The sequence below is a fragment of the Bacillus sp. 179-C3.3 HS genome (assembly GCF_047229225.1).
Lineage (GTDB): Bacteria > Bacillota > Bacilli > Bacillales > Bacillaceae > Bacillus.
This window is the reverse complement of record NZ_JBFEFT010000001.1, coordinates 1-57,671: the sequence shown is the minus strand read 5'-3', so window position 1 is coordinate 57,671 and position 57,671 is coordinate 1. Positions and strand designations below refer to the sequence as shown.

Below are 57,671 nucleotides of genomic sequence, written 5' to 3'. Positions count from 1 at the left end.
ATCATACAACTGATTAAGCGTTGTGCGAAGACCTTTCGGATCAATTTGCCAACCCCAATCACTGGCTTCTAAATACGGGTTTTTCACACCTGCAAATAGGTTCCCACCTTCAGCTTGATCAAGAATGGCTGGATCTGTACTTGCGACAAAACTCATGTAATAGCTAAAGCCGATATAGTCGACGGTATGGTTTCTTAAAATCTCTTCGTCACCGTCTTGAAACTCAATATCAATGCCGTTTTCACGGAAATACCGTTTCATGTACCCTGGGTAGTAACCTCTTGCTTGTACATCTGAGAAGAACAACGTTTTCCGGTCTTGCTCTAATGCAGCAAACATATCTTCTGGTCTTGAGCTGTACGGATATGTGGTCATCGCTGCGATCATACAGCCTATCTTCGCATCTGGAATGATTTCGTGTCCCGCTTTAACAGCTAGAGCACTAGCCACAAATTGGTGGTGCGCCGCTTGATATTGGATGCTTTTTTCATCTTCTCCTTCTTCGAAGACGAGACCTCCACCTGTAAAAGGTGCGTGTAACACGACATTGATTTCATTGAATGTCATCCAGTACTTCACTTTGTCTTTATATCGAGTAAATAGTGTTTTAGCATACGTCTCGTAAAGGTTCACGAGCTGACGGTTTCTCCATCCGCCATAATTCTTGACAAGCGCAAGCGGCATTTCATAATGAGATATGGTGACAACTGGCTCGATGCCATGTCGATGAAGTTCATCAAACACTTTGTCATAAAAAGCAAGACCCGCTTCATTCGGTTCAGCATCGTCCCCATTCGGGAAGATACGCGGCCAAGAAATGGATAATCGGAAACACTTAAAGCCCATTTCTGCAAAGAGCGCAATATCCTCTTTGTAACGATGATAAAAGTCGATCGCATCATGATACAAGTTGAGGTCTTTCATTGATTCATCGAACGGATGCATAATGCCGTTTGGAGATACATCAGCTGTAGATAAACCTTTTCCATCTTTGTTAAAAGCACCTTCAATTTGGTTAGCGGCTACAGCACCGCCCCATAAGAATCCTTTAGGAAATGTTTTTTCTAATTGTGTCATTGTAAATGCCCTCCTCATTTTCCTCTACACGAACTGTAAGCAGTGTTTCTTTTTCCGTAATGACTCCGTCTGTCATGGCATCAACCTGTGCATAGTCATTTGTATTCGTAATGATGACAGGTGTCGTCACATCAAAGCCCTCTTCTTGAATACCCTTGAGATCAAATTCCACCAATACGTCTCCTGCTTTTACAAGATCGCCGGTTTGCACATGGCTTGTAAAATACTTTCCGCCCAGTTTTACCGTATCAATCCCAACATGAATAAGTAGTTCGATCCCTTGATCACTCTTTAATCCGATGGCATGTTTCGTTTGGAAAATTGTTTCCACTTTGCCATTGAATGGGGCAACAACACGTCCAACTGCTGGCACGATGGCTACACCTTTGCCCATAATTTCATTGGAGAATGTCGCATCATTTACTTGGTTAAGTGGCTTTAATTGACCTTCTAACGGACTTTGCACCAATTCGTTTTGTACCACTGTTGAGTCTTTCTTTTCTTCTGGCTTCTCTGCTTTTGTTCCTTCTTTTACTGGGACATCTTTAAAACCAAGAATAAGAGTCATGATGGTTGCAACGACAAAGCCGATCACTAAACCAATGATAGAGTACACAAACGTTGGACCAATAAACGCTGGAATCCCCGGGATCCCTGCAGATCCAGACATAACATAAGCTTTTACTTTAAAAATGGACATGAACACGCCGCCTGTTGCTGCACCAATCAGAGCAGCGATGAACGGTTTTTTCAATCTCATGTTCACACCATACATAGCTGGTTCAGTGATTCCCATTAAGGCTGTGATACTTGTCGACATAGCCAGCGATTTAAATGTTTTGTTTCTTGATCTTAAGAAAACGCCAAATGCTGCACCTGCTTGCGCCATATTCGCTACAAACATCATTGGCATAATATAGTCAAATCCATTCAATGTAATGTTGTTGATCATAATCGGAATAAGTGCATAATGCATTCCTGTAATGATCAATGGAGACATGAAGCCACCAATCAACAGGCCAGCCAATATTCCTGCATGTTTAAACAATAAATCAATTCCGCCTGAAAGACCGTTCCCTAGAATTGCACCAATTGGACCTACACCCACTAACATAATTGGCACAACGGCTAAAAGTGTGACAGTTGGAACAAGAATGATCTTTAATGATTTCGGGCTATATTTTTCTGCAAATCTTTCAACATATGATCCAAGCCAGATTGTCAGTAGAATCGGAATAACCGATGAAGAGTACACCACTGCGATGACTGGCAAGCCTAGAAATTCTGTATTACCTGCACCCAATAAAGCAGTCAGCTGCGGATGAAGGACCGCTGCGGCAATAGCTGCTGCGATATACTGGTTCGTGCCAATCTTCTTGGCAACGCTTACAGCTAGTAGAATAGGTAAGAAATAAAAAGCACCGTCTCCAATTGCTGTTAAAATCGTATACGTACTGCTTTTGTCAGAGATCCACTGAAAAGTCAGCATAAGGGCCAATAACCCTTTGATCATACCGGCTCCAGCGATAGCTGGTAGAATCGGTGTGAAGACACCAGAGATAAAATCGAAAAGCTTTGAGATGACGTTTTGTTTTGTTGCTTCTTCCGCGTCACTTGTCTTCACATCTGCTGATAATCCTGAATCAGCAATCAGTGCTCGATAGACATTCGATACATCGTTTCCAATAATCACATGATATTGACCACCACTTTGATTCACACCCATGACGCCATCAGTTGATTGCAATTGCTCCTTATTGGCCTTGCTTTCATCGTATAAATTGAAACGAAGTCTTGTCATACAATGCGTGACTTGCTTCACGTTTTTTTCACCGCCGACAAGCTCTAGAACTTCTTTTGCTGTTTGTTTGTGGTTCATTGTATACCCTCCAATCGATGATTAAATCTTGATATAGAAAAAACCTAAACATCCATTAATGCCGAATACCTCCATTCAGACATTAATCGATATTTAGGTTTTGCCTGCCTCACCAGTAACAATCCTTCATAGCGATTGATCGTTATTCATTTATATAAGTCTTTAGATACAAAAAACCTAAATCACGCCTTATCATAGATAGGGACAATGATTTAGGTTTTGCCTGCTTTACCAGTAACAATCCTAAAAGATTGTGGTTATTTATAGTTATAAATTATCATGTCATTTTTGTTATGTCAACGCTTTCTTTTCAAATTATTTTCTTTTGATCACTCTATCAATGTGAAGTGTTAAGTACAACATCTCATCTTCTATGAGACTTCGGTTGTATTCTTTTAGAACATATTCATTGATTTTTTCTGTACACTTGAATGCTTCAGTGTTCTTCTCTTTCACGACTTCATAAAGAAATTCATTTTGATTTTCCATTTGTGTTTCGTTAAACAAACGCTGTCCAAAAAACTTTAAATGCGTGACAAAGCGGAAGTAATTTAATGATTCTTCATCTAAATCAATTTGAAAATGATACTTCACAATGTTCAAAATATCTTGTATGAGCTTCGTAATTTGAATCACATTTGGCATTTCGTCGTTGAGTTCTGCATTGACAATATGCATCGCAATAAAGCCTGCTTCATCCTCCGGAAGCTGGATATTCAGCTTCTGCTGAATGATGTGAATCGCTTCCACGCCGCACAAGAACTCGTCTTTATATAACCGTTTGATTTCCCAAAGCAATGCATTTTTGATGTCCATTCCTTTTTGATGTCGTTCAATGGCAAAGGTGATATGATCGGTCAATGCAACATAGATGCTATCATTTAAATTTTTATCCAGTGTCTTTCTTGCATGATCAATAATCGCCTCACACACTTGCATATACTCGATTGGAATTTCATACAGCAGGGTTTTGAATTTTTCTGAAATGTCTTTATTTTGAATGGAGAACACTTTTTCAATACGTTCTTCATCAATGGAGTCTCCACTCTTCTTTTGAAACGCGATGCCTCTGCCCATAATGACCAGCTCATGCTGCTCGTCATCAAACGCACTCACCACGTTATTATTAATTACTTTTGAAATGATCAATTGATCCCCTCCCCAGTACATTCCGCTTTTCCGAGCTTGTCCATCATAGTTAGTTGATATGCCATTTTTCAAAAAGAGGACTCTATGATGATTTTACCTCTTTTTTTGATACGGTCAACTAGTAAAAATGACTTATTGACTCTTGATAATGGGATATTGAGTCAATAAGTCTGAGGAAAAACGTGATTTCATAGATAGAACATACTAGAAAGAAGATAAAATACCGATTAGGAGCAATCCCAGTTATATACGACATTCTCGAAATTCTTCTGTTTAAGATCTTCCAGTGTGATAAAGAAATTGGCGATCCCGCAATCTCCCCACATGAGATCAACTTCATCATCTGAATCGATCTGTAATAAGAGAAGGGTATGCTTCTGATTCTCATAGGCTCGTGGATCTTCTTGTGTAAAGCCTGGATATCCCCCCACTTTATGACCAAAACCACTTTCTGTTTCATAAAATTCGTCCATTAGCGCTTCTACTTCTTCGTCATCATCACTCATCTCTTCAAAGAGGTCCCAGCTATGTTTCCCAACGACTTTCTCAAAACGAAAATCATCGGCGCTAATGGTCTCATTTATTAATTCACCTGTGATGGCGCCTTCTTTCCTAACTGGAAAATAAAAGTCCTCAGGTATTGTCACAAAGGAAAAGTCAGTGACCAACTCTTCTTCAGCTAAAAAAGGCGCTGCGATGAATTTGATACGAAAATCTTTTTGCTTCGTTTTTTGATCAATATTCATCCCATAAAGATCATCATGTACTGAAATGAAAATTTGTAGAAGGCCCGTTTCTGGATAATCTTTCAGCTTCGGAAGCTGACCGAAATTAATTTGAGCTAGTAGTTTCATAGGATGACCTTCACCATCCAACGGGTATTCGTCGTTTTTTGGAAAATATGGATCTCCAGCTATTTTGCTGTCATAAGGTCCTGTTTTCCCTTGTTTCATATGTAATTGGATCGCTTGTTTTTTTGTTTCTTCTAATAAAGGACGGTAAGGTGCTAGTTTTTCTTGTAGCTTTGCCGATTGTGACAAGTTATGTTCCTCCTTCAATTGATCATTTTTTTCTATCATACAGAAGTGTATTTGACCTGTCAGTAGTGAATCGGTCGATTTCATGTCAACATTCTTACAGAAAAACGCAAAAAAACCTCCATTAAACAAGAGGTCTTTTCCATCGCTTTCTTATTTCACTTGATATTTCACCAAGTCATCCGCCAATGTTTTCATTGTTTCATTTGTTTCATGAAGTCCTTCAATGATTTTAGTAAAGGTTCCTACAAGCTCTGCTTGATGTTCGGATGAAGCTACAATTTGTGCGATTTCTTCTTCCATTCCTTTAATCGATGTCTGCACATCTTTCAAGGCTGTTTCGATATCCGTCGTGGCTTGTTTTGCATGTGTTGAAAGTTTTCTTACCTCTGTTGCAACGACGCCAAAGCCCGCTCCAGCCTCACCAACGCGCGCTGCTTCTATCGATGCATTGAGTCCGAGTAAGTTCGTTTGATCAGAAATTCCTTTGATCAAATTGGACACTTGGTTGATTTTAGAAGAGTTTTCGACAGTGACTTTTGTATTTTGTAAAATTTGTTCACTTGTCGCTTGTAGCTCCTCTGAATGTGCTGCCACTTGCTGAACCATGGCAACTAGTTTTTCGGAAGTTCGATTGCTTTCTGACATGATGTGTTCTAAACGTTGTTGATTTGATTGATCATATGCAACACAGAAAGAAGCAACAACCTCTCCATTTTCATCCTTCACAGGGACAGCTACGATATCCATCGGAATGCCATATACTTCTTCCGGAACTTGAATAAACGCTGGATCTCTCCCATTTTTCAACATGGCAAAGTTTTGGAATCCTGCATCTACTTTATCCCCAACTTTAAATCCTAAGTTAATGTTTCCGTGTTGCTGATAATAAAGAACCGTCTCTTTCCCGATAACAGAAAAAGTCAATTGCTCTCTCATCGCTAGTCCAATCATCGGTAAAGCATCTATTAAATTTTCAATTTTCTGCGACATTTTCCATCTTCATCCTCTCTTTTTTGTATTACATGTTCTTTATCGGTTCTTCATACGATCTATTACAGCCTGAAATGTTCCCCAATAGTCATTACATGATCTAAGACATAGATAAAGCCCACATTCTATTAATGAATGTGGGCTTATCCTCACAAATACAGCATACATAATAGGACACTACTACCTATAAAAAATAGATACATATAGTCGATCCATGATGTACTGATGATATGGTAGTATGTGCGATCTCTCGTTCCCGTGAAGCCTCTGGCTTCCATCGCAACGGCTAGGCGCTCTGACTTTCTTACACCTTGAGTGAATAGAGGCAATGCATAGCGCACAAAGGCTTTCCAGCTATTCTTTTGCTTGTATCCTCTAATTTTATGTGCTGCTTTCATTTGCTTCAATTCACTTTGGAACAAAGGGATAAAACGAAAGCCTGCGAGCATACCATACGCCCATTTTGGAGACATGCGACATTGATGGATCAAACTCATCATAAATGCCGTCACATCTGTTGTGGATGTAAAAAGAAGGCCAAATGTGACAAAACCAAGCATCCTAAAAGAGATAGTAAATGCATTTCTCACACTCTCTTCTGTGATGTGAAACCATGCCCATTTCCAGATCGTATGATCGCCTTTTCCAAATGCCGCCATCATCCAAAATACGAGAACAAAAAAGAGCAGATAAGGAACGAGTCTTGTGATGAGATACTTGATATTCCAGCCACCAAGGACAAGTCCGATAACGAGTGCAAACAACCAAATCATGACCGTTGTCTTCGGGTCAGATATTGCCATCAAACAACACATCGCCAGAAGATGTGCAAACAACTTCAAAACTGGATTGACAGTCGATAGAAAGGAGTGATTACTTTGCAATCGTCAGCACTTCCTTTCTTTCAACGGCATATCGATAATGCAAAGGCACGCTAAGCTGATAGGTATGGACAAGTTCACGATTTGAAAATAAATCATAAGGGGTTCCATCATACACATGCTGCCCTTGATGAAAGAGTAGCACGTGATCCGCGCACTCATCAACGAGATCCATGTCATGGGTGACCATGATAATGGTCGTGCCTTGACGTTGACGCTCTTTCAAACATCTGATTAGTTCCTTCGCCGTTTTTTCGTCCTGTCCAAAAGTCGGTTCATCTAACAATAAAACATCTTGATCGAAGAGCAACATCGTTGCCACACTTAACCTTCTCTTTTGCCCTAGACTCAAGGTGAAAGGGTGTGACTGTGCGTGCCTCAATAAACCGAACTCTTCCAATAACTGATGCGTTTTTTCCTGCACAAGTGATTCTGGCCAATTTCGCTGTCTGCCTCCAAATGCGATTTCATCAAACACTGTATCTTGTATAAATTGAAGCTCAGGATTTTGAAAGACAAAGCCTGCTTTCTCATATAACAATCGGTCAGACCACTTTTTTAGGAGTTTCTCTTTTAAGAAAATTTGACCCTTTTTAATCGGCTCTAATCGAATCAAATGTTTTAGAAATGTACTTTTTCCGCTTCCATTCTCTCCAATGATCGACACCCAATCCCCTGCTTTGATTTCAAGCTGTAGGTCATTCATGACCAATTTACTTCCATAGCTTAATTGAAGCTGATCTGTTCGAATGAGTGTCTTTTGTTCTGTTAATGGCACTTTGTTTTGCTTGGCCTTTCTTGCTTCAAAGGTTTGCATCAAGGTTTGACTAATTGGATGAATTGGATCTTCGATGACATCTGACCATTTCTCGGGAAATAATTTCGGACGCCAAATGCCTGCCTCGATCATGTCTCTCTCATTTGCTGTGATGACATCTTTGGGAAGTCCATCAGCTAAAATGCGTCCTTCATGGTCTAATAAAATGACCCGATCCATCCATTCGATCACACCGTCTAGCACATGCTCCACAAAAATCATGGTTTGATTTTGATCAGTGGCCAGTTGCGAAAGTAGTCGAAATACCTCCATTCGCCCTGCTGGATCAAGTTGTGCAGTTGGTTCATCAAAAAACAGCACTTCTGGCTCAAGAGCTAGTAAACAGGCGAGAGCTAGACGCTGTTTCATGCCGCCTGACAATGTTTGAATTTCTGTATGCGGATCGACATTTAGTTGAACCTTTTGCATGAGATGATGGATGATGTCATCCATTTCTTCACGGGGTACGGAACGGTTCTCTAAACTAAATGCAATTTCTTCATTGACTCGATGCATACAAAATTGGGAGTCGGGGTCTTGGAACATGACACCTGTATGTTTTCTTAACATGACTTCTCCCTGCACCTCTGCTTCAATATGTTCTGGAATGATTCCGGATAAAACCGAGATGAGCGTAGATTTGCCGCTTCCGCTTGGTCCTAATATGAGCACCTTTTCCCCTTTTTGAATTGAAAGAGACACTTGATGCAAAACAGGCTTGGACTCTTCATAAAAACGGACAGTGAGGTTATTGCACGCGAGAAATGAAGTCATGCTTTTCACCCTTGTTTCGTCTACCTTTCATTAACGCATATTGATTCAATACACCTGTTTTTGATAAGGCATTCACTACTACTTTAGCCAAGCATCCCCCAAGGATCATCCCGCTAATGATTTGAGTAACGAGTGTCATCACGAGGACTTGAGGCGTGTAATACCCAAATCCATTGGCAATGAGGCTGTAACCCATCGCCCCGACCGCTGCAAAAGCACCTGACAGCATCAGCGTCCACAGATGATAACGTTTATACCTAAATAGAGCGAAGGCCACTTCTGCCCCAAGTCCTTGGCATACACCAATGAGCAGAGCTGACAGACCGAAGTGACTGCCTGTGAGTAATTCCACAGAAGCGGCTGCTGTCTCCGCGATTAGTGCAGCCCCTGGCTTCTGGATGATGTATGCGACAATGGGGCTGGCAATGACCCAAATCCCAAACATGATGCTACCTCCTGCCGGACCAACAAGTGCCGTTATTGGAAGGTAAAGAGTCGACCATCCTAAGTAGATAACACCACATGCAACAGATAAAATCACAGCAAGGACTACTTCTTTCATCTTCCATGTCATCGTATTTGCGCCTCCAATTTTATCGGCCAATCTTCCAAAGTGGATGCCATTTCCCAGAAACGATACTCCAGCTGACAGCTTAACAAAAAGTGTTGCCTCATTTTTTCCTTTTCTCTGTTACTGGCTTCTTCTGCCCACCGATCAAGGCGATTGCAAAGCTCCACTGTGATCGAGTCGGTTAATCCCCCATAAAACGTGATCCACTCGTAAAACGGGTGAGATGGTTCTGGTTGTACTTCCGCAATCAGTCGTTGGCCAATTTCCCAATATGTCCAAGGGCATGGAAGCAGAACTGCAATGATTTCTCCTAGACTGCCTTCTTTAGCGACTTGTAGCATGTGGTGAATATAATGGTGTGCACTCGGTGCTAAAGGTGCACCCTGCAAGTCATCGAAATTCACTCCTGCCACTCGGCAAAGATTTTGATGAGGATGCGTTTCACTATTTAGGACAAATGCCATCTGTTGATGAAAAAACGCAATGTCGCGTCGATCTGTACACCTGCTGACCGCTGCCGCATAAATTTTCACAAATGCATGCAAATATTCAACATCTTGTTTGACGTAATGAATCAGTTGTTCCTTTTTCAAGTCTCCTGATGCCAACCCTCTAACAAATGGATGCTGATAAATAGCTTCAAACACTGGCTCTGCTTCTCTTCTTAACTCAGTCGAAAATGTCATAAAAAAAGCCTCCTCTTTTTTAATGGATTAAATGAAAAAAGCCACCCCAAATGGAGCGGCCTTCTTATCGATTCAATCATGAATAAGACGAGGTCCAGCTCCACTTCCCTCCGCTAGTACGAACTAGATCAGGTTCAAAGGGTCCAAGATTTTCTCTTGTCTCAGTCATACATGACTCCCCTAGTGGACTTTTGTCATTTAATTATCTCTACTCTACACATGCGGCGATTTGATGTCAACCGCCTTTCTTAATTCAATGTTTTGATCGTTGGCAGTTTCTCGATACCCGCAGCATAGTAGAAATTAAGCACGCTGAAGAAATCAATGGGCTTACCTGTTTTTAGATCGACGGCTAAAATATGATCACCATAGTTCGTTAAATCATCAAGATCTAAGTATCTTGGTGTCGTCTTACCAAGTGTGTCGACAAAAGTATCGACATAATATTGCCCGCTTGCATACGAAGATTGATGGTACATAAACAATGTGTCCACATCTAAATAGACAAGAATGGCCTCTGATGAACTCCCATAAGAAGCTGAGTATGACACGGGTGCAGATATCTTTTTCACTTTCACATGTGAGATAGAATGTGTTCTTTGCTCAAATTTCCCGTCATATGGGAAATAAAAGACACGCTCCCATTCATAATCGGCAGTCTTGGATTGCTTGTTATATATTTTTATTCCATTGGCCATGACATCCCCATTCGCGTAATCGGCTACAAAATATTGTAGGGTTGAAGACAGGGAGACTGAACCTGTGAAGTTTGGTGGATTTTTCGCATTGACTTGTAAGGTGTATGAGTCACCGAATTCTTTACCACTTGTGACTCCAAATGCGTAATCACCCGCAGGTAAATTTGTAAGACCAAGCAAACGACCTGCCGGCTCTATAAGATCTGTCGGAAAAGCTTGTCCTGTTTCAAAATCAACAACAAATAGTTGGACGACATAATCAGCATTCGGAGAGGTGATACGACTGATGAGCGCCTGTGGTGATGACGTACTAAAAAACCAGAGATCAACCGGATCTTCCTCTGTTAAAACAACCGATTGATTGATTGCCAGTCCATCAATTGAACGAACGGCAGACGTACGAATCTTTCCATCTGGAGCCGATTTTCGCTTTATACTGATTGGATGTTTCTTATCTACTTTAAATGATTTGCTTACTTCCTTTTGTTGCATCTTCAAGCCTTCATCCTGCTTCAAAAGCGACTTTTGCTCTTCCTGAATTGCCTTTTCAGTCAGTGTCGATAACTTTCCATCTGACTTTGGTAATTCTTCTGCTTTTACTGCTGTTGAAAATAAGCCTGTAGTCACCAGTAAAACAGACAACATGGCTGCGGTGATTTTGACGTAAAATGCTTTCACAGGAACATCCCCTTTTTCCCTATTTTGGTTTTCTCTCCTGTGATCAGTTTACCATTTTTCCATTAATTGTTTTGTATTTTTTAGGAAGATTTTACGACAAAAAAACCAGCCGCCTGATTGACGACTGGTTTTGGTCATTTTATGAAAGGGCTTTGACAAATAGACGTGCTGTTTCAGCACTCGATCCTGGGTTTTGTCCTGTAATGATTTGTCCATCCGCAATGGCAAACGGCTCAAATAATTGACCTTTTTCAAACACTGCTCCTTGCTCACGAAGCTTCGTTTCCAATAAGAATGGAACCTTTGATGTCAGTTGAACAGCATCCTCTTCCTCGTTTGTGAAACCTGTGATTCTCTTACCTTCGATAAATGATTTCCCATCTTGATCCTTTACATCAACAAACGCAGAAACGCCATGACAAACGGCACCGACTGCCCCGTTATTTTCTGTAATGGCTAAGATCGCCTCCGCTACTAAAGGGTTAGAAGCAAAATCGATCATCGGACCATGTCCACCCGCAAAGAAGATCCCATCATAATCAGCTAGGTTTACATCAGTTAGTGCCTTTGTGTCTTGAAGTAAATCATGCACATCTTGATATTGAGCTGGAACACCTTCAGGAATAGAGTTTTTGTCAATCGGTACAGTTCCACCTTGAATCGAAACGATTTGTACGTCTAGTTCATTATCTTTGAAAATATGAAATGGCTCCGCCAATTCTTCCAACCATAAGCCTGTCGGATGTCCATTCATTTCATTTGTACTTGTTGATACTAATAATACTTTCTTACTCAACTTCATCATCCTTTCACATCATATGTCGCTATCTTATATTTTGCACAATTAAATTTCAAGCAATTAAACTTATGAGAACTCTCTATGTTATGTTATACCCGGTTTTCTAAAAAGTATGGCATTCTCTCAAAAACATCATCATTGTGGCGCATTTTATTGCTCGGGAAATTCATGTAAAATTGCCTTTATGCAGTGATATAATAAAAAATAGATAGATTGAGAGACCTCTTGTGTGAGAGGGGATGCTGAAGGAGTGAAACAAGATATGAAAACCTATTCGATTGTGATGATCATCATCACGCTCTGCATCATATTAGCTGTGTTTTTAATGAATTTATCAGGTGTCATGTATGGAAAAGTCATTTTGGCTGTTGCCGTTGCTCTTTGTCTGACATCTATTATTCGTTTGATGAGACTTCGAAAATAGTAAAAGCCGCCCTCTCTGGGGCGGCTTTTTTTAAAATCAAATAACCAGCATAAGCGCAACTAATGCGAGCAAGGCTGGTAATCCTTGTTTGATGATAATGGATTTATTGGATGTCACACCGCCAAATATCGCCGCAATGATGACACAAATTATGAAGAATAGTTGAATCATATATCCAACCGTATTTTGTCCAAGGATAAGCCCCCATATGAGTCCTGCAGCTAGAAATCCATTATACAGGCCTTGATTGGCAAACATCACTTTCACATTTGGGTCTCCTTGTAAATGCTCTGGTAAACGGAAAGACCTCTTTGCCATTTTTGATTCCATAAAAAACATTTCTAGTAACATGATAATGATGTGTTCTAAAGCGACAATACCTACTAAAATCATTGCCAAAATATTCAATTTAGTTAATTCCTTTCGTGTAGACGATTACGAATGTCTATTTTGTCCATGTACAAATCAAAGTCTTGTATTAATTCTAAAGCCTCATAAAAACGACTTTGTGGAATATCTTTCATTTTCCTTACACCAAATTCTCTTTTAATAAAAGCCATCATGGAATTGATATGTAACTTACCGTATCCATCATACTCCAAATGACTGCAAAAAGTCTGCATCGTTCCTCGAATCACCTTTAATTGCTTGGCAGTGAGAACACTCATTGGTAACGCTCATCCTTTCTGTTTTTTCACAATGAATAAGAAACATACTGGAAATAAAAACCTTACATTCCCTATTATATATTGATCTTATTAAGATATCAAAACAAAAAAGAACATACATTCGCCAAAATGAACCAATGAGCTTAAAAACACTTACTTACCACTTTAAAAAAGCCGAATTCAATAATAGAATTCGGCATTCTCATCACTCACTTTTGGAAATTAACACCTTTCCAACAGAGCGATCCTTACTTTCTCCAATGACTTTAAACGATAGACCGTATGTTGGCACGGCACGTCCTGCATCTGGATTGATAGGATTGACGTAATTCTTTTTATCACTAAATGTACGAGACGAGCGAATGTATCGATCTTCTAAAGTTAAGCCTGTTGTCGCTGTATAATCAATATTCAGCTTCGTACTTGGGTGAAGAGAAAAGGCTGCATCATGTACTTGGAAACCTGTGGCTGCAATGGAGCCGTCACTCCATTTCAGTACTTGCTGATCTGCGTCGACTACTCCAAGGAAGCCGTTCCCTGGATGTTCTCCTACCCAGTTATCACTATAAGATTGGTCCACATACCATACGACTAATCCTTTATTATAACTCATCAGACTAGCTCCTCGCTTGATATGCTTTAATCCTTTATCGACGTCAGCATAGTTGCGCCATTCTAGTAAATAGTATTGTGATGCATATTGTTTTCCATTAGATTGAGAGAAACCATTAAAAGTAAACGTAGACGTTCCTTCTGCATCATCTGACCACACGTTGGTTCCATCTGCTGTGATATGTAGGTCATCTACGAATAAACCTGGCAACGAATAGCCCGCATCCGTTGTGTAGCGGAATTGTAGATCAATCTTTTTCCCTGCATAATCAGATAGATCAAAGACTGCGTCTACCCACCCGTCTGATTTGCCATCGATGCCATTTCCTTCATTAGCACCTGCTTCATTTTTATCATTTGTAATATTCCCAGCAAGGGTTTTCCATTGATCAGTACCAGTTTCACGTACTTCTACATATGCATAATCATATTCTTCTTCAATGTCGTACCATGCTTTAAATGTTAGCTCTGCACTGCTTCCTTTCGATAGGTCAATGCCTGTTGTCGTCATCGTTGCATTTAAATTGTCACCCGTTCCGCTGAAGTAGGCGTAATCACCTTGGACAGGGTTTGTCACATCAATCTCTTTATCTGGTAAATCGACTCGAACAACATCATGGTTGGTTCCTTTTGTTGCTGCTTCATCAATCAATACCGTCTTACTCTTCTTTAAAGTTGTACTGTCAATCGTACGACCAGAAAGCCAGTTGCCACCATGTAGATTTTGGAGCATTTCTTTTGCATATGGGCTAAAACCTGTTGGCTCCGTACCTGGCACTTTACCAGCCCAACTCCCACTTGACATAATCGACCAATAAGACACAGGTTCGCCTCTGCCAGTGTATTGTGTATCATACTCGTCTGGGAGACCAAGATCATGCCCGAATTCATGTGTGAAGACGCCTGCGGCTCCGTCTTCAGGCTCAATGGTATAATCTAAGGCGCCTAATTTCCCGCCTTGACCAATTTCAGAAGCTGTATTCGGTATTTCAAAGACATCGCCAAGTGACCAGCGATGCGACCAAATCGCGTCAGAGCCAAGCTGTCCACCACCTGCTTCCTCACCTACGCCAGCGTGAACGACCATAAGATGATCGATGATGCCATCTGGCTCGTTATACACACCATCTCCATCCACATCATAACGGTCCCATTGATCATATTCACCGAGGTCAATATTCGGATCTTTTGCCGCTAATTCAAGTGCTTCCTTCACCAATTCACGCGGCCTACCATCACTGCCGTCTTCGTCCGGCTCGTTACCACCATAATAAGCTGCTTCATGCTTCGCTGTATACCAGCCAGCCACATTCCCACTTATCGTATAACTACCACCAGATTGCTTTTCATAATATTGCTTCATGGACACTTTACGCTTACCATCTGGTCCAATATAGCCATTATCTCCAAAAAGCATCTCTTGATAGTGCTTTTGATCAAACTTGTCATAGAACATATCTGTCTCTTCTTTTTTAATACTATTATGCTTATAATCTTTAAAATCTACTAATAAGACCAAGACTTTATCATTGCGAACTTCACCTTTATACGTTTCCTTCTTTACCGGCTTTATTTCATTGCCTTCTGTTCCTTTATGCTTCTTTAATTTTTTCTGATTGGTTAGTTTGTTATGCACTTCTTGTTTGTACTCTTTGAGGAATTCAGGCTCTTCTGTTATCGTGCTTGCACTTTGTTTCATAGCAGCTTCTTCTTTTTTCTTTAAATAGTTCTTTAATGCTTTTTGGGTTTCTGTCTCATTGGCATTCTTTTTGATGATCCCCCGTTTTTTCAAGGCTTTGATCAGACGGTCTTCGTTTACAACACTTGCATCAAATGGGATGCCTGAATAATGACCGCCATCTGAGGTGGTTGACTTCTCTGAGGTGTGTGCAGATAGAGGGGTACTAAAAGCTGTCAATGTGCTTAAACCGAGGACAGCCGTTAGTGCAATGCTTGTCCATTTCCCTTTATTCATCATGTGTTCCTCCCTGTTTTTGTCATAAATAATATTTAATTCTAGCATATTCCAATATCATTCAGTCTAAAAATATTTTATTTTTAGAAACTTTGTAGGAAAGGCACAATACAAGAATAAAAGGGATACACGATATATTGAAAACAAAAGAATCCTAGGTCATCACGACCTAGGGTCTTTGTTGTTTTTCTATGAAAGTTGTTCTCCGTTATATGCAACAACATCAAGTGGAGCAGCTAATAATTCTTTCGCTTTTGCCACAAAGGCTTGGAAATGTGGACTTGCATTATGACTCTGTACTGCGGCGTCATCTTTCCATACTTCAACCATTAAATAAGCATTTTCCTTTTCTGTATCCTTCAATAGGTTATAGGATACATTGCCTTCCTCAGCTTGTGACGCCTTGATTAAGCTGTTGATCTCCTCTAAGAAAATGTGTTCCTTATCTGGTTGAATGGTCATTCCTGCATGAATAATGATCATGTGATCGTCCTCCTTTTTTAAAAAAAGTTTATTTCCACTCAGTTATGCGGTCAATCGGTAAACGATATGATGCATAGCCTTCGTCCGCTGCTTTCCCAATTGATAGTAGCATCACTGGTACATAGCGTTCTTTATCCCAGCCAAATGCTTCAGCTATCTGGTCTTTTTCATAGCCTCCAATTGGGTTTGTATCGTAGCCATGTGCACGTGCAACAAGCATCAGTTGCATTGACACGATCCCGCCGTCAATTAAGATTGTTTCACGATTGACTTGCTCTGGTAGAGCATCAAAATGTGCCGTTAATGCAGCCAATTGTCTTTCTTTCACTTCTTGTGGCATGTAGCCATGTTCTACTGCTTTGGAATAAATTTCGTCTAAGTATTCGTTGTTTTTCATATCTGCAAAAATCGCAATGACAGCTGCTGATGTAGTCACTTGTGTTTGATTGAATTTGGCTAATGGTGCAAGCTTTTCTTTCCCTTCTGGGCTATCAATGACCATGAAGCGCCACGGCTGTGCATTCACTGATGATGGTGCAGTTGTTGCCTCTTCTAAAATCTCAGTCATTTCTTCTTTGCTAATTTTCACAGTTGGATCATATTGACGAATAGAGCGGCGTCCTTTCATAATGTCCATAAAATCGTTTGTTTTTAGTGTTGTTGCCATGTATGACACTCCTTTAGGTTGTTTGAATCTTTTCGATGTTTTTTTGTATACGGATGAGCACATCAGTGAGGAGTTTTCTTTCTTCCACACTTACGTTTTCAAGCATTTCTGAGATAAATCGTTCTTTTTCCTTTTTAGAAGATTCGATTCTCGTTCTACCTTCGTCTGTCAGACGAACAAGCGTGACTCGATTGTCTTCTGGCTTTCTTCTGCGTGAAATCATTCCTTTTGTTTCTAGCTGTTTTAAGTGACGCGTCACAGCCGCACTATCAATATTGACTTTTTTCTGTAAATCGGATTGGCTAATTTCATCCGCGTGGAATAACAGCGATAGTAACTCAAGTCTTGATTGGCTGACGCCCGTGCATGCTTCGAACTTCACGCCCATCATACGATTCACACACTGCAAACGATATAATATCTCTGCTTCTTCAGAGCAAAATGCAGTCAATGCCATCCCCTCATTTCTCTTTAAATCAATTAATTGATATATCAATCATTGATACGTCAATTAATATACACCCATCTTTTGATGATTGCAAGAAGTTTGTTTTATGAAGTGAATCGTTCCATCTCAATAGAAAAAGACGAGCTTTATACTCGTCTCGATCATGCCCCTGTGACTGGACCAATGTAATAACTGAAAACGCCTATGATGATTAATACGATTAAAATCCAAAAAAACATTTTAAGCATAGATGTTCCCTCCCATTTACATTAAATTACCACAAGGATCCTAGAATTTACATAAAAAAAGACAAAAGTGACGAATCACTTTTGTCTTTTTGGTTTTATTCTGTAATCACTGTGTGGATGAGTGTTGGTGCATCGGCTTTATCGGCGATACGGATGTTGTCATAAATTTTCTCCATGACATTTGCGACATCCTCACGATTTGCATGTAGCGTTACGAGAGAATCACCCTTTTCAACACGGTCGCCTACTTTTTTGTTCAGCATGATGCCGACAGATAGGTCGATAACATCCTCTTTTGTTGCACGTCCTGCTCCAAGAAGCATCGCTGCGACACCGATTTCGTCTGCGACAATTTCAGCGACCACACCAGATTCTTTTGCAGGTACTTCGATTTGGTATGGAGCTTGTGGCAATTTTTCAGGATTGTCCACAATTGAGCTATCTCCACCTTGATTTTCAAGGAATGCTTTGAATTTCTCAAGTGCTTTACCGTTCTTCATCACTTCTATCAGCTTTTCTCTCGCTTCTTCAAGTGTGTTTGCCTTTTTCCCTAGAACGACCATTTGACTTCCTAATGTGAGCACAAGTTCATTTAAATCTTCAGGTCCTTCGCCTCGAAGTGTTTCAATCGCCTCTTTGACTTCCAAGGAATTTCCGATGGCCAAACCAAGTGGCTGAGACATGTCAGAGATAACAGCCATTGTTTGTCTGCCTACATTGTTTCCAATGCGAACCATTGCTTTTGCAAGCTTCGCTGAATCCTCAGGTGTTTTCATGAAGGCACCTGCACCTGTTTTCACGTCAAGTACGATGGCATCTGCCCCTGCAGCGATCTTCTTACTCATAATCGAGCTAGCGATAAGCGGAATCGAGTTCACAGTTCCTGTTACATCACGAAGTGCATATAACTTTTTATCAGCAGGTGTGAGGTTACCTGATTGTCCAATAACCGCTACCTTATGACGATTAACGAGCTCGATAAACTCATCTTTTGTAATTTCTACGTGGAAGCCTTTCACTGCCTCAAGCTTGTCTACTGTTCCACCTGTATGACCAAGACCACGGCCAGACATTTTTGCAACAGGTACATCTAGTGCTGCGACAAGAGGAGCAAGGACAAGTGTTGTTGTATCGCCTACACCACCTGTTGAATGCTTATCTACTTTAATGCCTTCAATGGCAGAAAGATCAATTGTATCCCCAGAGTTCGCCATAGCGAGGGTTAAATCTGCACGTTCTTGATCCGTCATATCTTGGAAGAAAATTGCCATAGCCAAAGCACTTGCTTGGTAGTCAGGAATTGTTCCGTTCGTATATTCTTTGACAAAGAAAGAGATTTCTTCCGAAGTTAGTTCTTTTCCGTCACGTTTTTTTGCAATGATATCTACCATTCTCATTGTTTTCACCATTCCTTTTTTAAAATTAGTAAATCAAACCAACTATGCCTGCTGTTAAGAAGCTGACGAGTGTTGCGCCAAATAATAGCTTTAATCCAAAGCGTGCGACAGCGTTTCCTTGTTTCTCGTTTAAGCCTTTCACTGCACCAGCAATGATACCGATAGAAGAGAAGTTCGCAAACGATACGAGGAATACAGAGATAATGGCTTCTGTACGACCAGAGAACTGGAATGCATCACCAGAAAGGATTTGCATCGCCACAAATTCGTTCGATACCATTTTTGTTGCCATGATGCTTCCTGCTTGTACTGCTTCGCTCCAAGGAATACCAATAAGGAAAGCAAATGGAGCAAAGACATATCCAAGTACATCTTGGAATGAAATACCGATAGCAGCAACAAAGATTCCATTAATCATCGCAATTAATGCAACGAATCCAAGCAACATCGCTGCCACGACAACTGCTACTTTGAAACCATCCATAATATATTCGCCAAGCATTTCGAAGAACGATTGTCTTTCTTCTTCAACAACTTCTAGCATATCTTCATCTTTAGACACTTCATACGGGTTGATGATAGATGCAATAATAAATCCACCGAATAGGTTCAGTACAAGTGCCGTTACAACGTACTCTGGTTTAATCATTTGCATATAAGCACCAACAATGGACATTGACACAGTTGACATAGCTGATGCACACAACGTATAAAGACGTTGGTTTGGTAATAATCCAAGTTGCTTCTTAATTGAAATGAATACTTCTGATTGTCCTAAAATCGCAGATGCGACCGCGTTATATGATTCAAGTTTCCCCATACCATTTACTTTACTTAGTAAATAGCCAATTCCACGGACGATAAACGGAAGGATCCGCCAGTGTTGTAATATACCGATTAAAGCTGAGATAAAAACAATCGGTAACAATACGTTCATAAAGAAGGTTGACGCATTCTCATTCATTAAGCCGCCAAAGACGAAGTTAATCCCTTCACCGGCATAGCCGAGAAGCATTTGGAATCCTTTCGCAAAGCCTCCAACAAGGAAGTTACCAACACCTGTATTGAGCAGGATATAACCTAAAATAAATTGCAGAACGACCATGACAATGACCGGACGGAACTTCACGCGTTTTTTCCCGTTACTAGCTAACCAGGCAATGGCGAGAACCACCAGCAGACCGATGATACCAATCACATAATTCATGTTTTTCCTCCTTAAATGTATTCGTTTACATTAACACGTTTGTATCAGACAAACCCTATTTCGCAAACAAATCGCGGAAGATATTCCCAATTTGGGGGTCCTTCCGCAAATGACTTTTTGATCATGTTGAGTCACGATTGTTATCCTACCATAGGATCGTACGAATTAATAGTCTTTCGATGGAGCTGATTGATCTCCATTAATAATCGAAACGCCTGCACTAGCCCCGATGCGGGTTGCGCCATTAGCAGTCATTGTCTCGACGTCTTCTTTTGTTCTCACTCCGCCCGATGCTTTCACGCCAATGTCAGGTCCCACTGTTTTACGCATAAGTGCGATATCTTCAGCAGTTGCACCGCCTGTACTGAATCCAGTCGATGTTTTAACAAAATCAGCACCTGCTTTAACTGAAAGCTCACATGCGCGTACTTTCTCTTCATCAGTTAGTAGACATGTTTCAATGATCACCTTTACAAGGGCTTTCCCTTTTGCAGCTTCTACAACGGCACGAATATCTTGTTCAACCGTATCATGATCGCCATCTTTTAATGCCGCAATGTTGATGACCATATCCACTTCTGTTGCTCCGTTTTCAATGGCATCCTTTGTTTCGAATGCTTTGACAGCTGTTGTATTAGCCCCTAGTGGGAAACCAATCACTGTACACACATCAACACCAGTACCTGCTAGCTCTTTCGCTGCAAGAGATACCCATGTTGGATTTACACAAACAGAGGCAAACTGATGTGTTTTTGCTTCTTCAAGTAACTGCTGGATGGCAGCTCTCGATGTATCTGGTTTTAGTGCTGTATGATCAATGAGCTTTGCTATCGTCATGCTTCACACTTCCTTTTAGTTAAGATACTTACATCTTAAATGACTATTGAACAATTGTAAACACAGTTATGAAATTTTGTTCAGCTAATTTTTGACAGCTAAAAGAGCCTTTGCTGTATGCTGATCGATAATCAAGACGTTCGCATATTTTCCTCTAAGTGCTCCATGAATGGAGGCAGTCTTTCGATGTCCACCCGCCACAAGAATGGAGCGTTCTTTTGTTCTCAAGTCATCAAGCTCTACACCGATTGTCCGGTTGTTAATGGCTTCACTACAAATATTTCCCTCTTGGTCATAGAAACGTGAACAGATATCTCCGACGCTAGATGCTTTAAGCAATGCCTTTTCCTCTTCTCGAAAATAACCAAGCCGGAACAATAATGCCTCATCTCTCACTGTCCCAACTGTAAAGACAGCAATATTCGCCCGCTTTCCCATTTCAACGATGCGCTGAATATGTCGATCCTTTTCTACCATCTCTTTAACGGTTGCACTATCAAACACGACAGGTAGGGGCAAATAGCGCGGTGCGGTTTGGAAAGCTTCGGCAAAAAGCTGGATGGTTTCTGCAGAATATGTATTCACATGTGAGTGGCTAATTCCCCCTTTGAGCTGGACCACTTCCACCGCTTTTACTTGCTTAGGTTGCATCTTTTGTGCGATTTCATACATCGTAGTCCCCCAACTGACTCCTACGATATCTCCGTCTTTTACTGTTTCTTGCAAATAGTCCGCACCAAATTGGCTAATATACTCGGTAATGGTGGAGTAGTCGTCTCTTGGCGAGAAGACGACATGGGCCTCTAACAGGCCATACTTTTCCTTGAGCAATGATGACAGCTCATTCAAATCTTCAAATGGATCCATCACGGTAATTTGAACGTACCCTTTTTCTTTTGCATATTGAAGCAGCCGTGACACAGTCGGTCGCGATATGTGAAGCTGTTTGGCAATATCCTGCTGGCTGTAATCTGATAAGTAATAAAGCCTTGCAGCTTCAATACTTAATTGTTGTTTCTCCCGATCCATTCGAATGCCTCCCTTTTTTCTTCTATCATAACAAATTGTTCATCTATTGATGCACAAATGTTCAACTAAAGAAAAGAGTGTAGGCAGCGCGGAACGTATCGTTCTTTGTTAAAGCTTGAATGCCGAATTTCTCTTTCAACTGTCCATTTGTTCCTTCTACATCTGCAATGCCATACCACGGCTCAATACAAACAAAAGGAGCCATCGTCTTATTTTCTGAATGATAAGGCGACCAAATACCAACAAACGGAAAGCCTCTGAGATCGATCTCAACCCCATGTCCTGACGGGGAAGACAATGACACTCGGTTTATATCGCTAAAAATCATTGCGTCCTTTTGAAAAAGCGCAGCTCTTAGCTGAATAGGCTCAATCTGTACCACTTTTCCCTTCTCTCGCACAAGCGATTCGTGCAGTTCATATTGGACAGTTCCACGATCATTTGACGGTTCAAGCATGATTGTGTAGTCCTCTGTCTGCTCTCCATCAACAAGCGGAACATTGAATGCTGGATGTCCTCCAATGGAGAAATACATCGTGCCTTCACCGTTATGTTGAATTTCCCAGGAAATGATCAGTCCATTTTGTGAGAGCTCATAACGTATACGAGCTGTAAACTCATAAGGATACTGTGCTAGGTGTCGGCTATTTGATTGATATTGAAAAGTGATTGTACTCTCCGTTCCTTCATATACTTCAAAATCCACATCACGTAAAAACCCGTGCTGCGAGAGCTCATAGGTTCTATCTCCAAGCTTGTACTCGTCAATCTTCAACCGCCCTACGATAGGAAATAAGACTGGCGACACTCTGCCCCAATATGATGGGTTACCAGACCACATGTATTGAAGGCCATTCTCCTTGTGATGCACCTCTCTTACCTCCGCCCCTCTCTCATTGATTCGAACCAATAGCTGATCATTTTCAATTGTTCTCATCTCACACATCTCCTTTCCTTCTACTTTTATTATGGCAGGCGACGTTACATTTGAGTAGAAAAGTGCCGTTTAAATTTAAAAAAGCCTCTCTCCTTATTCAAACTTTTGTAAAATGAAAAACAAAATGTGATGTGCCAGCGTCTATTTATATATAAAATAGATAATAGCTGCCTTTTATTCACATAGGTACGTTTGATTGTAATGGGGGATTTATTTTCATGAACAGTAAGGAACAACGATTACGTTATATATTAGGATTAGATGGGCTAAGAGCCGTTGCCGTCTTGGCGGTCATTGCCTATCACTTACATATTGGACCTGCAGGCGGCGGGTTTCTTGGGGTTGATTTGTTTTTTGTCATTTCTGGTTACTTGATTACCACCATCTTGTTACATAAACACGAGGTCGGCTTTCAAGAACTGTTGCCTTTTTGGATGGGCCGCATTAGAAGGCTTCTTCCCGCTGCTTATGTGATGATCTTTATCACCGTGAGCTGGTGTGCCATTGCTGGATCGAATGCACTATTATCCATTCGTGGAGATGCCTTATCTTCATTTTTTTATGTCAGTAACTGGTGGTACATTTTCCATCAGCTCTCTTACTTTGACAGCTTCAATGCCATCTCTCCGCTGAAAAATTTGTGGTCTTTGGCCATTGAAGAGCAATTTTATATCATTTGGCCAGTGTTATTGATTGCTGGATTGAATTGGATAAAAAATAGAGCTCATCTTCCCTTGATCACCCTTTGTCTTGCACTGTGCTCCGCCTTGTGGATGGCGATTCTCTATTCACCAGATAACGATCCAAGCAGGATCTATTATGGATCAGATACACGAGCGTTTGCGCTCTTGATTGGATGTAGCCTTGCATTTGTCTGGCCAATGCAAAGACTCTCCAGTAAAAAATTACTTCCTATCGGCAGACGAATATTACAAACTGCCGGATTTGGCTCTTTTGCGATTTTCTTATTGTGTGTGTATGCAGTAGATGAATTTGACCGTTTTCTATATCAAGGTGGAATGCTGTTATTTTGTTTGAATGCGGCTATTTTGATTGCGTGTGTATGCCATCCTGCAAGTCTATTAGGGAAATGGTTATCCTGGCAACCGCTCGTCTGGCTTGGCAAGCGATCATATGGGATCTATTTATGGCATTATCCAATTATTGTGTTGACGACTCCCGTCATTGAAATCGGTGAGCCATCCATGTGGCGTGTTACCTTGCAGCTCATAGCTATTTTACTCATAGCAGAAGCGTCCTACCGTTGGATTGAACAACCCATTCGCCAGCTCGGATTCAAACAATATTTTGCCTCTTGGTCTATTTGGAAAAAAGGAATCAAACAATGGTCTGTTTTTCAAAAGGCGGCACTTGGTGTAGCGGCGATTCTCTTGGTTTTGTTTACGATCGGCATGTCAAGCTCGTTCAACACACCGCCACATGCCAAAGAAGTGACTCAAATGAAGACAGGGCAACAAGAAACGAAGGCCCCTTCAGAAACAAAAACACCAAAGAAAGAAAAGCAGGGGAAAAAAGCAGCCGATGATAAGCAATTTCATCAAGTTCTTGCGATTGGTGATTCCGTCATGCTCGATCTTGTCCCGAATCTTGAAAAGACATTTAAACAAATCACCATTGATGCAAAGGTTGGCAGACAAATGAGGGATGCCGTGCACCTCGCCCCTCAATACGCTTCATTTAACAAAAAAGAGACGGCTGTCATTATTGAACTTGGCACAAATGGTTATTTTACGGAGAAATCATTCACATCGTTCGTGCAACACTTTTCAAAAGCTCATATTTTCCTTGTGAATACGAGAGTCCCTAGAGCATGGGAGGATGATGTCAACGAAGTGATGGAGCGAGTCGCTAGTCAAAATGATCACATCACATTGATCGATTGGCATTCCGCCGCGAAAGGAATGCCCACCTATTTCCAATCAGATGGTGTCCACCTTACACCTAAGGGAGCTGACACGTTAGCACAACTGATCACAGCGACTATGAAGAAAACGGGCAAAGTCCGTTAACATCAAGAAGATATAAAAATAGCGGCTACCTCATCGGTAGACCGCTCTTCTTATTTCCCTAAGACAAGTTCATGTAGTATATGAGCTACTCCAGCCTCATTATTAGATTTTGTCACAACATCAGCGATGGCTTTGACATCATCTATGGCATTGTCCATTGCCACACCACAGCCTGCATACTCAATCATCGACAGATCGTTCCCATTGTCCCCAATGGCCATGACTTCTTCACGTGAAATTCCGAGTTTACTCGCTAGAAGTTTTACGGCATTTCCTTTACTTACGTCAGGATGAAGGATTTCAAGGAAGTAGTCTGTGCTTTTGACCATCATATACCGATCCTTTACGTCAGATGGAATCGCTTGTATGGTCTTTTCCAAACGTTCTGGATGATCCACATACATCATTTTCGGTAGTTTCATCGATGGATCTGCCTCTTCTACAGGTAAATACTGTAGCGGTAATTTTGTTAAATAAGATTCAAGCACTGTATACTCACTAATATCACGGTTTGGTGAATACAATCGAGCTGAATCGAAATAGTGCATCGGTGTATCCAGCTGACGACTTAATTCATATAGAGAAGTTAAATCATCATGGGATAAAGTCAGTTCTGACACAACTTCATTTGTATGGCTATTCTGAACGAGTGCCCCATTATAGGCAATCACGAAATCTCCCTCTTGATCGAGCTGAAGCTCCTTTAAATAGCGATGAACCCCGCCAATTGGTCTACCTGTGCATAAAACAATCTTGATCCCTTCTGCCTTCGCCTGTTGAATAGCTTCAAACGCTGCATCCGGTACCATATGCTGATCATTTAATAACGTACCATCCATATCAATTGCGACTAATTTATACATTGGTTACTCCCCTTCATCAGCAAAACGTGCTGTCACTATTTTTGTGTAATCTTCTACACTTAATCACGATACAATTTACCTATAATAGCCTATCTCTTTTTTCTCTCACTGTCTACTTGTTCACCTCTGTCATACCAAAACAACCTCAATTACCTCCATGAATCAAAAGGAACAAATGATTACTTTGAAACTAGCATATCTAATTGTATGATGGATAGCAAAGAGAGGAGGGATAGATATTGGTAACATTTACTAGGGGAAAATTATCCAAAATGTCTGGTGTACATATTGAAACCATTCGCTTTTACGAAAATGAAGGTGTATTGCCTGAACCAAAGAGAGCGCAGAATGGCTATCGTCTATATGATAAAAAATATCTACTCATGCTATCGTTTATCACCGAAGCCAGAAAGCTAGATTTTTCACTAAAAGAAATTAGTGAAATAATTCGTTCATTATTCGAAAAGCAATCTATCACTGAAGCAGAACAGTTACTCGAAAAAAAAGTAGCAGATATTCAAAAAACAATCCAAGAATTAAACAAACGAAAAGCTGCCATTCAATTGTTAACAAAACAAACTTTAGTCGACATTCGCTAATGAGAAAGACCGCCAACGCTGTGCCGATTGATGCAGTTAGTTCCTTTTCCACCCAGAGATCACATGCCCTTTCTATGACAACATCATGTATACTAGAGACAGCTTGACCTAACATCACATGAGCGAAAGGGGTTTACGTCGAATGAGGATTGCAACCATTGGAACAGGTGTGATTGTGGAACAGTTCCTACAAGCGATAGATCAGCTGGATGGGGCTTCTTGTCATGCCGTCTATTCAAGAAAAGAAGCTACAGCAAAGACACTCGCAGATCAATTTGGAGTGGAGCATACATATACAGATTTATCTGAAATGTTAAAAAATCCTAACATCGATGCGGTATATATTGCATCCCCCAATTCTCTACATAGCGAGCATGCCACGGCAGCATTGAAAAACGGGAAACATGTCATTTGCGAAAAGCCTTTCACCTCTAATGTCAAAGAATTGGAAGCCTTGATTGCTCTCGCAAAAGAACAGAAACTGCTATTATTTGAAGCCATTACGACGGTTCATATGCCTAACTATCATTTAATCAAAAAGCACCTTCATCAATTAGGTAGAATCAAACTAGTGCAATGCAACTATAGTCAGTATTCTAGTAAATATAATCGACTATTAGCTGGCGAAACGCCAAATGTCTTTAACCCTGCTTTTTCTGGAGGCGCTCTGATGGACATTAATATCTATAATGTCCACTTCATTATGAATCTATTTGGCACGCCAGAGCAGGTGCACTACCTGGCTAACCGTCATCCAAACGGCATTGACACATCAGGTGTTCTCACTTTCCATTATCATGATTTCATTGCGACAAGCGTTGGCAGTAAAGATACAAGTAGTATGAACTTCGCATTGATTCAAGGAGAAAAAGGATTCATTCATGTGAAAAATGGCGCCAATGGCTGCGAGGAAGTATTGCTACATATCGGGGACCAAGTGACCTCACTCAATGCACAAACAAACGCAAATCGATTATTTTATGAAGTAGAAGCTTTCCAACACATCATCGAAACAAAAGATCATGACACATGTTATGCATGGCTCGACGAAAGCCGCTCCGTCATGAACGTGCTAGAAGCAGCAAGAAAAGATGCAGGAATTGTCTTTCCAGCAGATCATGCCTAACGAAAAAACCGTCTTCTCATTGGAAGACGGTTTTTAAATTCATTCCTCTTTAAAGCTGAAACAAACTGTTAATAATAGAAATGAAAGGCTTATCATGGGGCATTATATAGATTCAACCGTACTTTTGTCTGAAAAATCTCTATTTTTTATATTGACACGTGCGGCCTGAAAAAAGACAATGGAACATAAGCATTTTGAAAAAAGGAGAACGTCATGAGCGCGAATCAAGAACAACATGAATTAAAAAAGCTATTAACGCCACGTCATATTCGTATGATTGCGATGGGCGGAGTCATTGGAACAGGAATTTTTAAAGGAAGTGCGGATACAATTGGTTTGGCTGGTCCTGGAGTCATCTTTTCCTATATATTTGCCGGCTTGTTATTACTCATTGTCATGGCCGCATTAGCGGAAATGGCCATTGTTTATCCAGGGAACAATCTCCGCGACCTGATACAGATTGCGCTTGGTCAACGTTTTTCATTTGTTGTCGGTTGGGTTTATTGTTTTATGTGGCTCACTGTATGTGTCATTGAAATCATTGCTGCAGGCAGTTTGCTTCAATATTGGATGCCGAATGTGCCGTTATGGTCACTCTGCTTACTTTGCTCGCTGTTGGTCATCGGCATTAACTTAAACAATGTAAAGTATTTTGGAGAAATTGAATATTGGTTTGCTGGAATGAAGATTTTTGTCATTATTGTCTTTATTATTCTCGGTGCTGCCTTATTATTGGGAATCATTCCAAGTGAACAAAGTGCGCCAGCGCTTACCAATTATCAAAACTTCATCCCGAACGGATGGGGGGCGATTTTCGCATCACTCCTTGTTGTCATCTTTTCTTATGGTGGTTCTGAATTAATTGGACTGACCATTACTGAAACAAAAGATGCTGAGAAGGTGTTACCTGGTGTGGTCAAAAGTATGATGTGGCGGATTATCTTATTTTACACGCTGCCAATTTTGATCATCTGCGGACTCATCCCTTGGAATCAAATCGACCCGAATAACAGTCCGTTTGTCCAAGTCTTTTCAGCCGCTGGTATGCAAGGTGCTTCTCACTTTATTAATTTCGTATTAATTACAGCTGTCCTTTCTGCGGCTAATTCAGGCATATACGGAACAACAAGAATGATTCACTCTTTAGCAAAATCAGACGGTGGTCCGAAAAAGCTAGCACAGGTTAACAAAAGAGGTGTGCCGGTTTTAAGTTTGTGGGTTACAGTCGCATTCCTTCTAGTTGGCACGTTTTTTGCTTATTTATATCCAGAGCAAATCTTCAGTTACATGCTTGCCATTCCTGGCTTTGCCGTGTCTCTGATTTGGATCAGCATTTGCATAGCACATGTCAAACTGCGTCCAACATATCCGCAAGAGCCGTACTTTAAGGTTTGGCTGTTTCCTTATTTGACTGTCTTTGCAGCGCTTGTCCTAAGTGTCAGCTTTGTCATTTTCCTGTTCAGAGCAGAAAACTTCCCAAGCTCCATCATTAGTATTGGTTTCTTAGTCGCTTCAATCATTGCATCGTTTTTAATGAAAAAGAAAGCATAAACATGAAAACCCGCCGGATTGGCGGGTTTTTAGTTTGTCGTTACTTCAAAATCGACGGATGCTTTTGGAATACCATTGATGATGATGGTGAGCGTATGCGTGCCCTCATAGTGCTTTCTCGTCGTCATATCTTGAAAGGACTGCGATCTAACAAACTCTCTATGTAGTGGCGAGTCACTTTCAAATTCGGTGATTTTAAACACCTTTTGATTCCGTGTTCCTCGAGATTTGACATAATCAATCGCATACTCCACACGTAGCTTCAAGGATGGATCCGCATGTAGAGTGAAAAGAAAGGTCATTTTCTCTCCGATGAAAACAGGATCGTCCACCAGCTTCAAATCCGTTACTCGAATGGACGGATCATCTCTATACCCAAACAAGCCCATGACCGCTGGATCTCCCTTTTTTAATAACGTCCGGGACGCATGCTTCACAATCCAATTCGTCTGTTCATTGGTGCCATACCATCTTGTCACCGTTTCTTTCATGACATCAGGCTGGATCACAGATATGTCATTTAAGTGATTGGCGACACTTTTTTGGACATATCGAGACGAATCTGACTTCAATTTTTCCAAAATAGGCAGCGTCACCGTTGGATCTTTTTTCAGCGCTGGAACGGACAATCCCCAAGGCAAACGTGGTCTGCAACCTTCACTGGCTAGTCTGCGGATATGCACATTTGGATCCTGTGACCACACAAGCATTTGCGCGAGCATCTTCTCTTGATCTTGGATCAAAAAAGGACGGACAGCAAATTCAGAAGTAGAAAAGGACGTAAAAAATGCTAACGCTTTGATCGAAACATCCCAATGCTCCAAACCATACACCTCGACAAAGTCCGGAAACACAAGCGCACTAAGCCCTGTAAAATGTGGAGCAACCCTGCACAACACATCAATCGATTCCTCATAATCCTCTGGCAAACAGGCATGTATTGACTCAGTGACTCTCCTCATCCGCCCTTTTAACTCAAGCTGCGACCAGTCCTCTTGGAACACAAGTCGTTCAAATTGATCTACCTCAAAACTAGGCGATTCTTTTGAAAGTTCGGTCGCTAACTCTTGAATGAATCCTTTATGATACACATTTTTTAATGGCTCCACTATCTCACCTCCATATATTCCTTAATAGATGAAAAAGAGATTTTTATGTTCAGTCTTTTAGAGTGATTTCAAGTGTATCTCCATCAAGTTCCAATTTCACATGTTGGTTATCGCCTAGAAACTCCTCGCAAGTGATCAATAACTTATGATGAGACCAATCATGAAACTGAATTTCATCTACTTCTATAGGACTTTTCAATAACATTTTATCATTTAATGTTGCGCCAATTTTTTCAATATGATAGTAGTCCGCGATAACGAAATCACCTGATGGCGTGACGGTTAAACATTGATAGTGCGTATTGGATTCATATTCAATTAAATCTCCGCTATCAACATCCACCTGATACAAATAATCAGACGTGAGGACAAGAATTTTATTGTACTTTCTTGATAGAGACACAGCCCTTGGTGAACCCCTAAATTCACCACACCATTCATGAAAATCATCTTCTTCAAATTTTACCCATGTCCAACCTGAAGAGTTCCACGAACTTCGTATATCATAAATTCTTTCTTTATATTTTCCCGAATACGGTTGGTTGATTATTTCTGCTTTGGTTATCAATTTTTCCTCCAAAATGCTCGTACTCATTCTACATGTTGTACACGTTAAACTTTAGTCTAGTGAATAGTGAGGTCTAATTGTCAGAAATGATCTCAATTAAAACCCGTATTATTTTTCTCCTATATCTTTGAGATATTGTTCTCGTTCTATTTTAGAGAGACTATTCAAAAAGTCTTCTTTGACTTGCGGGTCAAAATCATCCCAGTTCTCGAAACGGTCTGATAAATCAGGGGAATGACTCATTGAACCTATTTCCTTAGTTCTATATTCTAATGATGCTGAGAAATCATACTTTTCTGGCTCACCATTAATATATCCTCTCACTTCAATATAGCCAACTGGACTAATGATTACATCCTTTTCAAACGTTATGGTTTTGATAAATTCGTGAATATCTCTTTTATGTAAATGCTCCTCAATCCTAGGCTTCATCTGCTCAGCGAACTCCTCCGCTTTTTCTCGCTCACTTTTCTTTTTCATCACATAATTTGAGCTGACTCTATTTTGGTGAACAACTATAGCGGTCACTGATATAAGCATGATCACTATTAAAACTGATACAAGCTTTATTGTGTTTTTCACTAAAGCATCACTCTTCCATTCCTTTAAAGTAGACAAAAATAAAACAGGTAGATGAATACCTGTTTTACTCCTTTTCCCCAATATCCTTAAGATACTCTTCGCGTTCCTTTTTAGAAAGACTATTCAAAAAGTCTTCTTTCACTTGCGGATCAAAATCAGCCCAATTCTCAAAACGGTCTGATAAATCAGGAGAATAACTAATCCAACCTATTTCATTAGTATTATATATTAAAGATGCAGTAAAATGGAATTTTTCGGGTTCGTTATTTACATATCCATCAACTACTACATTTCCCATTGGACTGATTGACACTTCTTTTTCAAACGTGATACTTTTTATAAATTGGTGGATATCTTCTTTGCGTAAATCTTTTTCAATTTTCGATTTCATCTTTTCTGCGAACTCTTCTGCTTTTTCTTGATCACTCTTCTCTTGCATGATAGTTTTACCTCCTGAATCACTGGATTTGCTTACCTTTCCTTGTTGTAGTATCAGTAGCACTACCAAAATGATAACAATAGTAAACAAAATAAGCACAACTTTTAATGTGTTTTTCATAAGTAGAATCCCCACTTTAAATTTATAATTAATTGAAAGTATTTTCTCTACATTCTTTATAGATATTTAGCATGCTATATCTTATAATACATATGATAATTATTACAGAGGTGACAAATTTGTCTAAAAATTTATCACAAAACCAATTTACTGAAAAAGACTTTCAAATGATTTCAGATGCATCTTATGCAATAACTAATTTTAAAAATTCTAGTGAAATAAAAATAAGTAATGGCCGTAAATTGTATGTCGTTGACTATCAAGAAACAAAAAATGGGCTTAACGCACTAACTCTTGTCTCAAGAGAGGATTATCGTAATTCAAACGAGGGAAAAGACCTCAGCAAAATCAAAAACGCCGTCATTGCCTACCGTGGTTCTGAACCTATTAGTTACGAACAATATAAGAATACCATTAAAAAACATGGAACAAAAGAGGATGGATTGGCTGCATATAAAAATGAAATTATGCAAGATTGGTTGGTTGCAGATACGAAGTATTTGGTCTTTAATGTCCCTTTTGAAAATGGCGAAGAGAATCAGATGGTTCAAGCCGATCGTTATGCAAAGAATATACATAAGAAGATGCCCAATGCCAATATGTATGTGACTGGGCATTCTTTGGGTGGATCTAATGCCTCCTATGTTGTTGCCAACAATGATTTTATTAAGAGTGGCGTGACGTTTGAGAATCCAAATATCTACCCAAACTTACCACCTGATCTACAAGCAAAAGCATTAAAAGGGGATTATCAAGATAGATTAACAGAATATATCAATCTAAATGATGGACTTTCCCTCTTAAATCGACATAACGCAGAAATAGGTCGAGTGGAAGTCATGTATGATGCTGCTCTACCTCATGGTGTTAATTACTCTAACCCTAAAAAAATCCAAGACTTGATAAATGTTTTTAATTTCATAGCAAATGGTGTCAATTCTTCACTGGACGGCGACTTGTTTATCGAAGCCTTAAAAGGAGCCCATAACTTAGGTCGTTATTCCTTTTCATCAGATGGTTCCGTTAAGACCCTTGATGATATGTTAAGAAAAAATCCTAACCTTACGATGGCGATGCTGAAACAATTGAAGAAAGCCAATGTAGCACAAAATAGCGCAGTGGCTATTTTAATTAAATCACACGTGCTGATGAATATAGGGCAGAGATTCTCGAGTCTTGGTGAACACAATATGCAGAAAATCGTTCGTAAAATCGAGAAACTAGATAACAAAGTCGATCAATCTGTGGAAAGTGTTCGCTCAAGATTTAAACAAATTGTTGGCTTTGGTGCGTATGATCAATTAAATGCCGCGGATGTTGATACTGTGATTTCTCACTTAAAAACAGAGACGAAAGAGAACGAATTTTATTCTGTTAAATCACATGATATCGCCATCGATGCCGCCATGAACATGAAGAGATGGATCGATTCTGTGTCCGAAGATATAAGCGAACTAGGGAATCAATACCATGATGCAGATACAGCTCTTGCGAAGAATATGGGTATTTCTTAAGGAGAACAAAAATGGAATTTACAAAGAAGAAACCAACAGATGCAGATCGTTTTTTACAGAGATTAACAGATACACATACGACAACATCCATTTTCTCTAATGCGAATTTTGACACAGAGAACATGACCCCAGCGGAACTTGCCGCTTTGAAAGCAAAGATAAAAGAGGAACAGAAAACAGCCTTAGCTCAAGCCATTCGTCAATATCTTCAGAATGAATTTGCAGAAGACCGTCAACATGCACAAGCCATTATAGAGCAGCTTGATACCCTTCAATCTAAAGTTAGACAGTATAAGGAGCAAATTAGCTCTAATATGAAAGGAAAAGCCATCGATTCTATCACAGAGAAAATCGATCAAAGACTCAAGTTCAACGAAGTGAAAGAAGATGTCCAAGCTGTCATCGACTCTATCGGCCTTTAAATGAACCTTCGATCAGATGAATCTTTTCCCCCTCTCACTCGTATATAATAAAAGAGTGTCTGATTTGAAAGGAGAACTGTTTGTGGGATATATTTTATTATTTTCGGTTGTGATTGGACTTGTTTTGACCCTCTTGCTCACACCACTTCGCTTGATCATCAAAAGGAAAGATGCTGAAAACCAAGTGCCGCTCATTTGGATTGCGGGTCTTGCTTTGGTCTTCATCATCGGGATTTTTGCCTTCTACTACATCACAAATGTAGATCGGAATCTATCATCGCTTTGGCTCGTTGGCCTGATTGTAACGGCAGTAGGTACCCTATTAACAGTGGGCGTCGAGCGGAAAATCAAAGGCGTGTTGTTTCTGATTTTTTTGCTGTTGGGCGTTTATATGGCCACAGCGTTTCTATTCAATGCAAATGAGAAATACGATGTCTCTAAAATGGAGCAAAAAGTAGAAATTAAAGCATTTGAAGAAACGGAAACACCTGCAAGTGTGCCGCCACAGTTTGCTCGAAATAAGATGAAGAAGTCGTTCGGACAAGTACCAAATACAAGCTATTATGAGCTTGGAAATCTACAAATTCAAAAGGTAAATGGGGAGTATGTGTACATTGCACCAGTAGAATTCTCGGATTTCTTTAAATGGATTCGATCAGGCAGTACACCAGGTTACTTTACGTTAAGTGCAACCGACTCTTCTGCCAATCCAAAGTTTGTGAAAACAGAGATGATTTATACACCTTCCTCTTATTTCAACAAACAAATTGAACGACACATCCGTCTCCAATATCCAGAGTTGATTTTCTATGGAGACACGCAGCTTGAAATCAATGATGATGGGAAGCCATATTATGTACAGACATACGGTGATTTCATCTCTGCTAGAAACGGCTTTAAGGCTTCAGGCGTGGTCGTCGTGGATGCCAAGACAGGTCATACGAAAAAGTACGCATTACATCAAGTGCCTGCGTTTATTGATGGTGCTGTTTCCCCAGAGGCGGTCAGCCTGCAAAATAGTTACTTCGGAAACTATGTTCATGGATTCTGGAACAGCCTATTTGGAAAATCAGATGTGAAGCTTCCTTCAGATGAAGGAACAGAAGCCAATGTGAGCCCAGTGTTTGACTCAAAAGGGGATATGTATTATTTTACAGATTTCACGAGTCCAAAAGAGGGCGTTGATTCCATGCTTGGATATGCATTAACGAATGCCCGCACAGGAAAAGCTACCTATTATACAGGGAATCTCGAAGAGTCTTACATGGATTCTCAAGGTGCTCTTCAAATTATTGAAAAACGATTTATCGAGAAGAAGTGGAAAGGGCGCATGCCCATCCTCTATAACTTCTATGGAGAAGCTAGCTGGCTCACGCCTGTCCTTGATTCAAATGGGTTCCTGCAAAACTACTTTATTGTCTCTGCGGCAAACCCAGAAATCGCTGCCTTCGCTTCCACACCAAACGAAGCATTAAGAGCGTATAAAACTGCTCTTCAAAAGGGCGGTGGCACAGTCAACAGTTCGTCGAAGCAAGAAAAGAAAGATACTGCTGGCAAAGTCAAACGTGTCTATAAAGAAAAGACCGGTGATTATACGACCGTTACGTTCCTATTAGATGACGGGAAAAATTACACGATGTCATCTGAAAAAGAGCCTCTCGTTATTTACTTAACTGAAGGGGATGAAGTGACGATCAAATACACAGATACCGGCGAAATCTTCCTTCCAGTCGATGAGTTAAAGATCAAAGGTTTATAAAAAAAGACGTTTCTCCTATCGTGGAGAAGCGTCTTTTCTCTCTTTTTTCAGCAATTCAACAAGCAATTCTTTGTTTTTATTCCCACCTGTCATCGGAGACTCTACATATGAAAAAGTCCGCTTAAAGTCCATTCCTCTCACAGATATCACAGCCAATTCACCGCCAATGCTTCCTCGCTGTAAAACATATTTTGATAAAACGGACAATCCCATGCCGTGAATAACAGCTTCTTTGATGGCTTGATTGCTGCTAAAGGTGACAAAGGTTCGTGCCTTCAGTCCGTTTGATTTTAGGACATGCTGTAAATACTCCCCTGTACCTGATCCTTCTTCTCTTGTAATCCATGTCTCATTTTGCAACTGATCAATCGTGACATCCTTTTTCTTTGCAAAAGGGTGATCTAATGGCGCTACGATGTAGAGCTCGTCTTCTAAAAAAGTATCGACAGACAATTCCTTGTCGTTGGTTTGACCTTCGATGAGACCAATGTCCACATGGAACAAACGGACATGTCTTGCGATCGCTTCTGTATTATCGATGACCACCTCAATATCAACATGAGGGTATAGCTCATGAAATTCTGCTAATATTTGCGGCAGCACATACTCTCCAATGGTAAAGCTCGCCCCAATCGTCAATTTTCCTCGCGCGAGATGATGATGCTCATAAATATCCTGTTTCGCTTGTTCATATAAACGAATGATTTGCTTCGATCTGTGATATAACATGTCCCCAGTTGGTGTTACGGTTAATTGTTTCGGCGAACGATTGAGCAAGACGGTCTGGAATTCCTGCTCCAAGTTTTTAATATGAAGACTGACACTCGGTTGAGAAATTCGGAGCTTTTGCGCTGCTTTTGTAAAATTCTTCTCCTCCACGACTGTCACAAATGTCTTCAGTGCATCGTAATACATCTGTCCCTCTCCCATCAGAAATCTTAATCCCATGCCTACCTATCATATATCTTACTAATTCCCTCCTAACTCGTAAAGGAGGAGCCGAACAGAATGATTTTAATAAAATTATTTACTAATATTTTTAAAAACTCTATACTGTAAGCAAATACTTTCTATAGGAGGTGCTGACTTGGCAGCAAAAATAAAGGACATTGCTGAAAAAGCCGGACTATCGATTGCAACTGTATCTCGCGTTCTCAATCAAGACCCCAACCTGTCTGTGACAGATCAAACTCGTGAAAAAGTATATGCCGCCGCCGAAGCTCTGTCCTATCAAAAAAAGACATTCAAGCATTCTCTAAAAAAGATCGCCTTTCTCTATTGGGTGACTGAGAAGGAAGAGCTTGAGGATATTTATTTTAAATCCATCCGTCTCGGCATTGAGGAACTAACCCATACTCGGAGTTTAAATGTTTCCGCCTACAAACCAACTGATGGACTACATTCCATTGATCCTTCTACAGATGGAATCATAGCCATCGGCCGATTTAAACAATCAGAGCTTGATCATTTATATAGCATTACACCACACATTGTCTTTATTGATACGTCTCCAGATGAAGACCGATTTGATTCTGTAAAGCCGAATCTCAAACGAATTGTTGAAAAGATTATCGATTCCTTCGTTGAAAAACAGCACAACACAATTGGCTTTATTGGAGGGACAGATATCGACCTGAACACGAATCAGCGTATCCCTGATATTCGAGAAACGACCTTCCGCACATATATGACGGAAAAACATCTGTTGGATGAACGTTTGGTGTACGTCGGTCACCAATTTTCTGTAGGCGAAGGGTATTCCTTGATGATGAAGGCCATCCATGAGCTTGGCGACGATTTACCAACTGCTTTTTGCGTAGCCAGTGATCCGCTTGCAATCGGTTGTTTACAGGCATTAAATGAGCGCGGATTTTCTCTTCCGAATCGAGTCAGTGTTTTTAGCATCAATGACATTCACGTGTCTCAATATGTCTCGCCACCACTCACAACCTATCATATCCATACATCATTGCTTTGCGAGACAGCTGTCGATTTGCTTTTAGAAAGGCTTGTTGACGGAAGAACTTTGACCAAAACCGTACTGATTGCCTCAGAACCTGTCTTTCGAAAAAGCACGATCTAAACACCAAGAAGCCCAACCTGATGAAGGAGGGCTTTTTTCTCTCCATTTGAGTAAAAAATTTTACTTAATAAATTTAATAAAATATATTTACTTTTTTTACTTAAGTTGTTATTCTCACATTAAGAAAGCGTTTTCTTATTACCTATGAAAAAAGGACGAGAGGGGATAAGCAATGAAAAAGGGGAAATGGGCGCTGTTATCGGCAGTCGTTGGTACTGCCGTTCTGCTACTGTCGGCATGCGGACCAGGGGATGACAATTCAAGCAGTACACAGACGTCAACGAATGGGACACAGACTTTGCTCGTGTGGGAAGATGTCAAAAAGTCTGAAGGCATTCAAGAGGCTGTGCAGGAATTTGAAAAACAACACAATGTGAAAATCAAAGTGGTAGAAAAGGCATATGCCGACCAACTAGAAGCTCTTCGTCTTGATGGGGCGGCTGGAACAGGCCCAGATGTCATCACGATGCCTCATGATCAAATTGGATCTGCTGTCACAGAGGGACTTTTACAGGAAATCAAACCTGATCAAAAGGTCATCAATACTTTTACAGACGAATCGATTCAATCACAGACGATCAATGGCAAGCTATACGGTCTCCCAAAGTCCGTCGAAACAACTGTGCTTTTCTACAATAAAGACATGGTCAAAAGCGCGCCAACGACACTGGATGGCTGGTATGACCTTTCGAAAAAGCTGACAAAGGATGGGAAGTACGGTTTTGTCGCGAAATGGGATGAGATTTACTATGCACAAAGTGTGTTAGGCGGATCAGGGGGCTACATTTTCAAACAGAATAATGACGGCTCCTATGATGTCAATGATATCGGCCTACATAACGATGGTGCCGTGGAAGGCGGAGAGTATATTCAGACATTCTTTCGCGAAGGACTTTTCCCGAAAGGCATTATTGGGGAACAAGGCATCAACGTGCTGAACTCTTTATTTACAGAGAAAAAGGCGGCGGCTGTCATTTCAGGTCCATGGTCATTTGGCCCATTTAAAGAAGCGGGCATTGACTATGGTGTGAGCGAACTGCCTACACTTCCTAACGGAAAGCATATGAGCTCATTCTTAGGGGTGAAGAGCTACAACGTCTCTTCTTACTCAAAAAATAAAGACCTCGCTGAGACTTTTGTTGAATTTATCACAAACGAAACCAACGCAAAAAAACGGTTTGAAATCACAGAAGAAATTCCTCCAGTGAAACAATTGATGACAGATCCAATCATTACAGAAAACGCAAACGCTGATGCGGTATCGAAACAAACGAAGTATGCCACGCTAACACCGAATAACCCAGAAATGGCTGAGGTGTGGAAGCCGATTGACAGTGCTTTAGGGCTGATTGCAACTGGACGTACCGATGTCAAGAAGGCCTTCGATGATGCGGTCAAACAAATTGACTCTCAAATCAAAGCAAATCATGCCAAATAAACTTTTTCAGTGGGGCAGTGTTGTTGCATACAGCTGCCCAGTCTGGATCTCATTTCAATATGAAGTAGGTGTTCGACATGACGGGTCATCTTGAACTAGACCGCACACACACAGTGGAGTCAAAAACACACCGGAAGCGGGCATTCATGTTCTCCTTTATACCCGGGATGGGGCAAATATACAACAAACAGTATGGAAAGGGGACACTTTTCTTCCTGTTTGGCGTCTCCTTCCTCGTTGTGTTTTATGATTTATTCAATATGGGCTTCTGGGGGCTGTTTACACTCGGCACCATGCTGCCTCGTGACAATTCAGTTTTCCTTTTAGCAAAAGGAATTATCGCGCTGTTAACTGCTGGATTTGGTATTGGCTTTTACATTCTGATGATGCGTGATGCATTTATCAATGGGAAAAGGCGTGATCAAGGGGTTCCGCTTCATTCCATTCGTGCCCAATATCATCAGCTCATTGACCAAGGGTTTCCTTACTTGATGAGCACTCCTGCTTTCTTTTTACTCCTATTTTCTGTCGTTTTCCCTATTATGTTTAGCTTTGCGCTGGCCTTTACGAATTATGATTTATATCATTCACCCCCTGCTAATCTCATAGATTGGGTGGGAATGAAGAACTTTCAAAATATCTTTTCAATTGATATTTGGAGAGACACCTTTATCGATGTCCTTGGCTGGACTGTTGTCTGGACATTGGCCGCATCTACACTTCAATGTGCCGTCGGTATCTTTCTTGCCGTTCTGCTCAATCAAAAGGATTTAAGAGGGAAACGGTTTTTTAGAACCATTTTGATTCTTCCTTGGGCTGTTCCAGGCTTTGTGACCATTCTGGTGTTTGCAGGACTATTCAACGATACATTTGGTGCTATCAACAATACACTTTTTGCATCGATTGGCATTGATCCGAAGCCTTGGCTAACAGATCCATTTTGGAGCAAAATCGCTCTCATTGCGTTGCAGACATGGCTTGGGTTTCCTTTTGTATTCATTATGACAACAGGTGTTTTGCAAGCGATTCCTGAGGATTTATATGAAGCTGCGACCATTGACGGGGCCAACTTCTTTCAGAAGTTCCGCTCCATCACATTACCGCTTGTTCTTTATTCCATTGCACCGATCTTAATCACGCAATATACCTTTAACTTTAACAACTTTAATATCATTTACTTATTCAATGGCGGGGGACCGCCTGTTGCCGGTTCGACAGCCGGAGGAACAGACATCTTGGTTTCTTGGATTTATAAATTAACCATGCAATCCTCTCAATATGCACTGGCGGCGGCTGTGACCATCTTGCTTTCTATCTTTGTGATTGCCATTGCACTTTGGCAATTCAAGAGAACCAGTTCATTCAAAGAGGAGGACATGATGTGATATGGGATCAAAACAGAAAAAGCTTATTCGTCTAAGTATCACGTATTTTATCCTGTTCATTGTCTCGATCTGTATTATGTACCCGCTTCTTTGGACCATTGGGGCTTCTTTTAACCCTGGGAATAGCCTCATGAGTACGAGTATGTTTCCGAAGAACCCTACATTTAGTCACTTTACAGAACTGTTCTTTGGTCAAGGTGCACTGTATGCCAATTGGTATTGGAACTCAATGAAGATCAGCATAGCAACGATGCTCTTAACCTTGGTCCTCGTCAGCTTTACTGGCTATGCCTTTTCAAGATTCCGCTTCAAAGGACGGAAGAATGGGCTCATGCTTTTCTTACTGCTACAAATGATTCCTCAGTTTTCAGCGTTGATTGCGATTTTTGTGCTCGCCCAAATGCTTGGGCTCATTAATAGCCATCTTGCACTGATTTTGATTTATGCAGGTGGACAAATTCCAATGAATACGTATTTAATGAAAGGCTATCTTGATGCGATTCCGAAGGATCTGGACGAATCAGCCAGAATGGATGGCGCCGGGCACTTTCGGATTTTCATTCAAATTATTATGCCACTCGCTAAACCCATTTTAGCGGTTGTCGCCATCAACTCATTTACTGGACCATTAGGTGATTTCATCATCTCAAGTGTCATTGTCCGTTCCCCAGAAATGTATACGCTCCCAATCGGACTGTACAATCTTGTTTCAGATAAAATGGGGGCCAGCTACACGACCTTTGCAGCCGGGGCTTTACTGATCGCCATTCCAGTTGCTTTATTGTTTCTTGTTTTACAAAAACAATTTGTGTCTGGCCTTATACAAGGCGGGACAAAAGGATAAGGAGAGATTGAATGAAAAAGTGGGGGCTCGTCATTGTTGTCGTTTTCTTGATGATGGGAGTAGGGGTTCTACCAAAAGCAGAAGCAGCAGAAACGATTTCTGTGAAACCGATCAATGGATTACAAAGGGACTTCATCAAAGGGGCAGATATTTCGATGCTCGCAGAAGTAGAAAAAAGTGGGGGCAGATACTTCGATCAGAATGGCAAGCAAGTTGATCCAATCAAACACTTAAAGGATAAAGGCGTCAACTACGTACGCATTAGACTGTGGCATAACCCATACGACAATCAGGGCCGTGCCTATCTTGGCGGAACGAATGATCTAAACACCGCCATCGCTTTATCAAAACGGGCAAAGGCACAAAACATGAAAGTGCTGCTCGATTTTCATTACAGTGATTTCTGGACTGATCCTGGTAAACAGTTCAAACCAAAAGCCTGGGTCTCTCTCACACAAAGCGATTTGGAAAAAGCAGTCAGCACGTACACAAGTGATGTCTTGAAAGCCATGAAAGCGCAAAATGTCCTTCCAAATATGGTGCAGGTCGGAAATGAACTGAACTCAGGCATGCTTTGGCCGAACGGGAAAAGCTGGGGTGAAGGCGGCGGTGAATTTGACAGACTCTCTGCTTTGCTAAAAGCCGGCACAAATGCAGTTCGCTCTGTTGATTCGAATATCAATATCATGCTTCACCTTGCCCATGGAGGAGACAACGGTGCTTTCCGTTGGTGGTTTGATGAAATCACAAAACGAGGCGTCTCATTCAATACGATTGGTTTATCTTATTACCCTTATTGGGACGGTGGTTTGAGCGGACTTTCTTCTAATATGAACGATATCAGCGCCCGCTATAACAAAGACGTCATCGTGGTAGAAACCGCTTATGGTTTTACGACAGCAAATGGTGACAACTTAGAAAACACATTTAATCAAGACGCTGTGAAAACAACAGGGTATCCGGCCTCTCCTCAAGGTCAGGCTTCGTTTATACGAGATGTATCAGAAAAAATTTCTCAAGTGAGAAACAATCGGGGGAAAGGGTTCTTTTACTGGGAACCGCTTTGGATTCCTGCAAAGGGAGCTCCTTGGTCTAGTCAATATGGTTTAACCTATATTCAAACGAGCGGTACGGTTGGGAATGCATGGGAAAACCAAGCCATGTTTGATTTCAATGGAAAAGCATTGCCTTCTCTCGATGTCTTTAAACAAATGACACCTTAAACTAAAACGATAGGACGTGACATAATGGAAAAGCGTTATCCTCTTGTTCACCCAAATGTCAAAGGATTTTTGCACGGCGGGGATTACAATCCAGATCAATGGCTTCATATGCCAGACATCATTGACGAAGACTTTCGACTAATGAAACTGGCACACTGCCAAACATTTTCAATCAGTATCTTCGGATGGAGTAAATTAGAACCGACAGAAGGTCAGTATGACTTTGCATGGCTAGATGACATCATGGATCGTTTAGCAGAGCAGGGGGCGCACGCCATTCTCGCAACACCAAGTGGCGCAAGACCTGCCTGGCTATCACAAAAATATCCAGAAGTATTGCGGGTGGAAGCCAACCGGCAGCGTAACCTACATGGCCTGCGCCATAATCATTGCTTCACATCACCTGTTTATAGAGAGAAAACAAATCAGCTCAATCGTTTGCTTGCTGAACGCTACAAAGATCACCCAGCACTGATCATGTGGCACATTTCGAATGAGTACGGTGGTGAATGTCACTGCGATCTTTGCCAAGAGGCATTCCGGACGTATCTGAAAAACAAATACAACGACGACCTTGAAGCACTGAATCAGGCATGGTGGACAGGATTTTGGAGCCATACATTCAGCGATTGGTCACAAATCGAATCACCAGCACCGCATGGAGAGCACATGATTCATGGCATGAACTTAGACTGGAAGCGCTTTGTCACAGCGCAAACGATCCATTTTTATCAAAATGAAATTGAGCCACTCAGAGAGCTGACTCCAAATATCCCGGTGACAACCAACTTTATGGGCGACTATCCGCATATGCGTCCATACCTGGGGCTTGATTATCATCAATTCGCGAAAGAAGTTGACGTGATTTCATGGGATAGCTATCCGGCATGGCATAGCGGCAGAGAAACGACTGCAGAATTAGCTTCTAATGTCGCCTTCGTCCACGATCTTTATCGCTCATTAAAGAACGGTCAGCCGTTTCTCTTAATGGAAAGCACACCGAGTCTTGTGAACTGGCATGAAGTGAATAAAGTCAAACACAAAGGCATGGCACACCTATCTGCCATGCAGGCCATTGCCCATGGATCAGATTCTGTTCTTTATTTTCAGTGGAGACAAGGACGCGGCGCTTCTGAGAAATTACACGGAGCTGTCGTGAGTCATGCAGGACATGAGAACACACGCGTTTTTCAAGAAGTTGCTGATCTAGGGAAGCAATTAGAAAAGTTGCAACCGATTGCGGGTACATCCGTTCAACCAGAAGTCGCCATCATCTATGATTGGGAGAACCACTGGGCCATTGATGACGCACAAGCTCTAAACAATACAAACAAACGCTATGTGGAGGCTTGTCAAACTCACTATCGCAGCTTCTGGAAAAAGGGAATCCCTGTTGACATTGTCGGGATGGAGAAAGATTTCTCATCCTATCGCGTGCTTATTGGACCCATGCTTTACATGGTCAAACCAGGCGTAGCAGAGAAAATTGAGGCATTTGTCAAATCAGGTGGCGTCTTTGTGGCGACATATTGGAGCGGCATCGTAGACGAAAATGATCTCTGTATCCTCGGTGGTTTCCCAGGTCCTCTACGCAATGTACTTGGCATTTGGGCTGAAGAAATCAACACATTCATGCCGGATGAGCATGTCATGATGTCCACAGGCAATGGACGCACTTACGATGTGGGGCAATATGGCGAATTGATTCATGTAGAAAGTGCCGCCGCCTTAGGACACTTTGAGAACGGCTGCTATGAAGGTCAACCAGCACTGACTGTCCATCAATTTGGAGACGGAAAAGCCTATTATATGGCTTCTGAGAATGTGCAGGCTTTTTACGATGAGTTCTATGAAGATCTGATGAGAGACATTGGAATAAAACCTGTCATCTCCTCTGCTATACCAGAAGGAGTCAGTGTACAAAGAAGGACGGATGGCGCGCAGGACTATGTGTTTATGATGAACTTTACAGAACAGCAACAACATGTTCCACTTCCATCAGGTGAAAACTATGAAAATATGCTGACTGCACAACATACATCTCAACAGGTTCAACTCGCCCCTTATGAATATGTCATTTTGAAGAAATAAATGGTGGAGCGTCTGCATAGACGCTCTTCTTTTCTTCATCATAAATACCTATAAAAATCATTGTAGGTTTATTTTTATCTAAATTTTTTGACATATTCAATCCCGCTCTACAACTGGTACGAAGCCCCTATTTTACCATTGTATAGGTATGAAAGCAGTTGTCGGTCATTCTTATTTTTGATACTCTTTTTTCAATGCAGCTTGGGAATTGCATTGTCATAAACGGGATCGTAGGGGGATTGTTTTATGTTAACATTCATTGGCTTACTCATTATTTTAACAATTGTCGTATTGCTCATCTGGGGGAAAGCAAGCCCGATTGTTGCCATGGTCATGGTGCCTTTTATTGGGGCGCTCATCGCTGGATTCAGTATCAATGACATTCAAGGCTTTTTTGAAGAAGGGATTATCAAAGTACTGCCAGTGGCGACCATGTTTATCTTCGCTATTTTATTTTTTGGTATTTTACAAGATACAGGGTTCTTTGAACCTGTCATTAAAACATTAATCAAGCTGACAAAAGGAAATGTTGTTACGGTCGCAATGGGAACAGCTTTAATCGGAATCATTGCACACTTAGATGGAGCAGGGGCGACGACCTTTTTATTAACCGTACCCGCACTGCTTCCGCTCTATAAAAAACTACATATGAGTCCATATTTATTGCTTTTATTAATCGGGACAAGTGCCGGCTTAACCAATATGATTCCATGGGCTGGTCCAACTGGACGTGCAGCAAGTGTCCTAAACATGGATCCATCTGAACTATGGGTCCCACTCATCCCCATCCAGCTAATTGGGGTTGTTCTTGTCTTGGGGATGGCTCTCATCTTAGGAAAAAGGGAAGAAAAACGAATTCGGGTAAAAATTGCTGCAAACGAAATTGCCGCAGTTCAACTAGAAGGCGAAGATTGGGATCGTGCCATTCAGTCGATCAGCGAAACAGGTGACGCCTCATTAAAGCGCTATCATCTCATCTGGGTCAATTTCTTTCTGTTCGCGGCTGTCGTTGTCCTTCTAGTGCTGAACGTCATTCCGGCTAGCTATATGTTTATGATCGGCCTGTCACTTGCACTTCTGATTAACTTCCCACAAGTGAAGGTGCAAATGGAAAGAATCAAAGCTCACTCACCTAGTGCACTGATGATGGCAGCAGTCATTTTCTCAGCAGGTTCATTTTTAGGGATTCTTGAAGGAACTGGTATGCTAAAAGCCATCGCAGTTGATAGCATTCATATTCTACCTGCTTTCTTACTACCATTTTTACATATCATCATTGGCATATTAGGCGTTCCACTAGATATGCTGACAAGTACAGATGCCTATTATTATGCACTTCTGCCCATTGTCCAATCCATTACATCTGAGGTCGGAGTGCCTGGGACTTCAGCGGCATACGCCATGATGATCGGGAATATCATCGGAACATTTGTGAGTCCACTCGCTCCCGCTGTTTGGCTCGCTGTCGGACTTGCAGGTGTCGACATAGGGAAACATATCCGCTACTCCTTCTTTTGGATGTGGGGATTCAGTATCGTCTTACTCATCGTTGCAAAACTGATTGGAATTATTTAAAAAAACAAAAGACATGCACATATGTATGCATGTCTTTGTTTCATTTAAGATGGATACTCACTCATATGAGCCTCTGTTTTCGGCTTTCTGATCAATGACATTAAGCCAATCACAATCAACAAGACCATTGGAATGAAGGCAAAACCAACTGTTCCAATTAAAAGAGCTATAGCAGAAACCAAGAATAGAATGCCAGAAATCACGGCACGACGGTCTTTTTTCAACAGAATCACACCCACAAGTGTTAACACAGCCGCCACAGCAGAAACAATCAAATACTGGGTTCCAAAGGCTTTGGCTCCAGCCTCTAGTGCTTCCATCGACATCGGCACTGTCTCGCCTTCCTCTTCTAAAAATTGATAAAAATCATTATAAACAGATCGATCTACCGAAAGCATCAATGCACCAAAACCAACACCGATTAGATTGAGGACAATACTAATAATCCCCATAATTTTTTCACCTTTACGTTTAATCATATGTCAACCTCCTAAAAGATTAATTGAATTAACTGCCTGTTTTCACTTCACGCTTTTGAAACACAAGTAAAGCAATGGCCAAGAAAATAGCCCAATAGATTGTAAGGACGATTAATGAGAAACCTAAAGTTACGCCTTCGGTTAGCATAGAAGGATCACTAAAGTATAATGATGGATCATTGGCAAATAATAAATATTTTGCCCAATCAAAGTAGAACATGAGAATGGCAGTGATGCTTCCACCCACAACATAAAATAACACACTAATAGCGATAGACATAGCTTCACTTCTAAACACCGTTGAAATCGCAAAAGATAGCGTACCTAGCACAACAAACATAGCACAATGGGCAAGATAATAATAGATCATATGCACAAAATGCGATCGTTCGATCACTTCACCATTTTGATAGACCAAATGCACATAGTCGTTATTAAGCCCGAAGAAAATAGCGCCTAAGATAAATGACAGGACAAATAGGACCGCAACTAGTAAAAGAGAATAGAGCTGAACCGTTATATACTTAGATATTAGGACCTTTAACCTTGACGGTGGACGAATCAATAACAATTTAATTGTACCATGCTTATACTCAGCTGACACAATTGTAGATGCAATAATAATGACAAATACTCCCACTAACTGGAGCAACGCAGCATTTGAATTTACATATGTCCATGCATTTTTACCGAAATGTTCGGCGGGTGGCAAATCATGCTTGATACGGTACTCATTAATGGCAGTTTCCCTTTCAAGCTCTCTTTTAAAGTAACCCTCTTCATCTTTGAGAGTTTTCTTGTTTTCTGCATTCATCATTTGAAGCTCGGCTTTCCAATCACCTGACGCTTGCTCTTTGTTTGTTGTGATACCAAAGATCAGCGTAGCAATCATGCCTAATACAAGTAGCCCAACCATCACCCAAGTACCAATACGATAACTGATTTTCATCCATTCGTTTTGAATGAGGCGAATCATACGTCTGCCTCCTTTTTACCTGTTAGACTTAAAAACTTATCTTCCAGCGTCTGTTTTTCAATTTTGATCTCATATAAATGAATGGAAGCATCGCTCAAATAACGAATCAATTCAGGCATTTTCGCTTCTGGTAAGGAGAAGAATACGTACTGCTCCTCTTCCCTTACTGTGAGACCTTCCTCGAATGCCCCAATGAGTTTTTGCGTTTCTTCAAGCTCGTCTGCTGCAACTTTCATTCGATAATTGGTCAAACCATCCTGCTTCGCCTCCGCACGCTGATCTTCAATCGCTATCAGCTTGCCTGTTTGGATAATAGCAAAACGATCACACATCAATTCCATTTCTGACATGAGGTGACTTGAAACAATAACAGCTAGACCTTCTTCCTTAGCAAGCCTTCTCAAGTAATCTCGTATCATTCGAATACCCTCTGGATCAAGTCCATTGGTCGGCTCGTCTAATATAAGCAATTTCGGTTTATGTATGAGTGCCTGTGCAATGCCCAAACGTTGCTTCATACCTAATGAAAACGTGCGGACACGCTTATGTTTCACATGCTGTAGACTCACCAGTTGCAGCAACTCATCAATGCGCCCTTCATCTACTTTCCCATTCATTCTTGCAAAATGGACAAGATTTTGTCTGGCTGTTAAATGATTATACATTTCTGGATTTTCAATAATGGCACCGACATCTTGGATAGCGTGCTGATATGAACTTTGAATACTATGTCCATTTATCAGAATATCACCAGATGTTATTGGAGAAAGCCCCACCATCATACGAATCGTCGTTGTTTTACCTGCGCCGTTCGGTCCTAAAAATCCAAAGACTTCGCCCGCTTGGACAGAAAAACTTAAATCTTGAACAATCTTTTTCCCACGAATATGTCTAGATACATTATGCAATTCTAAAACGTTCGTCACATTACCTCTCCTTCTTTGTCACATGATCATCTATTATCAAACACCATGAATCACCAAAAATATGAGAACACTTCCAATATGGTACAGCAATCACAGAAGGTTGTGAAGGGGGTTAACCAAAATTTAGAGAATCATCTGTCTTTTTTAAGGTTTTGTTAAGAGAAATATGATTTTTTATGTGAAACGAGGCTTATTTTTTATCCCACACCTTTTGTATATATGGGTCTCATATCATCATTATTCCTTCATTCGGGGGATAGTGAAAAGAGACCGTCCAATGACAGTCTCCCTCCATAATCTATATTTTTTTCACAAACTCGGATTTCAGTTTCATGGCACCAAAGCCAGGAATCTTACAATCAATATTATGATCGCCTTCAACTAAACGAATGCCTTTGACTTTTGTTCCTATTTTTAAAACTGAAGAAGAGCCTTTTACTTTTAAATCTTTAATGACAGAGACCGTATCGCCATCATTTAAGATGTTGCCATTAGCATCTTTGACAATCAGCTCATCATCTGTCACTTGTTCTTGTTCAAGTGACCATTCATGCGCACATTCTGGGCAAATGAGTAGGCTGCCATCTTCGTATGTATACGATGATTGACAAGAAGGACAATTCGGTAAATTAGACATTTATATTTCCTCCATATTTCTATTTCATTTATCATAATACTACCACACTTCAATAGAAAGAAACGTGATAAAAAAGGAAACGTTTTTCATCATTTACTTTTGGTTACCAATTGTTATCAAAGACGCAATATTTCTCGCTGTTCTCTCCACATTCAGACTCGCCTCTTGTATGGCATCTGATAATGTTGTGATGCCTGGAACGATACTAAATAACGCATCAATTCCATGAATATGAACAATTTCACTGTCTTTCGAGATTGACCCTGCGATGCCAATGACAGGGATGTCGAATTTTTTTGCGGCTTTTGCTACACCGATAGGCGTTTTTCCATAGATGGTCTGCTGGTCAATACGCCCTTCCCCTGTGATGACGAGGTCAGCATCCTTGATCACCTCATCAAAATGGACTGCATTTAAAACAATATTTATTCCTCTTTGTAAATCGGCATGTAAAAACCCTATGAGGCTAGCACCAAGTCCTCCAGCAGCTCCTGCACCTGCTTCATCACAAATAGATACATTCAATTGATTTTCAACAACATGGGCAAAATGAGATAAATTTTTGTCTAGCAACCGAACCATTTCCTCATCCGCCCCCTTTTGAGGACCGAATACAGCAGATGCTCCTCTCTCACCAGTTAACGGATTGTCAACATCACAAGCCACCTCCAGCTGAGTGGCATGAAGTCTTGGCTCAAGATGAGTGAGGTCAATTGATGCTAATCGATGAAGAGAGCCACCACCTGGCAATAACTCCAGTCCTTCTGAATCAAGGAATGAGGCACCCAAGCCCTGCATCATGCCAGCTCCCCCATCATTCGTTGCACTACCACCGAGTCCAATGATTAAATGAGTGGCACCCTTATCAAGCGCCGCAAGCATTAATTCTCCGGTTCCTCTTGACGTCGTGACCAAGGGATTACGCTTTTCAGGCGGAACAAGATGTAATCCTGAAGCCGCGGACATCTCAATGACAGCAGTCTGACCATCTCCCAACATACCAAAAAAGGCCTCTACAGGTTCACCAAGGGGACCTGTCACCACTTGATTTACAATGTGTCCACCTGTTGCATCAACCATAGATTGAACAGTACCCTCACCACCATCTGCCATTGGAATTTTCATATACTCTGCGTTTGGCAAGATTGAGCGAAACCCCCGCTCAATCGCATGTGCCGTCTCTAATGCCGATAAACTTTCTTTAAATGAATCAGGTGCGATCACAATTTTCATCCAAAAGCCTCCTCGGTTCACACAATATATTTTCAGCCCTCACCAGAAAAGTGGTTAATGTTGCAAAACCTATGGGTTCAACATTCATTTCAGATATTCAGTTAATTTGGGTTATTATCCCTTTTGTCATTACTCTATAGAAAAAATACTTTTGAATGTGAAGAGCCAAAGACTCAAACCTTTTATTCGACAATTACTATTTGTCACTATCATAACTGATTTTCCCACTAGATCGACCTTGTTACTTTCTCATCTAGACTTTAAATTTACCTTTTCTGAGGGAAATGTGCAGCATTTTTAAAACAAATTAACAACATATATTACAAATTCCTTCTATTTATACGTTTAAAAAATCATTTTATAGATTTGTAACAACGTTGTTAATCGAATACAATACGATAAATCACACGATATACGCACTTTTTATTACCTATTGTCAATCACCTCTTGAAAACGATTATATTTTACCAAAAATTGTGATATTGTTTTTTTTGAAACAGGCGAAAGGATTATAAGAGGTGAAATTACATGGTGATCATTTCAGCTGAACAGGTGGGGAACCGTTTAAATGATTGGCGAATTGCCATTCGTAAGCATGATGTACACAATGCACGTTTAATCTACAAAGAATTAAAAGGCTTACTTCAACAAATGGAAGAAAATCAGGAAGTCTTAACTTACTATTCGTTACTCGAGGGCAAATATAAACTGATGCTTTTTGAAAGAAGAGGTAAGAAACTCAATGTGCAGACAGAACTGGATTATCCCTCTAAAACAAATGATTTAATTGAATACTACTTCTACTTGTACAAAGCACTCTACGCATCATATCAGAGAGAATATACATCAGCGATCGGTCTATTTAAAGTTGCAGAGAAAAAACTACAGAACATTCCTGATGAAATAGAAGTTGCAGAATTCCATACAAAAATAGCCAATCTATATATGCATCTTCGTCAAAGTCTGATCTCACTCCACTATATTCAGAATGCCATTGAAATTTTCAAGAGTCACGAAGGGTATGAAAGAAGACTTTCAACTGCCTTTGTGATCGCCGCTACAAATTTTATGGATATTGGCGACTTCAATAGAGCAGAGAACTATTACGATCAAGCGATTCACATCGCAAAACAGCTAAACGATCAATTTCTAACATCACAGCTTTACCATAACATCAGCATCTTGTACGCAGAAGTAGGCGAATCACAAAAATGTATTCATGCCTTAGAAAAGGCACTTCGTCATGATGATTACCTGTCATCGTGTTACTTCCAACACTCTATGTTTATGTTAATAAAAGAACTGCTTTCTATCGATGAACGATCGCAAGCTCTTTATTATTACGATTTAGCAAAAAAAGCACAAGCAACAGAGGCAGATCCCATCTATACAGCAAAAATGAATTTTCTTTATCATCTATATTTCACTGAAGATATCACAACTAAAGCCCAAACCTGTTTCGATGATTTAACCCTATTAAAAGAATTAAAGGATGTTGAAGGTATTCGTGAATTAGGAACACTTGCGGCTAATTACTTTGAAGAACTCGGTTCGACTCATCATGCCTATCTCTTTTTAAAGGAAGCCTGTCACATCGAAAATACTACACATGACTGGGGGAATTTTGATGAAAAAAATGAGTTTATTGATTCTAACTGTAGTCCTTATTGGCTTCGTACAAACAGTAACAAGCAGTCCATTAAGTCAACCTGATGCTAGTACCACTGAACGGCCTATTGGAACCTAATTAAAAAAAGAACCACTCGCCCGATCATGGCAGGTGGTTCTACATTTTTATAAGCACAAGATTCAAGGAAACCATCAGATCCTAGTCAGCCACCCTCTAGGAATTGGTTTTGACGACGGAAACAAAGTGCTTTAAAATGCGTGCGGTTAGTCCCCAAATGGTGTAGTTTCCATAATCATAAAACCACTCTTCAATTGAACGACTCCCCCAGCTGTAGTTCTCCCCATTCATAATTTTTTCAAAAGGAAAATCCTCTGCTGGCGTTGGTTTTACAGATACATGATGTAAATACGGCTCATATTGGCAAAGCCACGTGACAGGAACAGTAAATGTCTCCTCCACTTCTTCTTGATTAAAAGAATGCCTGATTTTCTCCTCATCAATAATTCCAACATACGGATATACCACAAAAGACGGAGAAACAACGTATGGGCTTAGCTTTCCAACAATATGAATTGATTCTGGCGGAATGCCAAGTTCCTCGTAAGTTTCACGTAATGCAGCTTCTTGTGGTGTTTCACCGCTATCAAGTTTTCCTCCTGGGAAGCTAATATCACCAGGCTGTTTTCTCATAATGAGCGATCTCACCTCAAATAAAACATGCCATTCGTCTTTCGAACGCACAAGTGGGATAAGAACCGCCGCTTTAGTAGCCGTCTCTTCTCCGATAAATAGCGGTTGAGGTTCATGTAATTTATTCTTTAATTGATCAATGAACATGTGTATCACCTGTTTTCTATTTCGCTTTTTACTAGCGTATCACTGTTCGTCGTTTGAATAAAGATGATCTTTCTGACAATTATTCTTCTCATTTTGACAAATATAATTGTCAAAATGAATACAATACTTTACAATAGAGGAAAGATTCCGTATGAGGTGACATGATGAAAAATCGACTAAAAGAGCTACGCGCACGTGATGGATTGAACCAAACAGAGCTCGCAAAGCGTGCAAAGGTTTCTCGACAGACAATTAGCTTATTGGAACGGGACGAATTAATGCCCTCTCTCATACTCGCTGTAAAACTTTCACGCATTTTTCACGAACCCATTGAACGCATCTTTCTATTTGAGGAGGAGGAACTTTCATGAAAACTGTATTTAAAATGTTATGTGGTGCACTCATTGGTTTTCTTGGGGCTTACTGTTTGTTGGCTGCCGATCTAGAGATGACCCTTCTTGATTTTGCATTCGAGGCAACACTTGGTATTACTGCATTGGCTACGATATTAATGATTTATAGTTTTTCATTGATTTCACGTATCAAAAGGAGAACTTCTTTCACACTTTCTGGTGATGAAGAGGATGAACTGGAAGCGAAGCAATATCGCACCTACTCTGACTTGGCATTAGGCAATACAGGTAGTATGATTTTATCAATTATTGGAATTGGTGTTGCCATTGTGACTGATCAAGAACTTTGGCTCATTCTTGTGAATGTTGCTTTATTCATTATGACAATTGTCTGTTCTTATATGGCCATTTCCATGCTTAAGCTTGTCTATCCTGACCGTGATCTCCCAAGTGCGACAGACAAAGATTATGCCAAAAAACTACTCGCCATTTCTGATGAAGGCGAGAAACACGTGATGCTAGAAGGACTATATTCCACATTTCAAATCATGAATATGCTGTTAACTGGTGCTATGTTCATTCTAATTGTCTATTCAATCGGGTCTTATCACTCTCAGCTCTTCTCCATTATTTTGATTGGAATTGTTCTGATCATTCTAAATGCACATTACACGCTTAAGATTAGAAATCGTTAAACTAAAAAAAGCACAGCCTTTTGAAGTAGCTGTGCTTTTTCTCTCTATGCTGCACGACGTTTCTTTCGTGTATAAATCAGAAATAATAACCCAAACCATACCGGTGTTAATAATAGCGCTGGTCTTGTTGCGTCAGCAAATAACATAATCACAAGGATCGCAGCAAATAGCACAAGCACGCAAATATTCACAAAAGGTGTGAATGGAGCTTTAAATGTAGATGCCGCATGAAGGGCTGGGCGTGTTTTTTTATATTTCAGGTGACAAATTAAAATAATACTCCATACCCAAATGAAACAAATCGCACTAATCGTTGTGACAATGCCAAAAGCTTGTTCTGGAATCAACTTGCTTAAAAGAGCCCCAACAGAAACCACGATCGTTGACACAAATAAAGCATTACTTGGAACTGCCTGCTTATTCAGACGACCAAAGGAAGCAGGTCCCTGCTTTTGATGACTCAAATTATACAAAATTCGGCTCGTAGAGAACATGCCGCTATTACAAGCAGAAGCCGCAGAGGTCAATACCACAAAGTTAATGAGCCCCGCCGCTACTGGTATACCAATCAGTCCGAAGGTTTTCACAAAAGGACTTTCTGATGCGCTCAACTCTGTCCATGGATTGAAAGTTAATAAAACAAAGATCGCGCCAACATAGAAGAATAAAATTCTTAAAGGGATTTTGTTAATCGCTGACGGGATGTTCTTTTGGGGATTTGCTGTTTCAGCCGCGGAAACCCCAACAAGCTCAACGCCCACATAGGCAAAGACCACCATTTGGAAAGACAGTAAAAAGCCAGTTATACCATTTGGGAAAAAGCCGCCATGTGACCAAAGATTCGTCACTGTCACAGGCCCGGCATCTGTTTGAAATCCAATTATTAATAAGACAATCCCTACGCCGATTAATACTAGAATCGTCATCACTTTGATCAGGGCAAACCAAAATTCCATTTCCCCAAAAAGCTTCACCGTTAATAAGTTAAAGCCTAATAAAATCAATAAACAAATGAGTGCTGGGATCCATTGCGGGATATCAAACCAATACTGCACATATACCCCCACAGCAATGACATCCGCCATGGCTGTCATAATCCAGCAAAACCAATACGTCCATCCTGTCACAAAGGAAGCCCATGGACCCAGATATTCCTCAGCAATATCGGTTAAAGATTGATAGCCTGCTTTAGATAAAAGCAATTCTCCAAGTGCCCTCATAACAAAAAAGATCGCGATTCCTACAAGTAAATAGGCAAAAATAATCGAGGGTCCTGCCAATTGAATGGCCTTACCTGAGCCTAAAAATAGCCCTGTTCCGATCGTTCCGCCAATCGCTATTAATTGTACATGACGATTTGATAAATCTCGTCTCAACTCTTGTTGTGCCAATGTCAACGCCCTCCTATATTACAGTATTATCCTGAAATATTGAACTCTTAAAAAAGTCCATAAAAAAAGAGATTGGATGCGCTCCAATCTCATGGTCATAAAAGAATAGCAAAATAGAGAAAAGCAATACACGGGCATGATCCATGCATTACAAATACAATATTCTGTACTCTTCTGTCCTTTTGCCTGAGATTGTGAACCCTTCGGCGCCGCATATACATGCGGTCTCTCCAGAAGCTGCTCCTGCCATAGTGTGACCCACAGCAATCATAGCCTTCGTTATTTACTTAAATTGTTGCTATTTCTGAATAATTTCATATTTTACGCTTTAAGGAGGGAACTGTCAATGAAAATATGTACGCATATCTTAACTTGAAGAAAAGCCTCCTATTGATTAGGAGACTTTTCTCTTACTACTTTCTAACAGAAAGCTTCTTTAAAAAATTAATCATGCACGATTTTTTCAATCTTCACACCTGGAATCGTAATGTCACCATCTGTTGTTGATTCGTCGTAATGACCCCTACAGAAGTACCCATGAATGTCACTTATATCAAATAATTATTTAGCTTTTGATTATAAAAAACCCAACAAGTAATATACCACACTCATTCGGATTAACCTATTCTACTTAATAGTGTTTTATCTAACGAACTTTATATAACATAACTTTCAACATCTCATGTTTTTTAACATTAATTATTTATTAAGTATATCTTATAATAATTGAACTTACACACCCTTTTTTATCAAAAATAGATTCTACATAACCCCATGAATAATCATATGGTTTTTCCCCTAAACTAGTTAACAACCACTGATCATGACTTTTCTTCTTTGCTAGCTCAACATCCTCAGTCCAATTATCCCAAGATAGTCCATTTATAAATTCTGATAGATGCACCTCTTTAAGTTTTTCATTATCAAAAAATAAAGTTATCAGAAATTCCTTCCCGTTTATCAAATGAGTATCTATTAGTTGATAATTAGTATGAATAATTCCTCCTTTGTACAAAGAAGTAGTTTTAAAAACCTCAGAAGACATTCTTGAGTTTATAACTTTATTTACATTATCTAATATTATTGAACCAGTTGTTTTATCAATCATCTTATTTTACCTCTTATTATTTAAAATTTGTAAGACGTTGAGACTCGATTGGTTTAAGAATTCCCTTTTCAATTAATTCGTTTGCATCTGGAACAAACATTTGTGGTAAATTTCCTGTACCATATTGCGGGTTGGCTTTAGTAATTCCAAATGCCGCTTCTATTTTATCATCTACGACATATGCTGTCATACCGGGTCTATATCCGAATTGCGGATGTTTTTGCACTTGCAAACCTTCAAATAAGGCTCTTGCATCATTGCCAGACCTTTGAATAGCACGGCCTGTTGTGAAATATTCAGATCCAAATGGTTCACCTCTGTAAATTACGGTTCCCCTTTTCAAGCTAATATCTCTATATTTATCAATACCGGGGTATGCTCCTTGTCCTTGCCAACTTCTTGCAATTTCAGAGGGACTTTTGTTTTCACTTTGCCCATTACTCTTAACCCCCATCTTACCATGAAACCCTTTCACCCCAAACGGTAAAAGTGCCCCAAGCGCCGCATCCATACTCGCTTGCTGTTGTTCCTTCGAGATCTTATTCCCAAACATATCTCTACCAATAATCGCTTCGCTGAATCCGTTCGCGGCAGTGATGCCATATAAGCCTTTTTCAGCTGTCTTTAGTGCATCAAAAGACTTTTGTGATGATTTGTAAATATCCACTGCACTGACTGCGGCTGATGAGGCTTTAGACGTTTTATAGATAGCTTTTCCGCCTTTGAAAATGCGCCCAGCCCAGCCGACAACTGGGATGTAGCCAGCTGCTGCCATGCCACCTGCGGCGACTCGTTGACCTGAGGTGAGCTGTTCACCCGTGATCGGGTCAACGCCTGTTGCCGCTCGTTGTGCGTCGTTTACCCCTGTCAGTTCATTCACGAGCATTCCGCCATAATCAAGTGCTTTTTCATGCCAAGGGCGGTTGGCGAGGGCTTCTTGTTCCTTCGCAATTTTGCGGGCTTCTTCTTGTTCTTTCTTGATTTTGATATATTCAGCTGTTTGCTTTTCAATATCGTCTTTTATCTTGTAGATTTCGCTATTTTGATACGCTTTCTTGTCAAAATTCATAGGCGAAATGCTTTTTCCGTTATTTGTCGCATTGATCATTGCAGC

General features: G+C 40.6%; 55 protein-coding genes and 2 riboswitches (1 of these 57 running past the window's edge). Of the genes, 18 read left to right on the top strand and 37 right to left on the bottom strand.

The features are described from left to right. The 11 genes from AB1K80_RS00275 to AB1K80_RS00225 all read right to left on the bottom strand — a co-directional run. Positions 1–1,077 carry the 5' portion of a glycoside hydrolase family 1 protein gene (locus AB1K80_RS00275; protein ID WP_412854620.1) on the bottom strand. It extends 342 nt beyond the left edge of the window, so the window shows 1,077 of its 1,419 coding nt (coding positions 1–1,077); its start codon is at positions 1,075–1,077; the stop codon falls past the left edge of the window. Next, positions 1,049–2,956, bottom strand: coding sequence for a beta-glucoside-specific PTS transporter subunit IIABC (locus AB1K80_RS00270; RefSeq protein ID WP_412854619.1), 1,908 nt, complete (start codon positions 2,954–2,956; stop codon positions 1,049–1,051). The genes AB1K80_RS00275 and AB1K80_RS00270 overlap by 29 nt, the downstream gene beginning before the upstream one ends. Before the next feature lie 315 nt (positions 2,957–3,271). Then, positions 3,272–4,105: a BglG family transcription antiterminator LicT gene (gene licT / locus AB1K80_RS00265; RefSeq protein ID WP_412854618.1), complete on the bottom strand. Its 834-nt coding sequence runs from the start codon at positions 4,103–4,105 to the stop codon at positions 3,272–3,274. Positions 4,106–4,332: 227 nt separating this feature from the next. After that, complete coding sequence (locus AB1K80_RS00260; RefSeq protein WP_412854617.1) at positions 4,333–5,145, bottom strand: YwqG family protein; 813 nt, start codon at positions 5,143–5,145, stop codon at positions 4,333–4,335. A 150-nt stretch (positions 5,146–5,295) separates the two neighbouring features. Next, entirely contained in the window at positions 5,296–6,135 is an 840-nt protein-coding gene (locus tag AB1K80_RS00255; RefSeq protein ID WP_412854616.1) for a methyl-accepting chemotaxis protein, read from the bottom strand. Positions 6,136–6,284: 149 nt separating this feature from the next. Beyond that, positions 6,285–7,019: an energy-coupling factor transporter transmembrane component T family protein gene (locus tag AB1K80_RS00250; protein WP_412854615.1), complete on the bottom strand. Its 735-nt coding sequence runs from the start codon at positions 7,017–7,019 to the stop codon at positions 6,285–6,287. Next, the gene (locus tag AB1K80_RS00245; RefSeq protein WP_412854614.1) at positions 7,009–8,607 is read right to left on the bottom strand and encodes an ABC transporter ATP-binding protein; all 1,599 of its coding nucleotides are present in this window, start codon (positions 8,605–8,607) and stop codon (positions 7,009–7,011) included. The genes AB1K80_RS00250 and AB1K80_RS00245 overlap by 11 nt, the downstream gene beginning before the upstream one ends. Next, on the bottom strand, positions 8,582–9,181 hold the full coding sequence (locus AB1K80_RS00240; RefSeq protein ID WP_412854613.1) for an ECF transporter S component: 600 nt from the start codon (positions 9,179–9,181) through the stop codon (positions 8,582–8,584). Before AB1K80_RS00240 ends, AB1K80_RS00245 begins: the two co-directional genes overlap by 26 nt. Then, complete coding sequence (gene tenA, locus AB1K80_RS00235) at positions 9,178–9,864, bottom strand: thiaminase II (RefSeq protein WP_412854612.1); 687 nt, start codon at positions 9,862–9,864, stop codon at positions 9,178–9,180. The genes AB1K80_RS00240 and tenA overlap by 4 nt, the downstream gene beginning before the upstream one ends. Before the next feature lie 88 nt (positions 9,865–9,952). Next, positions 9,953–10,056, bottom strand: a riboswitch (TPP riboswitch). A gap of 56 nt (positions 10,057–10,112) precedes the next feature. Beyond that, a complete protein-coding gene (locus tag AB1K80_RS00230) occupies positions 10,113–11,240 on the bottom strand; it encodes a hypothetical protein (RefSeq protein ID WP_412854611.1) in 1,128 nt (375 codons plus the stop codon). 139 nt (positions 11,241–11,379) lie between these two features. Further along, complete coding sequence (locus AB1K80_RS00225; protein ID WP_412854610.1) at positions 11,380–12,036, bottom strand: type 1 glutamine amidotransferase domain-containing protein; 657 nt, start codon at positions 12,034–12,036, stop codon at positions 11,380–11,382. A gap of 232 nt (positions 12,037–12,268) precedes the next feature. Between AB1K80_RS00225 and AB1K80_RS00220 the strand changes: the two genes are divergently transcribed. Next, positions 12,269–12,463 carry a DUF3099 domain-containing protein gene (locus tag AB1K80_RS00220; RefSeq protein ID WP_412854609.1) on the top strand — a complete coding sequence of 65 codons (195 nt, stop codon included), beginning with the start codon at positions 12,269–12,271 and terminating at the stop codon, positions 12,461–12,463. A 36-nt stretch (positions 12,464–12,499) separates the two neighbouring features. On the opposite strand, the gene AB1K80_RS00215 is transcribed toward AB1K80_RS00220, so the two are convergent. The 11 genes from AB1K80_RS00215 to AB1K80_RS00165 all read right to left on the bottom strand — a co-directional run bounded on the left by AB1K80_RS00215 (position 12,500) and on the right by AB1K80_RS00165 (position 22,971). Continuing rightward, a complete protein-coding gene (locus AB1K80_RS00215) occupies positions 12,500–12,871 on the bottom strand; it encodes a DUF1304 domain-containing protein (RefSeq protein WP_412854608.1) in 372 nt (123 codons plus the stop codon). A gap of 5 nt (positions 12,872–12,876) precedes the next feature. After that, positions 12,877–13,131: a hypothetical protein gene (locus tag AB1K80_RS00210; RefSeq protein WP_412854607.1), complete on the bottom strand. Its 255-nt coding sequence runs from the start codon at positions 13,129–13,131 to the stop codon at positions 12,877–12,879. A 205-nt stretch (positions 13,132–13,336) separates the two neighbouring features. Next, the gene (locus AB1K80_RS00205) at positions 13,337–15,718 is read right to left on the bottom strand and encodes an immune inhibitor A domain-containing protein (RefSeq protein WP_412854606.1); all 2,382 of its coding nucleotides are present in this window, start codon (positions 15,716–15,718) and stop codon (positions 13,337–13,339) included. 189 nt (positions 15,719–15,907) lie between these two features. Continuing rightward, on the bottom strand, positions 15,908–16,201 hold the full coding sequence (locus AB1K80_RS00200; RefSeq protein WP_412854605.1) for a putative quinol monooxygenase: 294 nt from the start codon (positions 16,199–16,201) through the stop codon (positions 15,908–15,910). A gap of 28 nt (positions 16,202–16,229) precedes the next feature. Further along, entirely contained in the window at positions 16,230–16,868 is a 639-nt protein-coding gene (locus AB1K80_RS00195; protein ID WP_412854604.1) for a nitroreductase family protein, read from the bottom strand. Between the two features lie 13 nt (positions 16,869–16,881). Next, positions 16,882–17,325 carry a MarR family winged helix-turn-helix transcriptional regulator gene (locus AB1K80_RS00190; protein WP_412854603.1) on the bottom strand — a complete coding sequence of 148 codons (444 nt, stop codon included), beginning with the start codon at positions 17,323–17,325 and terminating at the stop codon, positions 16,882–16,884. Positions 17,326–17,659: 334 nt separating this feature from the next. Next, on the bottom strand, positions 17,660–18,961 hold the full coding sequence (locus AB1K80_RS00185; protein WP_412854602.1) for a pyrimidine-nucleoside phosphorylase: 1,302 nt from the start codon (positions 18,959–18,961) through the stop codon (positions 17,660–17,662). Between the two features lie 25 nt (positions 18,962–18,986). Further along, positions 18,987–20,168, bottom strand: coding sequence for a NupC/NupG family nucleoside CNT transporter (locus AB1K80_RS00180; RefSeq protein ID WP_412854601.1), 1,182 nt, complete (start codon positions 20,166–20,168; stop codon positions 18,987–18,989). Positions 20,169–20,333: 165 nt separating this feature from the next. Beyond that, complete coding sequence (gene deoC, locus AB1K80_RS00175) at positions 20,334–21,005, bottom strand: deoxyribose-phosphate aldolase (protein ID WP_412854600.1); 672 nt, start codon at positions 21,003–21,005, stop codon at positions 20,334–20,336. 84 nt (positions 21,006–21,089) lie between these two features. Continuing rightward, positions 21,090–22,034, bottom strand: a complete 945-nt coding sequence (locus AB1K80_RS00170; protein WP_412854599.1) for a sugar-binding transcriptional regulator — start codon at positions 22,032–22,034, stop codon at positions 21,090–21,092. Positions 22,035–22,095: 61 nt separating this feature from the next. Beyond that, the gene (locus AB1K80_RS00165; protein ID WP_412854598.1) at positions 22,096–22,971 is read right to left on the bottom strand and encodes an aldose 1-epimerase family protein; all 876 of its coding nucleotides are present in this window, start codon (positions 22,969–22,971) and stop codon (positions 22,096–22,098) included. Between the two features lie 218 nt (positions 22,972–23,189). Here AB1K80_RS00165 and AB1K80_RS00160 point away from each other — a divergent pair, with 218 nt between their 5' ends. Continuing rightward, complete coding sequence (locus tag AB1K80_RS00160) at positions 23,190–25,001, top strand: acyltransferase family protein (protein WP_412854597.1); 1,812 nt, start codon at positions 23,190–23,192, stop codon at positions 24,999–25,001. 50 nt (positions 25,002–25,051) lie between these two features. Here the strand turns inward: AB1K80_RS00160 and yidA are convergent, their stop codons facing one another. Beyond that, a complete protein-coding gene (gene yidA / locus AB1K80_RS00155) occupies positions 25,052–25,864 on the bottom strand; it encodes a sugar-phosphatase (protein ID WP_412854596.1) in 813 nt (270 codons plus the stop codon). 239 nt (positions 25,865–26,103) lie between these two features. On the opposite strand from yidA, the gene AB1K80_RS00150 reads away from it, so the two are divergent. The 3 genes from AB1K80_RS00150 (at position 26,104) to AB1K80_RS00140 (ending at position 29,140) form a co-directional block, all read left to right on the top strand. Further along, a complete protein-coding gene (locus AB1K80_RS00150) occupies positions 26,104–26,463 on the top strand; it encodes a MerR family transcriptional regulator (RefSeq protein WP_412854595.1) in 360 nt (119 codons plus the stop codon). A gap of 142 nt (positions 26,464–26,605) precedes the next feature. Further along, positions 26,606–27,589, top strand: a complete 984-nt coding sequence (locus tag AB1K80_RS00145) for a Gfo/Idh/MocA family protein (RefSeq protein ID WP_412854594.1) — start codon at positions 26,606–26,608, stop codon at positions 27,587–27,589. A 213-nt stretch (positions 27,590–27,802) separates the two neighbouring features. Continuing rightward, positions 27,803–29,140, top strand: coding sequence for an amino acid permease (locus tag AB1K80_RS00140; protein WP_412854593.1), 1,338 nt, complete (start codon positions 27,803–27,805; stop codon positions 29,138–29,140). A 29-nt stretch (positions 29,141–29,169) separates the two neighbouring features. Here AB1K80_RS00140 and AB1K80_RS00135 read toward each other — a convergent pair whose 3' ends face one another. From AB1K80_RS00135 to AB1K80_RS00120, 4 genes are all read right to left on the bottom strand, one after another. Further along, positions 29,170–30,249 (bottom strand): DNA alkylation repair protein, encoded by a 1,080-nt coding sequence (locus tag AB1K80_RS00135; protein WP_412854592.1) that lies wholly within the window; start codon positions 30,247–30,249, stop codon positions 29,170–29,172. A 49-nt stretch (positions 30,250–30,298) separates the two neighbouring features. Continuing rightward, entirely contained in the window at positions 30,299–30,817 is a 519-nt protein-coding gene (locus tag AB1K80_RS00130) for a hypothetical protein (RefSeq protein WP_412854591.1), read from the bottom strand. Positions 30,818–30,925: 108 nt separating this feature from the next. Beyond that, positions 30,926–31,399, bottom strand: a complete 474-nt coding sequence (locus AB1K80_RS00125) for a DUF1433 domain-containing protein (protein WP_412854874.1) — start codon at positions 31,397–31,399, stop codon at positions 30,926–30,928. Positions 31,400–31,463: 64 nt separating this feature from the next. After that, on the bottom strand, positions 31,464–31,958 hold the full coding sequence (locus AB1K80_RS00120; RefSeq protein ID WP_412854590.1) for a DUF1433 domain-containing protein: 495 nt from the start codon (positions 31,956–31,958) through the stop codon (positions 31,464–31,466). Between the two features lie 119 nt (positions 31,959–32,077). Between AB1K80_RS00120 and AB1K80_RS00115 the strand changes: the two genes are divergently transcribed. The 3 genes from AB1K80_RS00115 to AB1K80_RS00105 all read left to right on the top strand — a co-directional run bounded on the left by AB1K80_RS00115 (position 32,078) and on the right by AB1K80_RS00105 (position 35,653). Then, positions 32,078–33,472: a lipase family protein gene (locus AB1K80_RS00115; protein ID WP_412854589.1), complete on the top strand. Its 1,395-nt coding sequence runs from the start codon at positions 32,078–32,080 to the stop codon at positions 33,470–33,472. An 11-nt stretch (positions 33,473–33,483) separates the two neighbouring features. Next, on the top strand, positions 33,484–33,894 hold the full coding sequence (locus AB1K80_RS00110) for a hypothetical protein (protein WP_412854588.1): 411 nt from the start codon (positions 33,484–33,486) through the stop codon (positions 33,892–33,894). A gap of 82 nt (positions 33,895–33,976) precedes the next feature. Continuing rightward, positions 33,977–35,653, top strand: a complete 1,677-nt coding sequence (locus AB1K80_RS00105) for a hypothetical protein (RefSeq protein WP_412854587.1) — start codon at positions 33,977–33,979, stop codon at positions 35,651–35,653. Between the two features lie 15 nt (positions 35,654–35,668). On the opposite strand, the gene AB1K80_RS00100 is transcribed toward AB1K80_RS00105, so the two are convergent. Further along, positions 35,669–36,568, bottom strand: a complete 900-nt coding sequence (locus AB1K80_RS00100) for a LysR family transcriptional regulator (RefSeq protein WP_412854586.1) — start codon at positions 36,566–36,568, stop codon at positions 35,669–35,671. 172 nt (positions 36,569–36,740) lie between these two features. Here AB1K80_RS00100 and AB1K80_RS00095 point away from each other — a divergent pair, with 172 nt between their 5' ends. The 7 genes from AB1K80_RS00095 (at position 36,741) to AB1K80_RS00065 (ending at position 46,292) form a co-directional block, all read left to right on the top strand. Further along, on the top strand, positions 36,741–37,736 hold the full coding sequence (locus tag AB1K80_RS00095; protein WP_412854585.1) for a LacI family DNA-binding transcriptional regulator: 996 nt from the start codon (positions 36,741–36,743) through the stop codon (positions 37,734–37,736). Positions 37,737–37,908: 172 nt separating this feature from the next. Beyond that, the gene (locus tag AB1K80_RS00090; protein WP_412854584.1) at positions 37,909–39,174 is read left to right on the top strand and encodes an extracellular solute-binding protein; all 1,266 of its coding nucleotides are present in this window, start codon (positions 37,909–37,911) and stop codon (positions 39,172–39,174) included. A 77-nt stretch (positions 39,175–39,251) separates the two neighbouring features. Continuing rightward, positions 39,252–40,559, top strand: a complete 1,308-nt coding sequence (locus tag AB1K80_RS00085; protein WP_412854583.1) for a carbohydrate ABC transporter permease — start codon at positions 39,252–39,254, stop codon at positions 40,557–40,559. A gap of 1 nt (position 40,560) precedes the next feature. Continuing rightward, the gene (locus AB1K80_RS00080; RefSeq protein ID WP_412854582.1) at positions 40,561–41,403 is read left to right on the top strand and encodes a sugar ABC transporter permease; all 843 of its coding nucleotides are present in this window, start codon (positions 40,561–40,563) and stop codon (positions 41,401–41,403) included. Between the two features lie 11 nt (positions 41,404–41,414). Then, positions 41,415–42,626 carry an arabinogalactan endo-beta-1,4-galactanase gene (locus tag AB1K80_RS00075; RefSeq protein ID WP_412854581.1) on the top strand — a complete coding sequence of 404 codons (1,212 nt, stop codon included), beginning with the start codon at positions 41,415–41,417 and terminating at the stop codon, positions 42,624–42,626. A gap of 24 nt (positions 42,627–42,650) precedes the next feature. Beyond that, positions 42,651–44,717 carry a beta-galactosidase gene (locus tag AB1K80_RS00070; RefSeq protein ID WP_412854580.1) on the top strand — a complete coding sequence of 689 codons (2,067 nt, stop codon included), beginning with the start codon at positions 42,651–42,653 and terminating at the stop codon, positions 44,715–44,717. Between the two features lie 246 nt (positions 44,718–44,963). Next, entirely contained in the window at positions 44,964–46,292 is a 1,329-nt protein-coding gene (locus AB1K80_RS00065; RefSeq protein ID WP_412854579.1) for a CitMHS family transporter, read from the top strand. A gap of 44 nt (positions 46,293–46,336) precedes the next feature. On the opposite strand, the gene AB1K80_RS00060 is transcribed toward AB1K80_RS00065, so the two are convergent. The 5 genes from AB1K80_RS00060 to AB1K80_RS00040 form a co-directional block, all read right to left on the bottom strand. After that, a complete protein-coding gene (locus AB1K80_RS00060; protein WP_412854578.1) occupies positions 46,337–46,771 on the bottom strand; it encodes a DUF4064 domain-containing protein in 435 nt (144 codons plus the stop codon). Between the two features lie 28 nt (positions 46,772–46,799). Then, complete coding sequence (locus AB1K80_RS00055) at positions 46,800–47,747, bottom strand: ABC transporter permease (RefSeq protein ID WP_412854577.1); 948 nt, start codon at positions 47,745–47,747, stop codon at positions 46,800–46,802. Next, positions 47,744–48,673, bottom strand: a complete 930-nt coding sequence (locus AB1K80_RS00050; RefSeq protein WP_412854576.1) for an ABC transporter ATP-binding protein — start codon at positions 48,671–48,673, stop codon at positions 47,744–47,746. Before AB1K80_RS00050 ends, AB1K80_RS00055 begins: the two co-directional genes overlap by 4 nt. 298 nt (positions 48,674–48,971) lie before the next feature. After that, positions 48,972–49,310, bottom strand: a complete 339-nt coding sequence (locus AB1K80_RS00045) for a zinc ribbon domain-containing protein YjdM (RefSeq protein WP_412854575.1) — start codon at positions 49,308–49,310, stop codon at positions 48,972–48,974. A gap of 93 nt (positions 49,311–49,403) precedes the next feature. Further along, positions 49,404–50,543: a glycerate kinase gene (locus tag AB1K80_RS00040; RefSeq protein ID WP_412854574.1), complete on the bottom strand. Its 1,140-nt coding sequence runs from the start codon at positions 50,541–50,543 to the stop codon at positions 49,404–49,406. Positions 50,544–51,071: 528 nt separating this feature from the next. Between AB1K80_RS00040 and AB1K80_RS00035 the strand changes: the two genes are divergently transcribed. Next, positions 51,072–52,256 (top strand): tetratricopeptide repeat protein, encoded by a 1,185-nt coding sequence (locus AB1K80_RS00035; RefSeq protein WP_412854573.1) that lies wholly within the window; start codon positions 51,072–51,074, stop codon positions 52,254–52,256. A gap of 130 nt (positions 52,257–52,386) precedes the next feature. On the opposite strand, the gene AB1K80_RS00030 is transcribed toward AB1K80_RS00035, so the two are convergent. Then, positions 52,387–53,010: an NUDIX hydrolase gene (locus AB1K80_RS00030; RefSeq protein WP_412854572.1), complete on the bottom strand. Its 624-nt coding sequence runs from the start codon at positions 53,008–53,010 to the stop codon at positions 52,387–52,389. 164 nt (positions 53,011–53,174) lie between these two features. On the opposite strand from AB1K80_RS00030, the gene AB1K80_RS00025 reads away from it, so the two are divergent. Together AB1K80_RS00025 and AB1K80_RS00020 are read left to right on the top strand one after the other, a co-directional pair. Further along, on the top strand, positions 53,175–53,381 hold the full coding sequence (locus AB1K80_RS00025; RefSeq protein ID WP_412854571.1) for a helix-turn-helix transcriptional regulator: 207 nt from the start codon (positions 53,175–53,177) through the stop codon (positions 53,379–53,381). Further along, complete coding sequence (locus tag AB1K80_RS00020; RefSeq protein WP_412854570.1) at positions 53,378–54,058, top strand: DUF3169 family protein; 681 nt, start codon at positions 53,378–53,380, stop codon at positions 54,056–54,058. Before AB1K80_RS00025 ends, AB1K80_RS00020 begins: the two co-directional genes overlap by 4 nt. 44 nt (positions 54,059–54,102) lie before the next feature. On the opposite strand, the gene AB1K80_RS00015 is transcribed toward AB1K80_RS00020, so the two are convergent. The 3 genes from AB1K80_RS00015 to AB1K80_RS00005 all read right to left on the bottom strand — a co-directional run. Further along, the gene (locus AB1K80_RS00015) at positions 54,103–55,449 is read right to left on the bottom strand and encodes an amino acid permease (protein WP_412854569.1); all 1,347 of its coding nucleotides are present in this window, start codon (positions 55,447–55,449) and stop codon (positions 54,103–54,105) included. 164 nt (positions 55,450–55,613) lie between these two features. Beyond that, positions 55,614–55,693, bottom strand: a riboswitch (glycine riboswitch). 462 nt (positions 55,694–56,155) lie between these two features. Next, on the bottom strand, positions 56,156–56,557 hold the full coding sequence (locus AB1K80_RS00010; RefSeq protein WP_412854568.1) for a hypothetical protein: 402 nt from the start codon (positions 56,555–56,557) through the stop codon (positions 56,156–56,158). 16 nt (positions 56,558–56,573) lie between these two features. After that, positions 56,574–57,671, bottom strand: a 1,098-nt coding sequence (locus AB1K80_RS00005; protein ID WP_412854567.1) for a pre-toxin TG domain-containing protein, incomplete at its 5' end; no start/stop codon positions are given.

Bases quoted from the DNA above. Each gene is read 5' to 3' on its own strand.
- AB1K80_RS00270 (WP_412854619.1), bottom strand. From the start codon at position 2,956: ATGAACCACAAACAAACAGCAAAAGAAGTTCTAGAGCTTGTCGGCGGT.
- AB1K80_RS00255 (WP_412854616.1), bottom strand. From the start codon at position 6,135: ATGTCGCAGAAAATTGAAAATTTAATAGATGCTTTACCGATGATTGGA.
- AB1K80_RS00245 (WP_412854614.1), bottom strand. From the start codon at position 8,607: ATGACTTCATTTCTCGCGTGCAATAACCTCACTGTCCGTTTTTATGAA.
- AB1K80_RS00240 (WP_412854613.1), bottom strand. From the start codon at position 9,181: ATGACATGGAAGATGAAAGAAGTAGTCCTTGCTGTGATTTTATCTGTT.
- tenA (WP_412854612.1), bottom strand. From the start codon at position 9,864: ATGACATTTTCGACTGAGTTAAGAAGAGAAGCAGAGCCAGTGTTTGAA.
- AB1K80_RS00210 (WP_412854607.1), bottom strand. From the start codon at position 13,131: ATGAGTGTTCTCACTGCCAAGCAATTAAAGGTGATTCGAGGAACGATG.
- AB1K80_RS00205 (WP_412854606.1), bottom strand. From the start codon at position 15,718: ATGAATAAAGGGAAATGGACAAGCATTGCACTAACGGCTGTCCTCGGT.
- AB1K80_RS00200 (WP_412854605.1), bottom strand. From the start codon at position 16,201: ATGATCATTATTCATGCAGGAATGACCATTCAACCAGATAAGGAACAC.
- AB1K80_RS00195 (WP_412854604.1), bottom strand. From the start codon at position 16,868: ATGGCAACAACACTAAAAACAAACGATTTTATGGACATTATGAAAGGA.
- AB1K80_RS00190 (WP_412854603.1), bottom strand. From the start codon at position 17,325: ATGGCATTGACTGCATTTTGCTCTGAAGAAGCAGAGATATTATATCGT.
- AB1K80_RS00185 (WP_412854602.1), bottom strand. From the start codon at position 18,961: ATGAGAATGGTAGATATCATTGCAAAAAAACGTGACGGAAAAGAACTA.
- AB1K80_RS00180 (WP_412854601.1), bottom strand. From the start codon at position 20,168: ATGAATTATGTGATTGGTATCATCGGTCTGCTGGTGGTTCTCGCCATT.
- deoC (WP_412854600.1), bottom strand. From the start codon at position 21,005: ATGACGATAGCAAAGCTCATTGATCATACAGCACTAAAACCAGATACA.
- AB1K80_RS00170 (WP_412854599.1), bottom strand. From the start codon at position 22,034: ATGGATCGGGAGAAACAACAATTAAGTATTGAAGCTGCAAGGCTTTAT.
- AB1K80_RS00165 (WP_412854598.1), bottom strand. From the start codon at position 22,971: ATGAGAACAATTGAAAATGATCAGCTATTGGTTCGAATCAATGAGAGA.
- AB1K80_RS00160 (WP_412854597.1), top strand. From the start codon at position 23,190: ATGAACAGTAAGGAACAACGATTACGTTATATATTAGGATTAGATGGG.
- yidA (WP_412854596.1), bottom strand. From the start codon at position 25,864: ATGTATAAATTAGTCGCAATTGATATGGATGGTACGTTATTAAATGAT.
- AB1K80_RS00145 (WP_412854594.1), top strand. From the start codon at position 26,606: ATGAGGATTGCAACCATTGGAACAGGTGTGATTGTGGAACAGTTCCTA.
- AB1K80_RS00140 (WP_412854593.1), top strand. From the start codon at position 27,803: ATGAGCGCGAATCAAGAACAACATGAATTAAAAAAGCTATTAACGCCA.
- AB1K80_RS00120 (WP_412854590.1), bottom strand. From the start codon at position 31,958: ATGAAAAACACATTAAAAGTTGTGCTTATTTTGTTTACTATTGTTATC.
- AB1K80_RS00110 (WP_412854588.1), top strand. From the start codon at position 33,484: ATGGAATTTACAAAGAAGAAACCAACAGATGCAGATCGTTTTTTACAG.
- AB1K80_RS00100 (WP_412854586.1), bottom strand. From the start codon at position 36,568: ATGTATTACGATGCACTGAAGACATTTGTGACAGTCGTGGAGGAGAAG.
- AB1K80_RS00090 (WP_412854584.1), top strand. From the start codon at position 37,909: ATGAAAAAGGGGAAATGGGCGCTGTTATCGGCAGTCGTTGGTACTGCC.
- AB1K80_RS00085 (WP_412854583.1), top strand. From the start codon at position 39,252: ATGACGGGTCATCTTGAACTAGACCGCACACACACAGTGGAGTCAAAA.
- AB1K80_RS00080 (WP_412854582.1), top strand. From the start codon at position 40,561: ATGGGATCAAAACAGAAAAAGCTTATTCGTCTAAGTATCACGTATTTT.
- AB1K80_RS00075 (WP_412854581.1), top strand. From the start codon at position 41,415: ATGAAAAAGTGGGGGCTCGTCATTGTTGTCGTTTTCTTGATGATGGGA.
- AB1K80_RS00070 (WP_412854580.1), top strand. From the start codon at position 42,651: ATGGAAAAGCGTTATCCTCTTGTTCACCCAAATGTCAAAGGATTTTTG.
- AB1K80_RS00065 (WP_412854579.1), top strand. From the start codon at position 44,964: ATGTTAACATTCATTGGCTTACTCATTATTTTAACAATTGTCGTATTG.
- AB1K80_RS00060 (WP_412854578.1), bottom strand. From the start codon at position 46,771: ATGATTAAACGTAAAGGTGAAAAAATTATGGGGATTATTAGTATTGTC.
- AB1K80_RS00055 (WP_412854577.1), bottom strand. From the start codon at position 47,747: ATGATTCGCCTCATTCAAAACGAATGGATGAAAATCAGTTATCGTATT.
- AB1K80_RS00045 (WP_412854575.1), bottom strand. From the start codon at position 49,310: ATGTCTAATTTACCGAATTGTCCTTCTTGTCAATCATCGTATACATAC.
- AB1K80_RS00040 (WP_412854574.1), bottom strand. From the start codon at position 50,543: ATGAAAATTGTGATCGCACCTGATTCATTTAAAGAAAGTTTATCGGCA.
- AB1K80_RS00035 (WP_412854573.1), top strand. From the start codon at position 51,072: ATGGTGATCATTTCAGCTGAACAGGTGGGGAACCGTTTAAATGATTGG.
- AB1K80_RS00030 (WP_412854572.1), bottom strand. From the start codon at position 53,010: ATGTTCATTGATCAATTAAAGAATAAATTACATGAACCTCAACCGCTA.
- AB1K80_RS00025 (WP_412854571.1), top strand. From the start codon at position 53,175: ATGAAAAATCGACTAAAAGAGCTACGCGCACGTGATGGATTGAACCAA.
- AB1K80_RS00020 (WP_412854570.1), top strand. From the start codon at position 53,378: ATGAAAACTGTATTTAAAATGTTATGTGGTGCACTCATTGGTTTTCTT.
- AB1K80_RS00010 (WP_412854568.1), bottom strand. From the start codon at position 56,557: ATGATTGATAAAACAACTGGTTCAATAATATTAGATAATGTAAATAAA.